At 40.6% G+C, this 55,367-nt stretch carries 64 protein-coding genes and 1 tRNA gene (1 of these 65 running past the window's edge); 50 read left to right on the top strand and 15 right to left on the bottom strand.

The features are described 5' to 3' along the window. The 6 genes from nifE to A7Q09_RS04410 all read left to right on the top strand — a co-directional run. A protein-coding gene (gene nifE / locus A7Q09_RS04435; protein ID WP_134390090.1) for a nitrogenase iron-molybdenum cofactor biosynthesis protein NifE crosses the window boundary here: on the top strand, positions 1-40 show its 3' portion. 1,340 nt of this gene lie to the left of the window's left edge; only the last 40 of its 1,380 coding nucleotides appear in the window; its start codon lies off the left edge, out of view; its stop codon occupies positions 38-40. 15 nt (positions 41-55) lie between these two features. After that, on the top strand, positions 56-1,399 hold the full coding sequence (nifN, locus tag A7Q09_RS04430) for a nitrogenase iron-molybdenum cofactor biosynthesis protein NifN (protein ID WP_134390089.1): 1,344 nt from the start codon (positions 56-58) through the stop codon (positions 1,397-1,399). 3 nt (positions 1,400-1,402) lie between these two features. Continuing rightward, positions 1,403-1,801 (top strand): nitrogen fixation protein NifX, encoded by a 399-nt coding sequence (gene nifX / locus A7Q09_RS04425; RefSeq protein ID WP_134390088.1) that lies wholly within the window; start codon positions 1,403-1,405, stop codon positions 1,799-1,801. Between the two features lie 2 nt (positions 1,802-1,803). Further along, entirely contained in the window at positions 1,804-2,274 is a 471-nt protein-coding gene (locus tag A7Q09_RS04420; RefSeq protein WP_134390087.1) for a NifX-associated nitrogen fixation protein, read from the top strand. A 462-nt stretch (positions 2,275-2,736) separates the two neighbouring features. Further along, positions 2,737-3,318, top strand: a complete 582-nt coding sequence (locus A7Q09_RS04415) for an inorganic diphosphatase (protein ID WP_134390086.1) — start codon at positions 2,737-2,739, stop codon at positions 3,316-3,318. Positions 3,319-3,847: 529 nt separating this feature from the next. Next, positions 3,848-4,267 (top strand): MerR family transcriptional regulator, encoded by a 420-nt coding sequence (locus A7Q09_RS04410; protein ID WP_134390085.1) that lies wholly within the window; start codon positions 3,848-3,850, stop codon positions 4,265-4,267. A 370-nt stretch (positions 4,268-4,637) separates the two neighbouring features. Here the strand turns inward: A7Q09_RS04410 and merA are convergent, their stop codons facing one another. Next, a complete protein-coding gene (gene merA, locus A7Q09_RS04405) occupies positions 4,638-6,290 on the bottom strand; it encodes a mercury(II) reductase (protein WP_134390084.1) in 1,653 nt (550 codons plus the stop codon). A 355-nt stretch (positions 6,291-6,645) separates the two neighbouring features. On the opposite strand from merA, the gene nifB reads away from it, so the two are divergent. The 9 genes from nifB (at position 6,646) to A7Q09_RS04360 (ending at position 13,149) form a co-directional block, all read left to right on the top strand. Next, a complete protein-coding gene (nifB, locus tag A7Q09_RS04400) occupies positions 6,646-8,214 on the top strand; it encodes a nitrogenase cofactor biosynthesis protein NifB (protein WP_134390083.1) in 1,569 nt (522 codons plus the stop codon). Positions 8,215-8,242: 28 nt separating this feature from the next. Next, positions 8,243-8,467, top strand: a complete 225-nt coding sequence (locus A7Q09_RS04395; protein ID WP_009060123.1) for a YfhL family 4Fe-4S dicluster ferredoxin — start codon at positions 8,243-8,245, stop codon at positions 8,465-8,467. 2 nt (positions 8,468-8,469) lie between these two features. Continuing rightward, positions 8,470-8,811, top strand: coding sequence for an iron-sulfur cluster assembly accessory protein (locus tag A7Q09_RS04390; RefSeq protein WP_134390082.1), 342 nt, complete (start codon positions 8,470-8,472; stop codon positions 8,809-8,811). A 76-nt stretch (positions 8,812-8,887) separates the two neighbouring features. Then, complete coding sequence (locus tag A7Q09_RS04385) at positions 8,888-9,403, top strand: hypothetical protein (RefSeq protein ID WP_134390081.1); 516 nt, start codon at positions 8,888-8,890, stop codon at positions 9,401-9,403. Continuing rightward, positions 9,400-10,221 carry a 4Fe4S-binding leucine-rich repeat protein gene (locus A7Q09_RS04380; RefSeq protein WP_134390080.1) on the top strand — a complete coding sequence of 274 codons (822 nt, stop codon included), beginning with the start codon at positions 9,400-9,402 and terminating at the stop codon, positions 10,219-10,221. The genes A7Q09_RS04385 and A7Q09_RS04380 overlap by 4 nt, the downstream gene beginning before the upstream one ends. After that, positions 10,199-10,480 (top strand): nitrogen fixation protein NifZ, encoded by a 282-nt coding sequence (locus A7Q09_RS04375; protein ID WP_134390079.1) that lies wholly within the window; start codon positions 10,199-10,201, stop codon positions 10,478-10,480. The genes A7Q09_RS04380 and A7Q09_RS04375 overlap by 23 nt, the downstream gene beginning before the upstream one ends. Further along, positions 10,455-11,651 carry a cysteine desulfurase family protein gene (locus A7Q09_RS04370; protein ID WP_134390078.1) on the top strand — a complete coding sequence of 399 codons (1,197 nt, stop codon included), beginning with the start codon at positions 10,455-10,457 and terminating at the stop codon, positions 11,649-11,651. The genes A7Q09_RS04375 and A7Q09_RS04370 overlap by 26 nt, the downstream gene beginning before the upstream one ends. A gap of 36 nt (positions 11,652-11,687) precedes the next feature. After that, positions 11,688-12,257, top strand: a complete 570-nt coding sequence (locus tag A7Q09_RS04365) for a nitrogen fixation protein NifQ (protein WP_244228514.1) — start codon at positions 11,688-11,690, stop codon at positions 12,255-12,257. Positions 12,258-12,291: 34 nt separating this feature from the next. Beyond that, the gene (locus A7Q09_RS04360; protein ID WP_134390077.1) at positions 12,292-13,149 is read left to right on the top strand and encodes a sulfurtransferase; all 858 of its coding nucleotides are present in this window, start codon (positions 12,292-12,294) and stop codon (positions 13,147-13,149) included. A 173-nt stretch (positions 13,150-13,322) separates the two neighbouring features. Here the strand turns inward: A7Q09_RS04360 and nifA are convergent, their stop codons facing one another. Continuing rightward, positions 13,323-14,912 carry a nif-specific transcriptional activator NifA gene (nifA, locus tag A7Q09_RS04355; RefSeq protein ID WP_134390076.1) on the bottom strand — a complete coding sequence of 530 codons (1,590 nt, stop codon included), beginning with the start codon at positions 14,910-14,912 and terminating at the stop codon, positions 13,323-13,325. A 165-nt stretch (positions 14,913-15,077) separates the two neighbouring features. Between nifA and erpA the strand changes: the two genes are divergently transcribed. The 11 genes from erpA to A7Q09_RS04300 all read left to right on the top strand — a co-directional run bounded on the left by erpA (position 15,078) and on the right by A7Q09_RS04300 (position 22,672). Next, positions 15,078-15,479: an iron-sulfur cluster insertion protein ErpA gene (gene erpA / locus A7Q09_RS04350; protein WP_244228513.1), complete on the top strand. Its 402-nt coding sequence runs from the start codon at positions 15,078-15,080 to the stop codon at positions 15,477-15,479. Positions 15,480-15,507: 28 nt separating this feature from the next. Then, positions 15,508-15,837: an iron-sulfur cluster assembly accessory protein gene (locus A7Q09_RS04345; RefSeq protein WP_166791919.1), complete on the top strand. Its 330-nt coding sequence runs from the start codon at positions 15,508-15,510 to the stop codon at positions 15,835-15,837. Between the two features lie 185 nt (positions 15,838-16,022). Next, on the top strand, positions 16,023-16,232 hold the full coding sequence (gene nifT, locus A7Q09_RS04340) for a putative nitrogen fixation protein NifT (protein WP_009060111.1): 210 nt from the start codon (positions 16,023-16,025) through the stop codon (positions 16,230-16,232). 32 nt (positions 16,233-16,264) lie between these two features. After that, a complete protein-coding gene (locus A7Q09_RS04335) occupies positions 16,265-17,413 on the top strand; it encodes a DegT/DnrJ/EryC1/StrS aminotransferase family protein (RefSeq protein ID WP_134390074.1) in 1,149 nt (382 codons plus the stop codon). Between the two features lie 13 nt (positions 17,414-17,426). Next, positions 17,427-17,651: a hypothetical protein gene (locus A7Q09_RS04330; protein WP_134390073.1), complete on the top strand. Its 225-nt coding sequence runs from the start codon at positions 17,427-17,429 to the stop codon at positions 17,649-17,651. Next, positions 17,641-18,513 (top strand): SIR2 family protein, encoded by an 873-nt coding sequence (locus A7Q09_RS04325; RefSeq protein ID WP_134390072.1) that lies wholly within the window; start codon positions 17,641-17,643, stop codon positions 18,511-18,513. Before A7Q09_RS04330 ends, A7Q09_RS04325 begins: the two co-directional genes overlap by 11 nt. A 158-nt stretch (positions 18,514-18,671) precedes the next feature. After that, on the top strand, positions 18,672-19,037 hold the full coding sequence (nifW, locus tag A7Q09_RS04320; protein WP_134390071.1) for a nitrogenase-stabilizing/protective protein NifW: 366 nt from the start codon (positions 18,672-18,674) through the stop codon (positions 19,035-19,037). 12 nt (positions 19,038-19,049) lie between these two features. Next, positions 19,050-19,889, top strand: a complete 840-nt coding sequence (locus A7Q09_RS04315) for an electron transfer flavoprotein subunit beta/FixA family protein (protein WP_134390070.1) — start codon at positions 19,050-19,052, stop codon at positions 19,887-19,889. Between the two features lie 82 nt (positions 19,890-19,971). Next, positions 19,972-21,096 carry an electron transfer flavoprotein subunit alpha/FixB family protein gene (locus A7Q09_RS04310; protein ID WP_134390069.1) on the top strand — a complete coding sequence of 375 codons (1,125 nt, stop codon included), beginning with the start codon at positions 19,972-19,974 and terminating at the stop codon, positions 21,094-21,096. Then, on the top strand, positions 21,093-22,391 hold the full coding sequence (locus A7Q09_RS04305; protein WP_134390068.1) for an FAD-dependent oxidoreductase: 1,299 nt from the start codon (positions 21,093-21,095) through the stop codon (positions 22,389-22,391). The genes A7Q09_RS04310 and A7Q09_RS04305 overlap by 4 nt, the downstream gene beginning before the upstream one ends. Further along, positions 22,388-22,672: a ferredoxin family protein gene (locus tag A7Q09_RS04300; protein WP_009060096.1), complete on the top strand. Its 285-nt coding sequence runs from the start codon at positions 22,388-22,390 to the stop codon at positions 22,670-22,672. The genes A7Q09_RS04305 and A7Q09_RS04300 overlap by 4 nt, the downstream gene beginning before the upstream one ends. Before the next feature lie 268 nt (positions 22,673-22,940). Here the strand turns inward: A7Q09_RS04300 and A7Q09_RS11440 are convergent, their stop codons facing one another. Beyond that, positions 22,941-23,198: a hypothetical protein gene (locus A7Q09_RS11440; protein ID WP_134390067.1), complete on the bottom strand. Its 258-nt coding sequence runs from the start codon at positions 23,196-23,198 to the stop codon at positions 22,941-22,943. 117 nt (positions 23,199-23,315) lie between these two features. Beyond that, the gene (locus tag A7Q09_RS04290; protein WP_134390066.1) at positions 23,316-24,011 is read right to left on the bottom strand and encodes a lipid-binding SYLF domain-containing protein; all 696 of its coding nucleotides are present in this window, start codon (positions 24,009-24,011) and stop codon (positions 23,316-23,318) included. Positions 24,012-24,204: 193 nt separating this feature from the next. Here A7Q09_RS04290 and A7Q09_RS04285 point away from each other — a divergent pair, with 193 nt between their 5' ends. From A7Q09_RS04285 to A7Q09_RS04265, 5 genes are all read left to right on the top strand, one after another. Beyond that, the gene (locus A7Q09_RS04285; protein WP_134390065.1) at positions 24,205-25,692 is read left to right on the top strand and encodes a menaquinone biosynthesis decarboxylase; all 1,488 of its coding nucleotides are present in this window, start codon (positions 24,205-24,207) and stop codon (positions 25,690-25,692) included. Then, positions 25,689-26,702 (top strand): NAD-dependent epimerase/dehydratase family protein, encoded by a 1,014-nt coding sequence (locus tag A7Q09_RS04280; RefSeq protein WP_134390064.1) that lies wholly within the window; start codon positions 25,689-25,691, stop codon positions 26,700-26,702. The genes A7Q09_RS04285 and A7Q09_RS04280 overlap by 4 nt, the downstream gene beginning before the upstream one ends. Positions 26,703-27,236: 534 nt before the next feature. Next, the gene (locus tag A7Q09_RS04275) at positions 27,237-27,599 is read left to right on the top strand and encodes a hypothetical protein (protein WP_134390063.1); all 363 of its coding nucleotides are present in this window, start codon (positions 27,237-27,239) and stop codon (positions 27,597-27,599) included. Beyond that, positions 27,572-28,090: a hypothetical protein gene (locus A7Q09_RS04270; RefSeq protein WP_134390062.1), complete on the top strand. Its 519-nt coding sequence runs from the start codon at positions 27,572-27,574 to the stop codon at positions 28,088-28,090. Before A7Q09_RS04275 ends, A7Q09_RS04270 begins: the two co-directional genes overlap by 28 nt. Positions 28,091-28,160: 70 nt before the next feature. After that, positions 28,161-28,631: a DUF6941 family protein gene (locus A7Q09_RS04265; protein WP_244228511.1), complete on the top strand. Its 471-nt coding sequence runs from the start codon at positions 28,161-28,163 to the stop codon at positions 28,629-28,631. Positions 28,632-28,693: 62 nt separating this feature from the next. Here the strand turns inward: A7Q09_RS04265 and A7Q09_RS04260 are convergent, their stop codons facing one another. Beyond that, a complete protein-coding gene (locus tag A7Q09_RS04260) occupies positions 28,694-30,802 on the bottom strand; it encodes a quinol:electron acceptor oxidoreductase subunit ActD (RefSeq protein WP_134390060.1) in 2,109 nt (702 codons plus the stop codon). Positions 30,803-30,996: 194 nt separating this feature from the next. On the opposite strand from A7Q09_RS04260, the gene A7Q09_RS04255 reads away from it, so the two are divergent. From A7Q09_RS04255 to A7Q09_RS04245, 3 genes are all read left to right on the top strand, one after another. Further along, on the top strand, positions 30,997-31,887 hold the full coding sequence (locus tag A7Q09_RS04255) for a 5'-3' exonuclease H3TH domain-containing protein (protein WP_134390059.1): 891 nt from the start codon (positions 30,997-30,999) through the stop codon (positions 31,885-31,887). Positions 31,888-31,964: 77 nt separating this feature from the next. Next, positions 31,965-32,327 (top strand): iron-sulfur cluster assembly accessory protein, encoded by a 363-nt coding sequence (locus A7Q09_RS04250; protein ID WP_134390058.1) that lies wholly within the window; start codon positions 31,965-31,967, stop codon positions 32,325-32,327. Between the two features lie 45 nt (positions 32,328-32,372). Next, on the top strand, positions 32,373-33,626 hold the full coding sequence (locus A7Q09_RS04245) for an MFS transporter (protein ID WP_134390057.1): 1,254 nt from the start codon (positions 32,373-32,375) through the stop codon (positions 33,624-33,626). A gap of 35 nt (positions 33,627-33,661) precedes the next feature. On the opposite strand, the gene A7Q09_RS04240 is transcribed toward A7Q09_RS04245, so the two are convergent. Next, complete coding sequence (locus A7Q09_RS04240; RefSeq protein ID WP_134390056.1) at positions 33,662-34,294, bottom strand: hypothetical protein; 633 nt, start codon at positions 34,292-34,294, stop codon at positions 33,662-33,664. Between the two features lie 156 nt (positions 34,295-34,450). On the opposite strand from A7Q09_RS04240, the gene ruvC reads away from it, so the two are divergent. The 8 genes from ruvC to A7Q09_RS04200 all read left to right on the top strand — a co-directional run bounded on the left by ruvC (position 34,451) and on the right by A7Q09_RS04200 (position 39,795). After that, positions 34,451-34,957 carry a crossover junction endodeoxyribonuclease RuvC gene (gene ruvC, locus A7Q09_RS04235; RefSeq protein ID WP_134390055.1) on the top strand — a complete coding sequence of 169 codons (507 nt, stop codon included), beginning with the start codon at positions 34,451-34,453 and terminating at the stop codon, positions 34,955-34,957. Next, positions 34,941-35,543: a Holliday junction branch migration protein RuvA gene (gene ruvA, locus A7Q09_RS04230; protein WP_134390054.1), complete on the top strand. Its 603-nt coding sequence runs from the start codon at positions 34,941-34,943 to the stop codon at positions 35,541-35,543. Before ruvC ends, ruvA begins: the two co-directional genes overlap by 17 nt. A 31-nt stretch (positions 35,544-35,574) precedes the next feature. Next, complete coding sequence (gene ruvB, locus A7Q09_RS04225; RefSeq protein ID WP_134390053.1) at positions 35,575-36,591, top strand: Holliday junction branch migration DNA helicase RuvB; 1,017 nt, start codon at positions 35,575-35,577, stop codon at positions 36,589-36,591. A gap of 99 nt (positions 36,592-36,690) precedes the next feature. Continuing rightward, positions 36,691-37,107 (top strand): secondary thiamine-phosphate synthase enzyme YjbQ, encoded by a 417-nt coding sequence (locus tag A7Q09_RS04220; protein WP_134390052.1) that lies wholly within the window; start codon positions 36,691-36,693, stop codon positions 37,105-37,107. 9 nt (positions 37,108-37,116) lie between these two features. Further along, a complete protein-coding gene (locus A7Q09_RS04215; RefSeq protein ID WP_134390051.1) occupies positions 37,117-37,680 on the top strand; it encodes a rhodanese-like domain-containing protein in 564 nt (187 codons plus the stop codon). 69 nt (positions 37,681-37,749) lie between these two features. Continuing rightward, a tRNA-Lys gene (locus A7Q09_RS04210) sits at positions 37,750-37,823 on the top strand. Positions 37,824-37,905: 82 nt separating this feature from the next. Continuing rightward, on the top strand, positions 37,906-39,156 hold the full coding sequence (locus A7Q09_RS04205) for a bifunctional 2-polyprenyl-6-hydroxyphenol methylase/3-demethylubiquinol 3-O-methyltransferase UbiG (protein WP_134390050.1): 1,251 nt from the start codon (positions 37,906-37,908) through the stop codon (positions 39,154-39,156). Positions 39,157-39,342: 186 nt separating this feature from the next. Further along, complete coding sequence (locus A7Q09_RS04200) at positions 39,343-39,795, top strand: host attachment protein (protein ID WP_134390049.1); 453 nt, start codon at positions 39,343-39,345, stop codon at positions 39,793-39,795. A gap of 234 nt (positions 39,796-40,029) precedes the next feature. Here the strand turns inward: A7Q09_RS04200 and A7Q09_RS10930 are convergent, their stop codons facing one another. From A7Q09_RS10930 to A7Q09_RS04190, 3 genes are read right to left on the bottom strand one after another with little or no spacing between them, the layout of a single operon-like run. After that, on the bottom strand, positions 40,030-40,335 hold the full coding sequence (locus A7Q09_RS10930) for a hypothetical protein (protein ID WP_244228510.1): 306 nt from the start codon (positions 40,333-40,335) through the stop codon (positions 40,030-40,032). Further along, positions 40,290-40,673, bottom strand: coding sequence for a deoxyribose-phosphate aldolase (gene deoC / locus A7Q09_RS10925; RefSeq protein ID WP_244228509.1), 384 nt, complete (start codon positions 40,671-40,673; stop codon positions 40,290-40,292). The genes A7Q09_RS10930 and deoC overlap by 46 nt, the downstream gene beginning before the upstream one ends. Before the next feature lie 9 nt (positions 40,674-40,682). Beyond that, complete coding sequence (locus A7Q09_RS04190) at positions 40,683-41,723, bottom strand: hypothetical protein (RefSeq protein WP_134390048.1); 1,041 nt, start codon at positions 41,721-41,723, stop codon at positions 40,683-40,685. A 116-nt stretch (positions 41,724-41,839) separates the two neighbouring features. Here A7Q09_RS04190 and A7Q09_RS04185 point away from each other — a divergent pair, with 116 nt between their 5' ends. From A7Q09_RS04185 to A7Q09_RS04175, 3 genes are all read left to right on the top strand, one after another. Next, entirely contained in the window at positions 41,840-42,568 is a 729-nt protein-coding gene (locus A7Q09_RS04185) for a 16S rRNA (uracil(1498)-N(3))-methyltransferase (RefSeq protein ID WP_134390047.1), read from the top strand. A 51-nt stretch (positions 42,569-42,619) separates the two neighbouring features. Continuing rightward, positions 42,620-43,549: an ADP-glyceromanno-heptose 6-epimerase gene (gene rfaD, locus A7Q09_RS04180; RefSeq protein WP_134390046.1), complete on the top strand. Its 930-nt coding sequence runs from the start codon at positions 42,620-42,622 to the stop codon at positions 43,547-43,549. A 69-nt stretch (positions 43,550-43,618) separates the two neighbouring features. Next, positions 43,619-45,181, top strand: a complete 1,563-nt coding sequence (locus tag A7Q09_RS04175) for an AAA family ATPase (protein ID WP_134390045.1) — start codon at positions 43,619-43,621, stop codon at positions 45,179-45,181. 187 nt (positions 45,182-45,368) lie between these two features. Here the strand turns inward: A7Q09_RS04175 and A7Q09_RS04170 are convergent, their stop codons facing one another. Further along, positions 45,369-46,547, bottom strand: a complete 1,179-nt coding sequence (locus A7Q09_RS04170) for an FIST C-terminal domain-containing protein (protein ID WP_134390044.1) — start codon at positions 46,545-46,547, stop codon at positions 45,369-45,371. A 42-nt stretch (positions 46,548-46,589) separates the two neighbouring features. After that, positions 46,590-47,597 carry an alpha/beta hydrolase gene (locus A7Q09_RS04165; RefSeq protein ID WP_134390043.1) on the bottom strand — a complete coding sequence of 336 codons (1,008 nt, stop codon included), beginning with the start codon at positions 47,595-47,597 and terminating at the stop codon, positions 46,590-46,592. Between the two features lie 138 nt (positions 47,598-47,735). Here A7Q09_RS04165 and A7Q09_RS04160 point away from each other — a divergent pair, with 138 nt between their 5' ends. After that, on the top strand, positions 47,736-49,256 hold the full coding sequence (locus tag A7Q09_RS04160; protein WP_134390042.1) for an aldehyde dehydrogenase family protein: 1,521 nt from the start codon (positions 47,736-47,738) through the stop codon (positions 49,254-49,256). Positions 49,257-49,291: 35 nt separating this feature from the next. On the opposite strand, the gene A7Q09_RS04155 is transcribed toward A7Q09_RS04160, so the two are convergent. From A7Q09_RS04155 to A7Q09_RS04140, 4 genes are all read right to left on the bottom strand, one after another. After that, positions 49,292-49,969 carry a ribulose-phosphate 3-epimerase gene (locus tag A7Q09_RS04155; protein WP_134390041.1) on the bottom strand — a complete coding sequence of 226 codons (678 nt, stop codon included), beginning with the start codon at positions 49,967-49,969 and terminating at the stop codon, positions 49,292-49,294. Between the two features lie 21 nt (positions 49,970-49,990). Further along, positions 49,991-50,374 carry a VOC family protein gene (locus A7Q09_RS04150; protein WP_134390040.1) on the bottom strand — a complete coding sequence of 128 codons (384 nt, stop codon included), beginning with the start codon at positions 50,372-50,374 and terminating at the stop codon, positions 49,991-49,993. A gap of 267 nt (positions 50,375-50,641) precedes the next feature. After that, positions 50,642-51,706 carry a M20/M25/M40 family metallo-hydrolase gene (locus tag A7Q09_RS04145; RefSeq protein ID WP_134390039.1) on the bottom strand — a complete coding sequence of 355 codons (1,065 nt, stop codon included), beginning with the start codon at positions 51,704-51,706 and terminating at the stop codon, positions 50,642-50,644. 63 nt (positions 51,707-51,769) lie between these two features. Beyond that, positions 51,770-52,465 carry a VTT domain-containing protein gene (locus tag A7Q09_RS04140; protein WP_134390038.1) on the bottom strand — a complete coding sequence of 232 codons (696 nt, stop codon included), beginning with the start codon at positions 52,463-52,465 and terminating at the stop codon, positions 51,770-51,772. Between the two features lie 170 nt (positions 52,466-52,635). Between A7Q09_RS04140 and A7Q09_RS04135 the strand changes: the two genes are divergently transcribed. The 4 genes from A7Q09_RS04135 (at position 52,636) to A7Q09_RS04120 (ending at position 55,275) form a co-directional block, all read left to right on the top strand. Next, on the top strand, positions 52,636-53,124 hold the full coding sequence (locus A7Q09_RS04135; protein ID WP_134390037.1) for an Hsp20/alpha crystallin family protein: 489 nt from the start codon (positions 52,636-52,638) through the stop codon (positions 53,122-53,124). 191 nt (positions 53,125-53,315) lie between these two features. Next, positions 53,316-54,299: an outer membrane protein gene (locus A7Q09_RS04130; RefSeq protein WP_244228507.1), complete on the top strand. Its 984-nt coding sequence runs from the start codon at positions 53,316-53,318 to the stop codon at positions 54,297-54,299. A gap of 6 nt (positions 54,300-54,305) precedes the next feature. Then, on the top strand, positions 54,306-54,626 hold the full coding sequence (locus tag A7Q09_RS04125) for a hypothetical protein (RefSeq protein WP_134390035.1): 321 nt from the start codon (positions 54,306-54,308) through the stop codon (positions 54,624-54,626). 25 nt (positions 54,627-54,651) lie between these two features. Beyond that, the gene (locus A7Q09_RS04120) at positions 54,652-55,275 is read left to right on the top strand and encodes an FMN-dependent NADH-azoreductase (protein WP_134390034.1); all 624 of its coding nucleotides are present in this window, start codon (positions 54,652-54,654) and stop codon (positions 55,273-55,275) included. Positions 55,276-55,367 lie beyond the last annotated feature (92 nt).

The following is a 55,367-nucleotide window of genomic DNA, read 5'->3' as shown; positions in this document are numbered from 1 at the left end:
TCTGTGGGAGGCCTTAAGAACTCCTGCTCCGTGGGACTAACCGATAAAAATTAAGATGGCAACGATTATCCATAGCAAAAAGGCCTGTTCGGTGAGCCCATTGAAGCTGAGTCAGCCTATTGGGGGAGCGCTTGCCTTTATGGGAATTAATAGATCGATGCCTGTGCTCCATGGATCCCAAGGGTGTACCGCCTTTGGTCTCGTGCTTTTTGTTCGACATTTTCGCGAGATGATTCCTTTGCAAACAACGGCAATGAATGAAGTCACGACAATCATGGGCGGATTGGAGAATATAGAACAAGCAATTGTGAACATTTATAAACGAGCAAAACCTGCTTTGATAGGAATCTGCTCGACTGGACTGACTGAAACCAAAGGGGATGATGTGGAAAGTTATCTTAAGGTCGTTCGCCAGAGGCATTCGGAGGTTGAGGACTGTCAGCTAGTTTATGTCTCCACTCCTGACTTCGTTGGAGCATTTCAAGATGGTTGGGGAAAAGCCGTTTCGAAAATGATCGAAGTATTAGTTGAAAAATCTTCTGAAACTGTTAAAGGCCAAATCAATATATTAGCCGGAAGTCATCTGTCAGCTGCAGATATCGAAGAAATTAAGGAAATGGTAGAAGACTTTGGGCTCAGAGCTATCATTTTACCCGATATTTCAGGATCGCTTGATGGGCATCTTCCCGAGGATTTTACTCCTACAACGATTGGAGGGACACCATTAGAAAAGCTTAAAGAAATGGGTAAATCGGAGGTTACCATTGCCATAGGTGAACAGATGCGCGCTGCTGCGATGGCTCTGGAAATCAAAACAGGAGTTCCTTTTTTTATTTTCGAAAGACTCACTGGATTAGCTTCGGTCGATCTTTTTATAGAAAGGCTTTCAAGCATTACTCAAAAACCTGTTCCCAATAAATACCGTCGCCAGAGATCCCAGCTTGTCGATGCCATGCTCGATTGCCAATTTTATTTTGGGGGACTTCCCATTGCCCTTGGTGCTGAGCCTGATCTGTTGTGGGCAATTGGGAATTTCCTTGTCGAAATGGGAGCAAAAATTACCGCGGCGATTACTACCACAGAATCTGTCCTTCTTCCCAATATGCCCTGTGAAACAGTCACCATTGGCGATCTGGAAGACTTAGAAACCATGGCCAAAGGTACAGAGCTCATTCTTACCCATTCCCACGGTCGGGGTGCCTCCCGAAGACTGGGAATTCCTCTCTACCGAATAGGCCTTCCCATGTTCGATAGAGTAGGAGCAGCTCACCGCTTGAGCGTGGGATACCGAGGAAGCCGCAACATCCTTTTTGAAATAACCAACTTGCTTATCGAACAGGAAGAAAAAAAAGAAGAAGAGAAAGAACGAACCCATTTTTTTACCTCCCTTTCTGGATGAATTATGAAAATTGCATTTGCTACACAGGATTTGAATCGAGTAGATGCTCATTTTGGGTGGGCAAAAAATATCGTTATTTATGAAGTCTCCCAGGATGGGTATCAACACCTACAAACGGTTAGTTTTGATGGAGAACTTAAAGAGGATGGGAATGAGGACAAATTAGAACCCAAGTTGGAAGCTATAAAAGATTGTTCCATCCTCTATGTCGCAGCCATTGGTGGATCAGGAGCTGCTAGGGTAGTAGCCAAAGGTATCCATCCTATAAAGTCTAACAACTGCGAACCAATTAAAGATATTCTTGTCAAACTCCAGCAGATTCTTAATGGGACACCACCCCCTTGGCTTAGAAAAGCTATGAACAAGGGAAGAGAGAAAATTCTGAATTTCGAGGAGGAATAGTGATGAAACTCAAGGAAGAAAAAATAGACGCGGAGCTTATCGAAGAATTTATCACTGAACTTGTCAATCAATTACGTGCTCAGGATACATATGGAAATTGGGAGGGGAAAAAAAATGAGGAACTACTGAAAGATTATATTATTGATGCTCAAAAAAGAAAGGAAATTCCTATTATTGGGGATCCCGATCCTGATATTCTATGGCGGATAGAACTATTTTTTAATGCCGTTGCCTTAACAATAGAAAAAAAGACGGGTGTTCTTGTGGTGCCGATGATGAGCATGCATCATGAAGGCTTTGGAAGGGTGGTTCTTTTTGGAGGAAAGCTGGTTGTTATTAATAAAACATTGCGTGATGTACACCGATTTGGTTATCCCTCTTTAGAAAAACTGGGGGAAGCAGGAGCAAAATACGCCACCCTTGGTATTGAAATGATTTCACGCTTTCCTGAGGCTGCCAGATTCGAAGGATAATATTGCTTTTTTTTCCAGTATAAAGCTTTGGAGTGTTTTCTTGGTGGCTGGAGGAGGAAAAGTTGAAAGATAGCAGCTCTTTGCTCTCATCAAATCATGCATTAACTGGATCATCAGCAAAACTAGTAATCGACCCGAAGTGGAACGCGGATGGAGTGCCAAGAGGTTTATTTCGTAGAATTTGTTTTTCCTCTGCTTAACTTTCTTAAAGAGGAAAAAAAAGTAGCAGGCATTGCAAGCCTATCAGTCGTTTTAGCGCAGAGAACAGGCGTTGATTGCTTCGTCTATTCTCTCTATAGATAAAGTTGAAAAAAAATTTTTATCTCAAATCAAGGATACCTTGATGAACAAGAACACTATAGCATCCTATGCTCACAAAAGAGTAACGATAACAAAATTCTTGTAGCCTTTTGCTTGAATTCTTGAGATGTGTGGTCAAAGTCTGTTTAAATCTTTTTTTTTATGACGCCTTCTTTTACATATCACAGACAGGGTGTTTCTCATCCCTGGCATGACGTTTCTCCTGGAATAAATGGGCTGCCTTCTCAATTCAATGCAGTGATTGAAGTCTCAAAAGGTAGTTCCAATAAATATGAGTTGGATAAAGAAACTGGGCTTTTACGCTTAGACAGGGTACTTTATTCAGCCGTTTATTATCCGGCCAACTATGGATTTATTCCTCAAACACTGGCAGAAGATAAAGACCCGTTGGATGTTTTGGTTCTTGGGGATGAGCCTGTCTTGCCTATGACATTAGTGCATGCGCGGACAATAGGGCTAATGGTAATGGAAGACCAGGGACAACTAGATCATAAAATAGTTTGTGTGCTCACAAGCGATCCAGAATACAGTCATTTGAACGATATTCATGAACTTCCCATCCATAAGTTGCGGGTTATCCGACGATTCTTTGAGGATTACAAGGCATTGGAACATAAAAAGGTGGTAGTAGAAGACTTTCTCCCAGCTAAGGAAGCTTTCCCAATTATTGAAGAGTCTTTAGAACGGTATAGAAATTGGAAAGAGTCAACTACCCCGCCCTAGAGGGCGGAGCTTGTGAAAGCAAGCTATCTTGAACAGGGAAAGCAGTAGGCAGTCCCCTACGTTTGCAACAGGTCGTTAAGACCCACTCCGGGATGCTTCCTCAGTCCCAGACACTGGAAGATGGGGATCATGCTGGGCAAGGGCAAAGGCCTGAAGGTTCTTACCGACACCGCGAGGGGTGAGCCGGTTGCAGACATGCCTGAGGGGAGAGGGGCAGAGATGCCTGCATTACAAGGCTCCTAAGGGCTTAGGAAAGTGGGCGCGGAGGGTTGATGGGTCGTGGACGTGCCCGCCTGAACCAAGATAGCATTGGAGGAAGGAGATGGCGGGAACTGGGGCGGCTTACGCCGCCGCGCTATCCCTCCCCGGCATGAATGCCAGGGTTTCCCTCGCAACTGGATGAAATTAATACTAGCTAAGGAATTTTTAGTAAAAATTTTTTTCTGATCCGATCCAAAAGTTTGTTCAAAAGATTATTTCATACGCTTTCTTTTGTCCCTAAAGTTTAGTTTAGGGTTTATATTGTTGCATGAATCAGAAAACAATCAACAGGCCTTTGACCATTGGTAAGGTGGCAAATATGGCTGGGGTTGGAGTGGAAACCATTCGATTTTATGAAAGGAAAGGTTTACTACCCAAGCCGGCACGTTCTCTTTCGGGTTACCGTCTTTACGATCAAAATGCTTTAAAAACCATAAGCTTTATTAAACGAGCTAAGGAACTAGGTTTATCTTTAAATGAAGTCAAAGAACTTCTTTTTTTACCTAAAGAAGGCAGCTGTCAAAGAGTTTTGCAGAAGGTCAAGAGGAAAATAGAAGATCTTGAAAAAAGAATAAAAGATCTCCGAAGAATAAAAGAGAGCCTTGAGAACTTAGCAAATAGTTGTCAAAAAAACCGAACCGAAAAGCCTTGTCCAATTCTTTCGGCTTTGGAAGATCATGAAACATAAACTCCACTAAGCGAGTTTTTTTTTAAGGATAAGTTAACCTCTCTCTTGATAACCACTAAACGTTGGAAAGAAAAGTTGCTAGCGGACAGCGAGGCTAAGATTTGATGAAATTGCCTCCAATGTAGTTTAATCCGCCAATACTGCAAAGCGCTGGAGGATTCTCCTATGCCTGCCTCTTCAGCTACGGCCAGAAAGAGGATAGGGATTCAAAAGAAAGAGTCAGAAAATTGAGACTGGAGACCTAATGAAGTTAGTTTCTATCGCAGCTGTTGGAGAGACTATGAGTCTTCCAATATTATTGGCTACTTTGGCTTATGATTCCTCATGAAGGAGCAACAAAAACATTGGCTAGCAAAGGATCAGCTCCTTGCTAACTGGCACAACAGGAAAGATGTCCGACATCTTTTTTAAATGAGAGTGCAGCCAGTTTTATTGCTTCACTCATTGTTAGATAGGGATGGAAGCCATCCACTATGTCTTGTATGGTTAATCCATGTCGGAGAGCAACAACGGCCTCCTGAATAAAATCTCCAGCTGCTGCAGCAAGCAAGTGAGCCCCTAGAAGTTTTTCTGTGTTTTTTTCGATTACAAGCTTAATTAATCCTCTAGTATCCAAAGAAATGATAGCCTTTGGAACCTCTTTGAACGGAAAAATCGAAGTAACAACATTCAATCCTTCTTTTTTTGCTTGAGCCTCGGTTAAGCCAACACTTGCGATCTGTGGATCGGTGAAAGTCACTCTGGGTAGAGCTGAAAAATCAATTGATCGTTTAGCTCCCTTAATAGCATTTTCTGCAGCGATTCCTCCAGTGTAAGCGGATACATAAACAAACTGCGGAAAGCCTGCACAATCTCCGGCGGCATAAATGTCTGGATTGGTGGTACGTAGAAAGGAATCAACAAGAATTTCTCCACGACTTCCCTTTTTGACTCCAACTTCTTCGAGTCCTAGCTCTGCTGTGTTGGGACTACGACCTGTTGTGACAAGAATTTTCTCCACCCTCAATCCAATTCCTTTTTTCCCGTTTTGGATAGAAATAAAACAGCCATTTTCTCCCGTTTTTTCCACATAGCGCACCTGAGTGTTTGTCAAGAGTTCAATCCTTTCTTCTTTCAAACATAGGCTAAGTTGCTCTCTTATTTCAGGTTCTTCGCTCATGGCAATTGAGGGGAGGGCCTCAATGATATGTACCTTAACGCCAAAGCGGGCAAACATCTGTCCAAGTTCTAGTCCTATAGTTCCTCCGCCAATTATGGCAAGAGAAGAGGGCAGAGTTTTTACACTTAAGGCAGTGGTGCTATCGAGAAAACCTGTCTCTTTTAACCCAGGAATCGGAGGGATAGACGGAGAGGAACCAGTGGCTAACAGAATTTTTCTTGAAGTATAGGTTTTATTATTAACGATCAGTTGGTTGCCAGCCATCAATCTTGCCTTTCCCTCGATAAGAGAAATATTTGGGTAGACATCCAAAAGATGGAGGTATTTTTGCATCCGCAACATGCTGACCAATTTTTCTTTTTGATCGGACAATTGTGCCCAGTCTAAGGGCATATTACAAGGTCCTAAACCTGCGAACCGAGGGTTCCTTGCCATTGTGTAAACTTCAGCGGCTCGAATAAGGAATTTTGACGGGACGCAGCCCACATTGACACAGGTACCTCCAATGACCCCAGATTCAACGATCCCAACCTTCGCTCCTAGTTCACTTGCTTTTATTGCAGCAGCAAAGGCAGCAGAACCTCCACCTACAATCAAAAGATCATAAGCTTTGCTCCTCTCTTCGCTGTCCATTCCTATTGGCATCCGTTCGATGACAGTGCCCTGGTAACCTAATGCTTCGATTGTTTGTAGAACTTCCTGCTCGTTCCATTGCTGGGTAGTAACAAGGTTGGCTCTTTTGGATCGCCAATCAGTCATCTGAACTTTTTCAATCCCTTGGAGTTTTTGAAGAGCTCTTAGAAGATGCGTTGCACAATCTTCGCATTTCATCCCTTCAATCTGGAGAAAAACATTGAATTTCACTGTAGTAGGCCTCCTTCTGCATATTGCTCTTTTGTAGGCAATCTAAAGGTTGGACTATAGTCCAGAGTCAACGGAATTTGTAATAAGCAAATAAAAATAAATTTATAATGCTAAACCTTACAATTTAGCTGAGGGAGTGTGTGTTTTATCACAACATTCCTACCAGCTTTTGTACCAATTCCTACACGACGCTTCTTCTATGAGAGCTGGATCAACGAATCTCTAGAATCGATGAAATAGGTTGGCACGCAACACCAATAAAGGAAAAGACAAACAGAGAGGTTGTCTCAATCAAGGAGAAGAATTGGCACAGCTTTTGCTCGAATCCTTTAAAAAACAATAAAGGAGGTACTCGATGACTGCTGCTTTGACCCAAACTCCGAAAGCAAAGAATTTTCAGCGTTTGAAAGCCTTGGGACTTTCCGTTACTTCCACTATTCAGCATCAAGGATGCGGTTCGAAGGGAGGCAGCGGAAAATCGAGTTGTGGCTCTGGAGCGGGAGCAGGAGATCTTCCCGAGGAAATTTGGGAAAAAGTAAAAAATCATCCCTGTTATAGCGAAGAAGCGCACCATTATTATGCGCGGATGCATGTGGCTGTGGCGCCGGCATGTAATATTCAATGCAATTATTGTAACAGAAAGTATGACTGTGCGAATGAAAGCCGACCAGGGGTAGTAAGCGAAAAGCTTACCCCAGAAGAAGCAGCTAAGAAGGTTTTAGCTGTTGCCTCTCTCATTCCTCAGATGACTGTTCTTGGGATAGCGGGTCCAGGAGATCCTTTAGCTAATCCGGATAAGACATTTAAAACTTTTGAGCTTGTAGCAAAGAAAGCTCCAGATATAAAGCTTTGTCTCTCAACCAACGGTCTAGCATTACCCGAGTATGTGAAACGAATCAAGGATTTCAATGTGGATCATGTAACCATTACGATCAATATGATAGATCCAAAGGTGGGGGAGAAAATTTATCCCTGGGTGTTTTATAAACATAAAAGATATAAAGGGAAAGAGGCAGCGAAGATTCTTTCGGAAAGACAATTAGAAGGATTAGAGATGCTTACGGCTGAAAAGATCCTTTGCAAGATCAATTCGGTAATGATCCCGGGGATTAACGACGAACACTTAATAGAGGTTAATAAAGCTGTGAAATCACGTGGAGCTTTTCTCCATAATATCATGCCCCTTATTTCGGCACCTGAGCATGGAACATACTTTGGGTTGACAGGACAGAGAGGGCCGACAGCACAGGAATTGAAAGCGCTGCAGGACAAATGTGAAGGACAGATGAACATGATGAGGCATTGCAGGCAATGCCGCGCCGATGCGGTTGGATTGCTTGGGGAAGATAGGAGTAGTGAATTTACCAAAGAGAAGATCGCCTCCATTGAGCTGAATTACGATATAGAAACGAGAAATGCCTACAAAATGCAAGTGGAGCAGGAGAGGCAAAAGAGAGTGGCGGAAAGAGAAAAGGAATTAAAAGAAATAGCTAAGGAAAATAGTGAACTTAAGATTTTGGTTGCTGTAGCCACCAAAGGTGGGGGCAAAATCAACGAGCATTTTGGGCATGCTAAGGAATTCCAAATTTATGAGCTTAGTACGAAAGGCTCGAAATTCATCGGTCATCGGAGAGTCGATCTCTATTGCCAGGGCGGTTATGGAGAAGAGGAGGCGCTTGAAACTGTTATTCGGGCTATAAGGGATTGTGTTGCTGTGTTTGTGGCAAAAATAGGATCATGCCCGAAAGAAGCTTTGGAGAAAGCTGGCATAGAGACCGTTGATAGGTTTGCTTATGAATATATTGAAAAGGCCGCTGTGAGTTATTTCAAAGAATATCTTAGAAAGGTCAATGCTGGATTGATTCATCCAACCAAAAAAGAAGATGCTCTTATTCGACAGGGGGCATTAGTGCCTTTGAATTAAAACTAATGAACAAAAAGGAGAATAAAGTATGGCATATAAGATCGTTGCATCCCAATGTACAGGATGTTCTGCTTGTGAACCGGAGTGCCCAAATGGCGCCATCTATGAAAAAGAAGGCATTTTTGCCATAGATCCAGAAAAATGCACAGAATGTATAGGTTTTTTTGATGAACCGCAATGCGTCTCTGTCTGTCCAGTAGACAATACCTGTGTGATTGATAAAAGCCGTCCACGATACAAAGCCAAAAAATAGCCATGAAAATATCGATTACACCCAAGGCAAAACAATTTATTAGTCGGATGATCCGGATGTGTGGAGGAACAAAAAGCTCGGGCATGCGATTGATTGTTGGAGAAGGTGGCTGCTCAGGATTTGCTACGGACTTTAGCATTGTCGAGGAGCCACTGCAATCGGATACCACATGGGAGGATGGCGTTAGACTGTTTATTCCAAAAGAATGCCTTCCTTTCTTTGAAGAAGCCATTGTCCATTTTATTGAGACTCCCACCGAGACAAGACTAATTGTGCTATCAGGAAGGAAAAATAATAACAGCTGTGGCTGTTCCTCTTTACCTCCAGATCATTCCAATGGATAAGACCCCATATGATTGAGTTTTATCTGAATGAGAAATATCAAAGGAAAGAGGCATAGGCCAAAAGCGAGGAAATCGTATGCCAAGCCGCTGCTCAAATGCTATGGATGCTTATGGCATTCCAGAAGATTATTGGGGAGAGCTGGTGGAGGAGGCTGCTAGGGAGCTTAAAGAGGCTGCAGGGGCATATCCCAACAAAGAACAAGTACTCTTTCATTTGTATAAGGCATTTGAGAAGGCTGGCAAGCATATTACTGTTCTGATCGGCTTCTATCGGTTTTACTTTTATCAGAGTGATCTGTTGCAGTCTATATATTGGGGAAGATTGTGTATGGAGGAAACAGCAAAAAAATTGAGGATAAATGAAAACTGGATGGAATTAACTGAAGATCAGATCGAAATGTTGAAAAGCGCTGAGAATCCTCTGGTCGATCTCTACTTAAGAGCTTTTCATGCTGTGGCCTATCTGCTTGGACGAGTGGGCAACAAAGAGGAAGCCTTAAAAATGCTCCAACTATTAACCAGTCTTGATGTAACGAATCAAATAGGTGCTAGGAGGCTAGCGACTATCCTCAAAGGAGAGGACAATCAGTGAAAGATCTTTCGAACGAATGTTTAGATTGGGAAGGGAGACCAGTTGACTGCACCCAATGCCCTCATAAGGATTTAAAATCTAGGGGCAAATGTAAGAAGGGGGAAGCATGTATTCAGGATAGGTATGCGAAAAGAATTGAACGCTTTTTCGAAAGAAATCCAACCCTGGCTAGAAGTTATTTGATGCATCCCTATTTTGAAATTCGGGCAATTGCTCTGAGGCATGTCGATGGTCATCATCAAATTCGGATGTCGATGGATCCTGACGATACTGTCAGAATGAGCGCTGCTTACTATGTTCCCAAAAAGTTTCTTCTTCGATTGCGTTTTGATAAGAGCCGGGAGGTGCGTATTAGGGCTGCTGGATTATTGGAGGGGTTGGATCTTGTCCCGATGCTGATTGATCCCGATTATTATGTTAGACAAATAGTTGCTAGAAAAATTCCGCTCGAATGGTTGATTTTTATGGTTTCAGATCCTGAAGCTGCTGTACGGATTGAAGTTGCCAAGAGAATAGGGGAAGAGGGATTGAACATCCTTGCCAATGATTTGAACGAAGATGTCAGGCTGACGGTTGTCTCTAGACTAGACTCGAATGAATTGAGCCGATTTATCAATGATCCTAGCTGGAAAGTAAGATTTGAAGTAGTACGGAGAATTCATCCTGGTTCTTTACAAATTTTTTGTCAAGACCAGGATTCCTTTGTGAGAGAATTTGCGAAGCTTCGAATGGAAGAGCTCTATGGACAAACACAAAACAATCAGTTGAAAAAAGGATGGGAAAAAAAGAAAGACGATGAAAGAGAAGGACATCAATGAGCTTGATGGCCCGCCTCTATTTGAGTTTGGCCAAAAGGTTAGAAGTAGAAAAAATATTCGCAATGATGGAACATTTCCTGGAAAAGAGATAGGAGAAATTTTGGTTAAAAAGGGCGAAATTGGTTTTGTCAGCTGTATCGGGACATTTCTACAAAAATACTATATTTATGGGGTTGATTTTATCGAAAGAGGTTATCTGGTCGGAATGAAAGCCGAAGAATTAGAAAGAGTCGATGAAGACGCTAATAAAGAGGGATAGGGTCTATTTAGATTACAATGCCACGACACCGCTTTTAGAGGAAGTATATGAGGCGATGCTTCCCTGGCTAAAAGAAAAATTCGGTAATCCTTCAAGCAGTCATCGGGAAGGACAGGAAGCTAAAGAGGCCCTGTTTAATTGCCGAAAGAAAATTGCACAGTTTCTTGGAACAAGGACTGAAGAAATCATTTTTACAAGCGGTTGTACAGAAAGCATTGGATTGGCTTTAAGAGGTGCTTTGTTGGCTGGGGCGCAAAAAAATAAAATTGTAATTTCGGCTGTGGAACATCCGGCCGTTTTCAGTCTTATGAAGCTCTTAGAGAAAGAAAATGTCCAGTTTACTATCCTGCCTGTTGAAAGAGATGGCTCGCTTAATCTTGAACAACTGGAAAAATCGCTGGATAGCTCTGTTGGGATTCTTAGCCTTCTGTGGGCTAATAATGAAACAGGGGTGCTTTTTCCAATTGAACAGATCAGCCGAATAGCCAAAGCCAAAGGGATACTTTTTCATGTGGATGGTGCTCAGGTCGTGGGTAAAATAAAGATCCATCTAGCAGAGCTTGGAGTAGATTTGTTTTCATTTTCTGCCCATAAATGCTATGGGCCGAAGGGCATTGGAGTGCTTTATGTAAGAAAGGGACTTCCTCTTGCTCCTTTGATTCCTGGACATCAGGAAAGAAATAAAAGAGGAGGAACGGAAAATGTTGCTGGGATTGTGGGAATGGCGAAAGCCTGTGAACTTGCAGAATCAAAGATAATGAGACAGAGTGGTAGGATCCAAAAATTACGTGACTGGATGGAACAAACAATTGAACAGGAATTGCCTGGGATTGTTATTGTTGCAAAAAACAATAGTCGAATTTGGAATACATCGAACATCATTTTTTCAGGAACCGACTCTGAAGAGCTATTGAATTATCTTGACCAGAAGGGGATTGCTGTTTCTACAGGCTCAGCTTGTATGAGCGGCAGCCAAGAACCTTCGCATGTGCTTTTAGCTATGGGATTTGATCGAAAAGAAGCCGCTTCGGCTTTAAGAATTTCTCTGGGTATTGAAACGACTCAAGAAGAAATCGAATTTTTTCTTCAAGCCCTTTTCTCTTTTTTTAGTGTAGCAGCTTTCAGTAACGGCAGTGAAGTGAAAAAAGAACAGCCTTCCATGCTCCTATAAATGGCATAATAAATGCTCAATGTTTGAAAGAAGCTTATGATGATGGATATATGTCTACAAAATCAACCTTTAAAAAAGAAAGACTGTGATATTCCTTACAATCTCCTGCGACTCTTGAAGAAGAGCGTTGATTATGTCCTGTGGAAATTTGGTTCTGCAAATAGTGATCCATTTATTCCTGGTCTTGGTTTGCCAAAAGAAGAACTATCAAAAATGGCAGTTTTTTTTGAAATGAATCTGATTTGTTCCAGGGATGGCAATTTAGGGACTTATCTAGAGCTGTACGAAGAACACAAAATGCTTGTTCAATTGTTTCTTCGTTACCGCAATTATTTTGGGGAGGTATCCTTGTGGATAGCCCACCTCCTTGCAACGGCCTCTCTGGGAGACAATCATCTTTGGCAGGATCTTGGCTTAGAGAGTAGAAAAGAGCTTGGGAGAATCTTAGAAGCTTTTTTTCTTCCTCTTTTCAGCTCCAATAGAGAAGATATGCGCTGGAAGAAATATTTTTATAGAAAATTATGCGAAGAAGAAGGAATCTTTGTATGTAAAGCTCCAAATTGTAAAGACTGTTTGGATAGACCGCTTTGTTATGGTCCAGAATGAGAAACAACCCAATAATATGGAATGGAGGTAGCTTATGAGTACTGGTTATGTGTTTGAGGAGAAGATAGTAGAAATAGAATGGCTTGCGCAAAATTTAAATTCTCTTGCTCCGGATATTCGGATTATTGAAAGCAACGAAGACGTGTTGCTTTATGATACGGGACATATTCCTGGAGCCGTACATATCGATTGGCGCAAGGATTTACAAGACCCAATCATTCGTGATTATATTTCTGCGGAAAAGTTTGCTGAACTTTGTTCCCGTAATGGCATAACTCCTCATACGACCTGTATATTTTATGGGGATAAATCTAACTGGTGGGCTTGTTATGCGCTGTGGGCCTTTGAATTGTTTGATCATAAAAAATCGAAAATCCTTAATGGGGGCCGAGACAAATGGATTAAACTCGGTCTTCCTCTAACGAAAGAAAAACCTTCTTTTGAAAGGACTCATTATCCAGTCCCCTCCAAAAGAATGGATGAAGACATTCGGATCTTTTATAATGGCGTGCTCGATTTTTTAAAGGCGAAGGGTCCGCTGATTGATGTACGTAGTCCAGGGGAATATTCTGGAGAGCTTCTTCACATGCCTGAATATCCACAAGAAGGGGTGTTACGTGGAGGTCACATTCCAGGGGCCAAAAGTGTTCCTTGGAAAACGGCGGTAAAAGAAGACGGCACATTTAAATCTATTGCTGAGCTGCGAGACATTTATGAAAAACAAGCTGGATTAGATCCTGAAAAAGAAACAGTCGTATATTGTCGCATAGGCGAGCGTTCTAGCCATACCTGGTTTGTATTGAAGTACTTATTGGGTCATAAAAATGTAAAAAATTATGACGGTTCCTGGACGGAATGGGGGAACAAGGTGGGCGCTCCGATAGAGCGCTGAGTAAAGAGTTAGTTCTTTTTTTCCCCCTTTCTATACAGTTAGTTTTGATGCTAGAACTACTCTAAAGCGCTGATTTGCTTGTAGATGAGGAAAGAAGACATCTTTTGGGAGCATAATTATCATGGTAATGATAGCAGGCTCTTTTATCTCTAGGCAAATGAACCTTTCTTTATTTAGAATTTTTTGATTGCTATTCCGTATTTTTTCAGAGCATAACCAAGCTGTCTGGGGGTAATGTTTAGCAGACGTGCTGCTTTAGCTTGTACCCAACCACATTTTTCCATTGCTTGAATGATTTTTTCCTTAGGATCATCAGATACCAATGGACTGTAAAAAGAAGATCTATGGGGTTCTTCTTTGTGAAAAGTCTCTTCGGTAGAAGAGATGATGGGGGTGGAGACCACATGTAAATCTTTTTTCCATAAAATGGGAGAGGAACATTGGTTTCTACGGCAGGCAACGTCCAGTTCTTCAATCCAGTTATTCTTTGAATTGGTTGCGGCTCTTTCCAGACAATTTTCTAATTCCCTTACATTCCCTGGCCAATGACAATTGATTAAAAGATTAAGGGCTTCAGGAGTAATTTTTAATTTTCTATTCAAATCCTTCCCGATTTTGTTCAAAATATGCTCGGCCAACAGAGGGATATCTTCTTTTCGCTCTCGTAAAGGCGGCAGAAAGATAGAAACCACGTTTATCCGAAAATAAAGATCGGCTCGAAATTCTCCTTTAAGCACAGCATCTTCAAGATTTTTGTTTGTGGCCGTGATGACCCTAACATCCACTCGAATCGTTTTGTTCCCTCCCACTCTTTCAAATTCTCTTTCTTGGAGGACCCGTAGCAGCTTCACTTGAACAGCCGGTGATATATCCCCTATTTCGTCCAGGAATAAGGTGCCGCCATGGGCCAGTTCGAACCGACCTTTTCTTTCGAAAAGGGCGCCGGTAAAAGCTCCTTTTTCATGACCGAAAAGTTCTGATTCAAGGAGGGTTTCTGGCAGAGCAGAACAGTTTACTTTAATAAAAGGCCCCTCTTTTCTAGGACTGAGATAATGAATTGTACGGGCAATCACCTCTTTTCCTGTGCCGCTTTCTCCACGAAGTAAAACAGTAGAACGAGAGGGAGCTACATGATAGACAAGATCTAGCACGGCTTGCATCTGCTTGCTCTGGCCTATAACTCCGTTGGCATTTCTTGTCTTAAATGCGTCGTGTTTAAAACGATAGGAACTAGCTTCTAACTTCTCTTGAGCCTCTTGGGACAAGGAGCCCTCCATGCAGAGTTTTATTTTTTGCCCAAAAAGATTAGCAGCTAAACTAAGAATTTGAGTAGTTTCTGAAAGGGAATCAAGCGCTGATTCCCTTTTTCTGTCACAAACCAAAACGCCTAAACATTCTCTTTCGGATCGGATTGGGATGCAAAAAAGAGAAAGAGGGTTTTCTGCGCACTCATTGGGCTTGATTTCCTCATTGGAGTAAAGCTCTGCATAGAGATCTGGAATGACAACAGGAAACCCATTTTTAAAGATCTGTTCAATAAAGGATTGGTAAAATGAAGTATGCTCCAGGGGGTCGAATATTCCATAAGAGGCTAAAATCTGAGGATTTTGAGCTTCTTTGATAAATATTACCGTTCTAAGCAATTTTAAATTTAAACTTAAAATTTTTAAAGATTCTCTTAATAACTTTTCTAATTGAGAATGCGAAGAAGCCAGTATTTTGCTGATTTCATAGATGGTAACCAATTCACCATTTTTTTTCATGATCCTTGAATTCGATTGGGGAGCTTTCTTTTTTTTAAAGCAAAGGCTGTGCCATATAAATTGTCATAATTGCTCAACCAAGGTACTCAATTTTTAGAAACGCAAGTCCATTCGCATAGGAACTTTTGGCATGATTCATGCTCAAAAAAAGAAAAAGGAGAACATATGAAAAGAACTTCGGAAAAAAGTGTCCAGGACCTTTTGGACAATGCAGCTGAAAACCAAAGGCGGCGTATTGAACTAACAGAAGCAGCCCTACAAAAAATAAAATCCTTAATTGAGGAAGAGCGGGACAAAGAACTCAAGCTAAGAATTTTTATTACTGGAGGTGGTTGCTCAGGTTACCAATATAATTTTGCCTTTGATCGAGAGATCGAAGAAGGGGATATCCTTTATGAAATGGGGGGAGTTTCTCTTGTGATCGATCCACAGAGTCATATGTACTTGAGAGGTGCACAGATCGATTATGAAGAAAATCTCGAGGGTGCCCGTTTTGTCATCCATAATCCAAATGCGGGATCTACCTGCAGTTGCGGATCTTCGTTTTCAGCAAATTGTACTCCATAAAATCAAACAAAAAAGGGAGGCGATTGCCATGGCTATTTCCATAACCCAAAGCGCCCAGGAGAAGCTAGCGAAGGCGTTGTTGGGGAAAAAAGATTCTGTTGCCTTAAGGCTGGCGGTAGTGCGTTCAGGCTGTGCTGGTTTTTCTTATCGATTGGATTATGTTCGGCAGATTGAATCGGAGGATACTGTGTGGGATTTTCCTGGGGGAAAACTAGTGGTGGATAAGGAATCTTTCAAACTGCTGGATGGTCTTGTGCTTGATTATATTAAGGATCCTTTTAAGGAACGGTTCGTTTTTAATAATCCGAAGGCGACGGGAAGTTGTGGTTGTGGAGAAAGTTTCAGTGTTGCTAAGTGAGTTGAGAAAAACAAAATTGTTTGTTTTTCGACAATCGCAACTTCATTAGCTAAAAGAGACTGTATCAAGCTTAAGGTTGTGGTTGAATGTAGGGGTTTGTTCCTTAATGGAGAGATTTAAAAGTTTTTTCCTCTTGCTTAAGTTGGCATCTTCCTTGCTATCAAAAACTAAGAAATCTTCTATCGATGAAAATCATGCTTAGAAAGAAGGAAGCTGGTGAAATAACGATTTATATCGCAAAAAAAGATTTGGAGGAACCGATCATCAGCTCTGACAAAAAAGAGTTGTTTGGAGGCGTTGTTACACTTGCCAATGGGATGAAATTTCTTCTGCCTGAAATGCCTCCAGATACAAAATTGCCTATAACCCTGGAAGCGCGAAAGATTGAAGGCTAAATCCTTGGACTTTGTATTTCTTGAGAAAAATAATGAAGGCAAAATCGATAAAGTTTTCAGATCCTGATATGACCAATCAAGAGCTAGAGGTGTTGTATCGGATCCTTAGCTCAAATGAACTTAGCGAAGGATCTGAAATAGAATTATTTGAAAGAAGTTTTACACAGTATGTTAGCAGAAAATTTGGCGTTAGTTTTTGCAGTTCTAAAGTTGCTTTTTTCCTCTGTTTAAAGGCTCTTGGCTTAAAGAAAGGGAGTGAAGTTATTCTTTCAGCCGCATCTTGGCGGGATCTTGGTCAGGTTTTGCTTTGGGCAGAGCTTACCCCGAAGTATGTGGACATCGATTATTGGTCTATGGAAATTGATCCAGCAAAAATAGTAAAAGCTCTGAGCCCAAAGACCAAAGCGCTCGTTGGATTGAACCCAAATGGTCATCCTGCCAATTGGTCCGCACTAGAAAAAATAGCAAAGGAAAATTCTCTTTATCTGATAGAGGATGCAACCGAATCGATTGGATCGGTTTATCAAGGCAAAATTGTCGGTTCCTTTGGCATCCTATCGATTTTCGATTTTTCACAACCTTCAGCTCTTCTGACAGGCAGGGGAGCCATGGTGGTGACGGATTCAGAGGAACTCGCCTTTCACCTTAGAATGATGAGAGAGAGAACGGCTGAGGAAAGAAAATCAGTTGTCAAATCAAGACTACCTTCTTTAGGTTGTTCGATGAGCAATCTAGAAGCTGCTCTTGGTTTAGCTCAATTGAATAGAATCGATACTATTTTACAAAAAAGAAAGGATGTAGAAGCATTTTATACGCAGCTTCTCTGTGGTTTTGAGGGAATAAAAGATCCCTATGTTTCACCAGAAGCTACGGAGGTTCATTGGTTTACTTATGTTGTACATTTGGGTACAAGGTTTTCCCGATCTAGCAGAGATGCTATTATTGAAGATCTAAAACGGGAGAATATAGAAGCTTTTCCTTATTGTTATCCTTTGCATACCTCTAGTTGGGCAATGGAAAGTGGGGTGTATAAGGGGATGTTGCCGATGAGCGAACGAGTAGCCGATAGAACCATCGCCTTGCCTTTCCATGGGCTATTAGATTTTGAACAAGTTGCTTGTATTGTCAAAACCCTTAAGGATGCTTCCTTGAATGTAGGGGCTGGAGCCGCTATTTACTGAAAAGAGAGCTACGATGAATGAACGACCTCTTATAGTTCATGTGCGATTTGGGCCGGATGGTGGGGTAAGGGAGATTTCTGAAAGACCTTTCAATGTATCGGCACAAGACTGGTTTTACTTTCTTTGGGGAAAAGCTGGGGATAAATTCCAAGCCTTGTCTGGTGGGAGAGGTATTTTCAGGCTTTCGAGGGAATATTTAGAAAAGCTGAAAAAGGAAAAGGAAACCGATGGAAAATGAAACGAACAAAATTGAAAGGGATCTAGAAGAGATTGTAGCATTTATGGCATTGGGGAAAGTCGTTCCATTCCTAGGACCGGGTATTTTAGGATTTAGCAAGAACGCAGAATCTGTTCCTCAAAGTCCTGAAATGCTTGCTGAAAGACTAGCTGCATTGGTTGCAGTCCCTTCCAGAATAAGAAAAAACCTTTGGAGTGCCAGCCAGTACATTGAAAATTATAGGCATAGAAAAACATTAAAAACTCTTTTAAGCCAGATATTTGATGCTGAGTTGGAACCAAACGATCTGCAACGATGGGTGGCTCGAATCCCCCAACTTCCCCTGGTGGTGGATGTTTGGTATGATGCTTCTTTTAGCGTTGCTTTGAGAGAAGAAAGGCAATCTTGGGGACAGATTCAAGGAGTAAGTCAGGCAGAATACCCTGGGAACTGGGTAAAAGCTTACGATTGGAAAGACAGGGAGGTTGGAATGGACGCAGCCTTTGTATGGCAAACCGTCCTTTACAAGCCACTAGGCTCAGTAAAACCTCAAAAAAATTTCATAATATCTGATTCAGACTATGTTGAAGTCTTGACAGAAATAGACATCCAGACTCCTATTCCAGATCTGATAAAGGAATTAAGAAAAGACAAGCATTTTCTTTTTTTAGGTTGCCGGTTCCAAAGCCAAATCGAAAGGACATGGGCCAGACAGATCATTAAAAGATCTTCTGCTGCTCACTGGGCAGTTCTTACTAGTCCCCTAACAAAAAACGAAACGCGGTTTCTTATCGAACAAAACATAAAACAGCTAGATCTGCCACTGGATGTTTTTGCGCATAAACTTTTTGCTTCCCCCTCATTTGCTTTGCCTTTGTCATAATGGGGTATATATCCAGCCAGGCCTGGGCTAAAATGTAAGAAAATTAACAGAAATGAAAGGTCTTGTTCGCATGCTAAATTTTCTCCCAGAGTGACATCCTGCAAGCAACTATTGGCATGATAACTGCTAAAAGGAACTCAGAAAGAACAGGAAGTGCAATGGCTGAAGCTATTTTGAAACAGATGGAAAAACTCGAAGCAGCCGAAGATTTCTTTAAATTGTTTGAGGTTCCCTATGATCTAAGAGTGCTTAGGGTCTATAGGCTCCATATCCTGCAAAGATTTCATGATTATATAGCTGAGGCCTCTTTAGATATCTCTTCGAAAACGGATGAGGAGATCAAGCAATCTTATGCTGAGCTCCTTGCTAGGGCCTACGAAGATTTTGTCCATTCTACTGCCCAGAATGAAAAGGTTTTTAAAGTATTTAAAGAGCAGGGGAATCATCTGCCACAGAAAGCCATTCAATTTGTATCCATTGATACATTGGTAGGGAAGGAGAAACTCAAAAGGAAAACACAATAAAGAAATGTTTTTATGCATGTAGTCATTCTTGTAAAACAAGTTCCAGATTCAAGCCAGATTAGAGTCCATCCTCAGACAGGAACGATTATGCGCCAAGGTGTACCGGCAATCCTCAATCCATATGATCTATTTGCTCTTGAGAAAGCTTTGGAATTGAAGGATGCCTATGGCAGCTTTTTGACGGTTCTTTCCATGGGGCCTTTACAGGCAGAGGCAGCGTTGAGAAAAGCCCTTTCTTATGGAGCCGATGAGGCGATCCTCTTGTCGGATAGGGCCTTTGCAGGATCCGATACGCTGGCCACTTCTTATGCGTTGGCAGCGGCGTTAAAAAAAATCGATTCCTGTCGGAAAATCGACATCGTTTTTGCTGGCAAGCAAACAATTGATGGGGATACAGGACAGGTTGGACCAGGAGTGGCTAGACGACTTGGATTGCAGCTGTTGACCTATGTCCAAGAAATCAAGCATATCGATTATGAAAAAAAGAAAGTTTTGGTACACCGAAAAAGTGAAAAGGGCATTCAGGTTGTCTCCTCACAATTACCCTGTTTGATGACGATTCTTGATGGCCACAGCGCTATCCGTTATGCCTCCTTGCCCAATATGATTCGTGCTGCTAAAGCCCCTGTAAAAATTTGGAATAGGATGGATGCAGGGATTGAAGATATATCAAAGATTGGTCTTAAGGGATCCCCAACAGTGGTAGGCAAGGTATTTGCTCCTCAAAGTTCGAGAGGTCCAGCGGAAATGATGGAAGGGGAGGAGCCAGAGGTGCTGTGCTCTATTCTATTAGAAAAGCTTTTCAAAAAATATCCAGAAGTGGAAAAAGAAGTCCTTCAACAAGTTCGGTAGCCAAAGAAAAGGAAAGAAAGAAGAGGGTAAGAAGGCCAACTGCGGCTTTAAAAGAACTAAACAGTGCAATAAAGATGAGGCTATGAGTGAGATGGAGGAGAAACCAAAAAATCAGAAAAGAAAGAAGCTCAGTCTAGATCCAAGACTTTCTGAATACAGAGGTATCTGGGTTTTTATCGAACAGGAAGAGGCAAAGGTACATCCTGTGGGTTGGGAATTATTAGGGAAAGCTCGCATTTTAGCTAAATTTTTAGAAGTCGATGTAGGTGCAGTCGTCTTTGGTGGCAATCAGGCAGTAGTCGATACAATCAGTAAGGATGCTGTTGCTTATGGTGCGGATATTGTCTATCAAGTGGTTGATCCCTCTCTTGCTGATTATCGCAGCGATCCGTTTACAGAATGCTTGGTGCAATTGGTCAAAAAATATAAACCGGAAATTCTTCTGCTTGGGGCTACCTCTTTGAGCAGAGATTTAGCTAGCAGTGTGGCTACGTTTCTTGAAACGGGACTGACTGCTGACTGCACCGAGCTGACTATAGACCTAGAAAATCGTAGCTTAGAAGCCACAAGACCGACTTTTGGTGGTAGCCTTCTTTGTACAATTTTAACCCTTAATTACAGGCCGCAAATGGCAACGGTAAGACCTGGAGTCTTCCCTATCCCTTTACCTAATACTGACAGGAAGGGAACGATTATAAGAGAACAGTTACAGTTGAATGAAGCAAACTTTATTACGAAAGTCTTAGGCTTTATTCCTGATCCATACAAAGCTTCTGAGAAGCTGTCCCGGGCCGATGTGGTGATTGGGGGGGGAAGAGGATTAAAACAAGCGAGTCATTTTTCTCTTTTAAGAGAACTTGCTATGCTATTAGGTGGGGAAGTGGGAGGCACTAGACCGGTTGTTCAAGCAGGTTGGTTGGAAGCCGAAAGACAAATAGGGCAAACGGGCAAGACCATAAGGCCCAAGGTCTATATAGCGGTAGGAATTTCTGGTGCTGTTCAGCATCGGGTAGGAATTGAAAAAGCAGGAATGATTGTTGCTATTAATAATGATCCGAACGCTCCAATTTTTGACTATGCAGATATTGGCATTGTTGGCGATTTTCTTGAAATTATTCCTGCTATGATCCGGGTTGTGAAAAATAAAATTTCCTCAACGTATGACTGTCTAAAGAAACAAGGGGTTGGAAAGGCTGAAGAGCTATGAAAGAAAAATACGATTGTATCATTGTTGGTGCTGGACCAGGGGGCACGGCTGCAGCCTATACATTAGCTAGCAATGGACTCAATGTAATTCAGTTGGAGCGGGGGGAGTATCCCGGTTCTAAGAATGTGCAAGGAGCGGTGTTGTATGCCAATTCTCTGGAGAAAATTATTCCAGATTTTCGTATGGATGCCCCACTTGAGCGTTTTCTTGCCGAACAACGGGTGTGGATTATTGACAAAGATGCCTATGTTGGGACCACCCACCGGACAGCTGCATTGAATTGGGATAATGCCGATAGGTATACTATTTTGCGAGCGCCATTTGACAGATGGTTTTCGAAAAAAGCACAAGAAGCAGGAGTGCTTTTGATTTGTGAGACGACGGTGCTTGATCTGATTAAAGAAAAGGAGCGGGTGGTCGGAGTAAGAACAGACAGAGAAGATGGAGAGCTCTATGGAGAAGTGGTTATACTGGCGGATGGGGTGAATTCGATGCTCGCCAGAAAAGCGGGATTCAGAAAAGAGATAGTGGCCAAAGAAGTTGCTCTTGGAGTAAAGGAAACCATTTTTATTCCCCAAGAAATTTTAGAAAACCGTTTTGGCCTAGTAGATAATCAAGGGGTGGCTATTGAAATGCTAGGAGCCATCACTCGAGGAATGCTCGGTACAGCTTTTCTTTATACTAATAAAGAATCTATATCCATTGGGATTGGTTGTTTATTGGCCGATTTAAAGAAAGAGAAAATCCCACCGTTTGAACTTCTAGAGTCTTTGAAAAACCATCCAGCAGTCAAACCATTGATCGTTGGAGGAGAGGTTAAAGAATATTCGGCTCATTTGATACCAGAGGGAGGATATCATGCAATGCCACAAATTTATGGGGAAGGCTGGATGATTGTTGGTGATGCAGCCATGTTGGTTAATTCTATTCATAGAGAAGGATCGAATCTAGCTATGGAATCAGGGAGGTTGGCTGCCGAAACGGTCATTGAAATTAAAAAGAAAAACGCCAGATTTAATAAGATGAATTTGGTTCTTTATAAAGAAAAACTCGAAAAGAGTTTTGTCCTGAAGGACCTCAGGAAGTACAAGAATTTTCATGCTGTGATTGGAAAAAATCGGCATTTTTTGACCACCTATCCAGAAATTATGAATGTTTCTCTGTTCTCTCTTCTTCAAGTGGATGGAGTAGATAAGAGAACGAAGGAAAGAGAGACGATCAAAAATATCCTAAAGAAAAGATCGGTTTCAGGTATTCTTCAAGACGCAATTCAGCTATGGAGGGCTACAAGATGATTCAGATTGAGGAAAAACTCTACCAGAATCGCTATCGAGTGGATGAAGGCAGGCCTCATATTAAAATAAAGAATCGAGAAACCTGCACACTCTGTTATGACAAAAGTTGTACGGTTCTTTGTCCAGCCGGCTGCTATAGGAAGAATGAGACGGAAGAGGTGACATTGATTACTGACGGCTGTCTGGAGTGTGGCACTTGTCAGATCATCTGCATGGAGCATAAAAATATCCAATGGGAATATCCTAGAGGTGGCTTTGGGATCCTCTATAAGTTTGGATGAGCCCTGCCAGTATTTGAATAAACTATTAGCACCTGGTCTAATTGACACATGAGCAATGCTGTTCTGAACAAAGCTAAGCCAATGCTGCAGCAGAGTAAGTAGCCTAAGTTGCATTGGGAGGTTCCTGCTGGCGACTTCCCTGCATAGATCATTCCACAAACAAACCAAGCGTATCCCTCCCCTTTTCTGCAACGCAAGCGCCTAGTTGAATGCGAATCGGCACAAGCTTACAAAGCAGCGTATTTGCTGCCCTTGTAGACCATTGGCATCAATTCGTATTGGAAGGCTGGAATGCATTGGATGACTCCATCATACCTCTTGGTCTAGGAGTGATGACAATGCTATTGGGCAGTTGAGGATACTGCCTTTTCAAGATAGATGTCCTGTTGGGCTTTGTGCCAAAATATCGTCCTAGAGTGTTCGATGGCAGGGCTATCAGCCGGTTGCGCGCAATCTTTGCCAAGGTTGCACCAACTTCTAGGCACCACTGATCGAAAAAAACGGCAAGGATGGTCACTTCTACCATTTGGTAGAATCCCCGCCCAAAGTCACCGTCCTACTTAAAATTGTATTAAAATAACAAATTATTTAATTTTACTGCTAAGAGTTTCCTTATTATAGGAGAACTCCTTAAGGTAATAACTTATCCTTTTTTATGAGAATAAGGGGCATTGAGAGCTTCGATAAGTTTTTTGGCTCCTTGAGGCACTGGAACCTTTCCACTCAGAATTTCTGAAGCACTAAGATCTTTGTGGTAATATCTTTTGTTAGTGTCTTTGGATTCTGCTATATCAAGACCGCTTAAGGCAAGTCCTCCAAAGAATCCTTTACTCCTCTTATAAACATATATATGAGATTTAGGCTTGTGCTCAGATTCGGTGGTTGGTCCAGCAATTCCTTCCATTTCTCCTTTTAGTTTAAATTTCCCACCCTTGGCAAAGGTGTTGACTGCCTTTTTGGTATTCATAATAATAACATAATGGGTTGTTTCACCTCCAGCTTGCAGTCCAAAGCCCATACCAGAGGCTGAAATGGCCGAAGGAGCGGTCCAACTGTTTCCTTTCCTAGCGACAACTAACCCATGGCCACTTTCTCCGCTAAAAATAAAACCCGCTTCCGAAACCCTTAGCACTGCAATGCCCTTTGCATTGTTGAAAACAGATTGAGGAATCCCATTTTTGGGGTCTCTTTTGAATTCTTTAATGACAGCGGTAGAATGGTCAATGGTCCGTTGAAAATCCCAGGATGCCCAAGCTGGTGCTGTCGAAAAAAACAAGCTTAATAACAAAAACAGGCTCGCAGGGATAACTCCTCTGTTGCCTATTGAAAAAAGTTTCATATAAATTCCTCCTCGATAATTCCTTTTTAATTTTTTTTTTAATAGTATAATGAATAGACTGACTTAATTTTTTTTAAATAACAAAGTCTTTGAGATCAAGGAAAAACTTTAAAAAAGCCTATCGTTCAAGGATATTTTTCTTGTTGATAAAAAAGTAAGACTGAACAAACCATTCTAATGTTTTAACTTCCTTATGCCTATTCATAATTTTGATCAATTCGTTCAAAAACTTGAAGAAGCAGGAGAACTTATTCGGATCAGCGAGCCGGTGCACACTGAACTAGAAATAACTGTGCTTGCTGATCGAGAAATGAAAAGTCCTGGGGGAGGATATGCGCTTCTTATTGAAAAACCCATTTTATCAAAAGGTAAAATTTCCCGTTTTCCACTTTTAATCAATGCTTTTGGATCCTGGAAAAGAATGGAGATTGTCCTAGGCCGAAAGCTCACTGAGGTGGTGGAGGAGATCGAGAGTCTTCTGAAACCCGAAGGACCCAAAAGCATCTTTGAGGGCTGGAAAATGATCCGTAAAGGGATCGATTTTTTTAAATCCCAGCCCCGACAGGTCGGATTGGCTCCGTGTCAAGAAGAAGTGGTACTTCTAGAAGATGAGAATCCTCCCATGGGGCTACTGGATCTCCCATGTTTAAAATGTTGGCCTAAAGATGGAGGGGCCTATATAACCCTTCCACAAGTCTTTTCCGTAGATCCCTATACTGGGAAAAGAAATGTAGGCATGTATAGGATTCAAATATTTGATCAAAAGACAGCCGCCATGCATTGGCAAATCCATAAAGTTGGGGCACGACATGGCCAGGAATATGCCAAAGAAGGAATACAAATGCCCGTTGCCATTTGTTTAGGAGGGGATCCGCTCATGACTTTTGCCGCTACAGCCCCTCTCCCCGACGGTTTGGATGAGGTGATATTTGCAGGATTTTTAAGAAAGGAAGGCATTCCTATGGTCAAATGTAAAACAATCGAACTGGAGGTGCCCGCAGAATCGGATATCGTTATTGAAGGAGTAGTTGATCCACTGGACTTAAGGCCTGAAGGACCGTTTGGAGATCATACAGGGTTTTATACCCCTGTAGACTTATATCCTGTTTTTCATGCCAGAGCCATAACGTTTCGGAAAAAAGCAGTCTTTCCTGCAACGATAGTTGGAAAGCCGCCAATGGAAGATTATTATCTGGGGACAGCTAGTCTGAAGTTGTTTTTGCCACTATTAAAGATGAATTTTCCTGAAATTGTCAATATTGCACTGCCACCGGAAGGAGTGTTTCACAATTTGTTGTTTGTATCGATCAAAAAACAATATCCTTATCAGGCTTATAAAGTGATGCATGGATTATGGGGCATGGGGCAGATGATGTTTTCCAAAATCATTATCGTTGTGGATGAAGATGTTGACGTTGAAAATACTTCTGAAGTACTTTTTCATCTTTGTGCAAATGTTGATCCAGAAAGGGACTTTTTGTTTACTCGTGGCCCATGCGACAGTTTAGATCATGCTCAGTCCGTAGCCAATATTGGATCGCATGTCGGAATAGATGCGACAAAAAAGCTTCCCGCTGAAGGCTATAAAAGAGTCTGGCCAGAAAAAATAACAATGCCTCAAGAGTTTATTAAAAAAGTTGAGGAAAAATTTCCAAGAAAATTAGAAAGAAGTTCCCCATGAAGAAAATATTTGTCACAGGGGCGGCAGGCTTTTTGGGTTTTTCTACAGCCAAGCGTTTGCTTGAATCTGGTCATCAGGTTGTTGCCATTGATAATCTCAATCCATACTATTCGGTCAAACTTAAGGAAGCTCGACTTGCTATCCTCAAGCAATATAGTGCTTGCCAATTTGAAAGAGTGGATTTAATGGAGAAAAAAAAAATTGAGGAAATCTTTGGTTGGTTCAAACCAGAATGTGTCATTCATTTTGCTGCTCAAGCCGGCGTAAGATATAGTCTGAGGAATCCTTATTCTTATGTTGAATCGAATGTCTCCGGAATGGTTCCTATTCTAGAATCTTGTCGGAAATATGGAGTCTATCATTTTCTTTTAGCAAGCTCTAGTTCCGTTTATGGAATGAATCGGCAAATCCCCTTTAAAGTAAGTGATCCTGCCGATCATCCTGTAAGTATTTATGCAGCCACGAAAAAGGCAGCTGAGCTGATTGCCCATGCCTACAGCCATCTTTTTTCTATTCCCGTTAGTTGTATGCGCTTTTTCACTGTTTATGGCCCATGGGGAAGGCCTGATATGGCTTATTATAAGTTTGCTCAATCCATTTTTCTCAATAAATCGATCGATGTGTATGGAGAAGGCAAACTTAAAAGGGATTATACCTATGTCGATGATGTAGTTGAGGCTATTATTCGATTGATGGATCGAGCGCCCCAAAGGCAACGGGAATTCCAGATAGATGGAATGGATCCTTCAGTAAGCACCGCTCCGTTTCGAATCCATAATATTGGCAATCGTCATCCAGCGGAAGTTATAGATCTTGTTAAGCTTATTGAGAAATACATGGGTAAGAAGGCGACTATCCACTACTTGCCAATTCCTCCAGGAGACGTCGAGTTGACATACGCAGATACAAGCACTCTTGAAAAAGAGATTGGATATGCTCCTACAACTTCTCTTGAGGAAGGCATTTGTCGTTTTGTTGAATGGTTTTTGAAAGAAGGCTATCTTTTTTAAACTAAACTATTCCAGAATGAAAACAGGCATCAGTGGAAAATCGCTGGGGAGGTTCAAAAGCATTAATTAGAACGACTTAAATAAAGGTTTTGGAAAGAGAGGCTATAAGTCAGTCAGCTGAACTACCTTGGAGTAGCTAAGAGAGCAGAAAGATCGATTCATTCATGTTCATGATTATTATGTTTCACTTGTAAAACATCGCCACTACGCGGCGGCGCTATCCCTCCCCGCCTTGAAAGGCGGGGACTCCCGCGCAAATTTGTTGAACTATTCTCTTTCTCTCTGAACCGACAGCTTGTCTTGATCGACTTCCACAAAACTTGGTCAGCTTATCTGTCGCTATAGAATAAAAGAAGAAGATAATTTTTTTAAATTATTTTCTTAAGCATAATTGGTTGTAAATAAGGTTATATGTGTTACAAATAATTAAGGCATGATAGATAGGAAATAGACAAAAAAGAATGAATTATGGATTTTAGAAAGTTATTCGATACTTTTCTTTTCAAATTGCTTTATCTATGAAGGGGCAACTGTATGGATAATTCAGAAGATATTTGGGAAAGGATAAGGAAGGAGAGTCCATTTGACAAACCAGATCCTTATTTTTTAGAAAGGTTTAAAGCAAGGCTGCGTTCTGAAAAAATACAAAACGAGAAAAGAAGGCAATTGATTACCTTTCTTGCCAGTTTCTGCTTTGTTCTTATTTTTTCTGCAAGCTTATTAGCGGTCGGAAAAATTTGCATGCAATCCTGGATAAGAAACCAAGTTTTCAATTCTTTGGAAATAACGGTTGAATCCATGGTAGGAGATTTGAATCTGCTCTCCTTGGAAAAACCAGATATGATAGTTAGTAATACATCCGAAGAGCTATGGACAGAAGATATGTTTTCCTTTTAACAGTGGTAGTCGCTTTCGGAATACTAGAAGGCACTAGGAGTTCTGCAATAGCTCAAGTACTAAGCCGCAAAGAACCTTTAGTGCCATTATTATCTCAAGATGTGGAGATTCGCGAAAAAATTTTCGAAGTTCTTTATCTACCGGATGAAGACTTAATAAAAGAGCTTTTCAAATGGCCAAAGTTCAATCAAATGGATCTGGAAGAAAAAGGATGGTTTCTTCAACGTATTGCGATTATGCGTCAAAAGGTTAGACAATTAGCCAGATCGAAGGCAAGGCAACTTGGATTAAGTCTCAACGAAGAGCAGCTTAATGCATTCGAAAAAAGTTATTGGCACAAGAGATTGGAAATAGAAAAAAAGTTTATCGAAGAAACTGAAAATCGAAGAAAAGAGCTGGCTAAAGAGTTGGAAGATGCCCTCCAGAAGGAATTTTCTAACCTATCAACAAAATCCCTAATGGAACTGGAAGCGCATAACAAAAGTCATTGATCTTGAGGATTCAGTCTTTTTTATAAACTCTTCTGTTGCTTTCGCAAAGAAGTTTATCTAAAAATTGTCTGTGGAACAAGAACCCGCTCTTTGTCAGGCTATATTGTTTTCTGACTATGTTATTAGGGAAAAAGGAACTGATAGGCTTTCAATCATTAATTCTTTTAACAAACTTTATTTCCCTCATTTTCCATGTTTAACTCCTCCTTTTTTCCTTTCTATTTTCTTGACGCATCTCCGAGGTAAAATCGTTTCTCTTGATATTACTGCAAGAGTTGAAGATCCGCACTCAGGCCATGTGTTGGCTAGCTGCTCTGGAAAAATTGGATTTCCAGCTGATAGTCCTTTTATTGAAGAAACAACTATTCTTGATCTAACGCTGCCTGTGACTCCATTTTTGGTTACGCAGCAAGGCATCTACAGTGTCGTCATTCTTGTTAACAATGAAAAAATTGGAGAAAGGATTTTACCTGTCTTACTCTTGCCCCCAAGCTTTGGGGTTCATTCTGTGCTAAAACCTCCGCCTGCCCCTCTACAATAGTGGATCAGAAAAAGAAGGTGCAGACTCTTTAGTTTATTTTAGTTTTTGGCCAGAAAAATCACTTATTCTAAAATTGCATCTACTCCAATGGCACCTAGTCGAAAGAGAATAGTGAAAAGATTTGAAGAAAAAAGAGGGTCTGTTTTTTTAATTACAAGAAAAAAGCCATTATCCATGCCTCTTTCGTTGTACCTTTTCCATGAGAACAAAGGATGATAGAACTTAAAGAGTCCTCCACAGAATAATATCCCAAAAAAGGCTCCAAAGGAAGCAAAGAGGGCTGTTAGTTCAAAGAAAATGGGAACAAAAGTGGGTAGGCTAAAATATGGTTTTCCTTGAACGACTAAAGGATAAAAAAGATTCAGTAAGGAGCTGCTCGGCAGATGCTTCAGGAAGTCGGGCTTAGGTAATGAGATGGTACTGACAAGGAGCAAGGCTAAAAGAAAGCCAACGATGCCCCCCATTAAAACGATTCTAGAGACCCAGGATTTTTGAATGGGGCCTGCTTCGGTTAGTTCATGAAAAGGATAAGGACTATAAAGTTCAAAATGGCTAAAGCCTAAAAGTTTTAATTTTTTTGCTGCTTTACAGAGAAGCTCTGGAGAAGGGAATTCTGCCCCTAAGGCATACAGCTCTTTGTTTTCTTTTAACCCCTTTTCTTTCTCTCCACTAGAAGCTGAAAGGACAAGATCTTTTTGTTTTTCAGCTTCTCCTTGGAAAGGAGACTGGCAACTTTCTTCCAAAGAAAAAAAGTGGCTGTCTTTTTTGTGAACAAAAGGATGCACCAGTGTTTTGACTTCGAACATGGCAACAGAAGGAAGAAAGCGTAGAAAAAGAAGAAACAAAGTCAAAAAGAGCCCGATGGAGCCAATATAAAGGAGCACGTCGATGGCTGTAGGAACAAAAATCCTCCAAGAAGAAGGTAAAAAATCCCTGTGGAGCGAGATAATGATGATCACAAAACGTTCAAGCCACATCCCAACGTTAGCTAAAAGCGCTATAACAAAGAGAGAAAGGGGGTTAAAACGGATCTTTTTTATCCACAAAAATTGAGGGGCAATACTGTTACAAAAAAGCATAGACCAAAATGCCCAAAAATATGGCCCTTTAATTCGATTTAAAAAAGCATAGCGTTCGTAGGGATTGGCGCTATACCAAGCGGTGAAAAGTTCTATAAGATAGACGTATCCAACCATCGAACCGGTAGCCAAAAGCCATTTTCCCATCTGATTGATATGTTCAGGCAAAATTAATTCCTTGAGTTTTGGAATAAGGGCCCGACTGGGAATGATTAAAACCAGAATCATGGCAAATCCTCCAAATATGGCGCCGACACCGAAATAGGGAGGGAATATAGTTGCATGCCATCCAGGCAATATCGTCGAAGCAAAATCACAAGAAACAAACGAGTGGACCGAAAGGACCAGAGGAGTGAGAATACCTGCCAGGCAGAGATATCCCAGTTCATAATGGGTCCATTGGCTAGCAGACCCAAGCCAGCCTAAGGAAAGAATCGCCCATAGTTTCTTTTTGAAAGGTTTTGTTTCTTTTTCTCGTAGAGTCGCAAAATCAGGAATCATTCCAAGATACCAATAAAGCAGGGAGACTGTTAAATAGGTAAGGACAGCAAATACATCCCACATGAGTGCGGCTCTTAAGTTTTGCCAGATGCCAGCAGACCAAGGTACCGGAAAAAGATACCATCCCATCCATTGCCTTCCAATGTGAATGGCTGGGAAAATGGCACCACAAGCAACGGCAAAAATAGCCGAAGCTTCTGCTGCTCTGTTCACCGAGTTTCTCCATTTTTGACGGGATAAAAGCAAAATGGCTGAAATCAGTGTGCCGGCATGACCAATGCCTATCCAGAAAACGAAATCAACAATAGGCCAAGCCCATACGACAGGGGATTGATTACCCCACACTCCTATACCTGTTGAGATGACATAGACAATCGAAAAAAAAGCAAGAATAGCTACTGAAGCACTGATGCTAATTGTCCATCTCCACCAATTTCCCATGGGAGTGGATAGGATCGAATAAACAACCTCGCTAATAGAGCCAAGAGTTGCATGGGAGGGAAGTAAAGGAGGCCTTTCTAAACTCATTCCTCCGATTGTTCTCTCCTGCAAGCCAACCAATGGAAACTCGCGCGGAGGATTTCCATTCATTTTTATTTTTCCATTACAATTATTAATAATTAAAGAAAAATACGAAAAGAAAAACAAGACATATTTCTAATCCCTCAATTCGTGAATCTATTGGATCCTTCCTCAAGGTTTGCCTTAGAGGCGGATGCTTCTTTTCTTGTGTCTTTTGTTAAAAGAAGCTAGACAAAAGACTCTTTTCTAGTGATTTTTTAGAAATGCGTTTTCTTTTGGTCGATGGCTATTACTATGCATTTCGCTCCTTTTATGCTATGCCTTCTCTTTCTACTAGATCGGGAGAGCCGACTAATGCGATCTACGGACTGACTATTGTTATTCGAAGGATGCTTGCGGATCTACAACCCGACTTTGGAGCTGTGGTATTTGATGGTGGATTACCTGCTGATAGGTTAGCCTTAAGGTCAGATTATAAGGCGAATAGGCCTGAAATCCCTAATGCCTTAAAAGTCCAAATTCCCTGGCTTAAAGAACTTTTAAAAGCCCTTGGCCTTACTCCGATAGAGGTTGAAGGACAAGAGGCAGATGATGTCATTGCCACCTACACAAAAAAGGCAATTGAAAAAAATATTGATGTGGTTTTGGCGACCAATGATAAGGATCTTTTGAGTTTGATCGGACCGCATGTAAGTGTATATACTGTAGAAAGGAAAAAGTTTAGGCTTATCACAGAAAAAGACATTGAAGAAAAATGGTTAGTCCATCCATGGCAGCTACCTGATCTACTTGCCTTAACTGGAGACAGCGTTGACAATATCCCTGGTGTTCCTGGCATTGGTAAAAAAACGGCAGCAAAATGGATTAGTCGATACGGTTCTCTCTCTGCTTTACTTACTGCCAGTGATATTCCAGACAAACGGTTTGCCCAACTTATTGAAAAGAATAAAGAACTAATTTGGACCAATTATAAGATGCTTGAGTTAAAAAATGATATTCCCTTGCCTCTAACGATAGAAGAGCTTCGGATAAAGCCTAACTATGCTGAACAGGAGAGGCTTTTCAAACGGTTTGAATTTAAAAAGTTAGCTGAAACCCTAAAAGAACATCCAGAAAAAAAATCTTCAGAAAATACTGACATATTATTTGGATAAAAAACTGAGTATACTGGTTGAGCAGGGGATAGTTTTTTCTTTTTCCAGATACAGTTTAAACAATATAATCTTACTATATGAACAAAGAGGTCTCTTTTACCAGGGGTTCTGAAAAACTATGCCAGATTACTGAGAAGGCGGCTTTAAGATTAAAGGAAATTCTTGAACAGAGTGGCAGGCAGGAAGGAGCGCTTCGTATTTCTGTTGTTGGAGGAGGATGTGCGGGGCTGCAGTATGAGATGAACATTGTGGATGGTCCAGAAACAAAGGATATCTTGATCGATTCCAAAGGAGTCAAACTCATTGTGGATCCTAAAAGTGCTCTTTTTTTAAGCGGTTCTATTCTGGATTATTCGGAAGATTTGCTAAATCAAGGCTTCGTTGTTAAGAATCCCAATGCGGTTACTCATTGTTCTTGTGGAAAAAGTTTCGCTATCTGAATTATCTCAAAGGAGAGTTAAAACGATCGATGATAAGGAGGATTCTTGGACCCCGAACATTCGAATAAAGGAGGTTTTTTTTCGAAACTTAAAAATTCGGCGTCCTATTCGGCTTCTTTACAGCTGGTAATTCTTTTTGGCTGTGTTAGTCTGGCTGCTGATATCACTTATGAAGGGGCAAGATCTATATTGGGCCCTTTTCTGGGTGTTGTTGGAGCAACGGGTAGTGCGATTGGTTTCATAGCTGGCATAGGAGAGCTGACTGGTTATGTAGTTCGTCTTGTAGCGGGAAGCTTGGGGGATAAAACAAAAAGTCACTGGGTTTTTGTATTCGCAGGGTATTTTATAAATCAAATTGCAGTCCCTTTATTAGCTATCGCCAAAAATTGGCCTCAAGTCGGCCTTCTGATCGTTCTAGAAAGGTTTGGTAAAGGCATACGAACTCCTTCTCGCGATGTATTATTATCCCATGCTACAGAAGGGGTCGGTAGAGGGTTGGGTTTTGGCATTCATGAAGCCTTAGATCAACTAGGAGCGATGACTGGCCCTTTTTTGATTGCTTTAGCCATTATGCATTGGAAAAGTTACCGGACTGCTTTGGGCTTGTTAATCATGCCAGCTTTTCTGGCTTTGTTGATTCTTTTTGTGACTCATAAAAGATACCAAAAGCTCAGTGGCTTTCTGATTGATTGTCAGCCAAAAGAACAAAATGACAAAGCTAGCGGTAAACGACAAGGATTAACTGAAAGCTTCTGGTGGTATATCACTGGCCTTGGGTTTTTGGCTGCTGGATATGTTGATTTCCCTTTGATTGCTTATCATTTTGGACAAAAAAATATTTTTAAAGAATATGAGATTCCTTTGCTTTACATGCTAGCAATGGGGGTAGATGCGATCGTGGCATTGGTGGCAGGCAGATTGTTTGATAAAAGTGGTATAGGCTCAATGAGTTGGCCAATCATCCTTGGTTCTCTCTCTTCCCCTTTAATATTCCTCTTTCCAATTCGAACGGTGGCCATCATTGGAACAATTTTTTGGGGAATCGGCTTAGGGGTGCAAGAATCTGCGGTCAGAGCAGCTATTGCCTCCCTTGTTCCTATAGAAATAAGAGGAACAGCTTTTGGTATTTTTTATCTTGTCTTCGGTTTGTCTTGGTTCTTAGGAAGCTGTGCCATGGGTTTTCTTTACGATAAGTCTCTAGCCTCTGTAGCCCTTAGCTCTTTTATTTTACAAATTCTTTCTCTTCCATTATTAGAAAGGAGCCAGAAGAAAATTAAAGAACAGAAAGAGGTTGTATAAAATTAAGGTCCTAAGATAGCAAGTAGCAGTGGTGTTTAGACCGTCCAAGAGTCATCTGAAAAACCACCGTCGTCAAAATCATCTTCTGGGATCGTAGACTCTACAGAAAGATCTTCGCTATCGTCGGCTTGGTTATCAGTTATTTCTTGTGCATCGACCTGGTCTGTTGAGGGTGCTTCTTTGGGGGCTTCGGTCTTTGGAGGAAGGATAATGTTTATATTTTCTCTGGGACGACCAAATCCAAAGAGATTTTCAAGAGCTGCTAATCCGAGGGCTCCTAAACCCATAAATCCCGCCGCTTTGGCAGCATCTTTCAACTCAGTAGTGTTTTGTGGACGTTGCTCTGGTTTTTGATTAGTAGACCTTTCTTTGGGATTAGAAGAAGGACTTTCCCAGTGAAGCATTTCTTCGGAAGGTTGTTCTTTGTTAGAAGCCATTTTTTCTCGGATCTTTTCTTTGAATCCCTCAAAGGAAGGATTGTTTAAAGCATAAGGAAAATAGAGAATGGAATGGCCTTCCAAGTCTTGTTTTTGAAGGACTGAAGCTAGCCATTGTCGTTCTTCAGCTGATAGGGCTTGGGGATCAATATCCAGCATGATCCGATCTTCTTTACAATCGATGCCTTCTTTTAAACAGGAGATCTGATCCACAGGACAGAGAATTTTCATAACTTTACATGTCTTTTTCTAAGTATAATCAATTCATACTGAAAATACAACTTGTCTTAAATAGAGAAGGGCATTTTAGTCTTGCCAATGGCTAAAAATCAATCTTTTAATAAATTTTGACAATGCAAAGGAAGCAATTCTTTTTAAAAGTCTTTAATGAATAAACCGATAAGAATTCTTGGGATTGACCCAGCTATTCGGAAAATGGGCTATGGGATCGTTGAATCCAATGGGGACAGTGTCCAATTGATAAGCTGTGGGGTAATTGATGGAAACGGTAATGATCAAGCTCGAAGACTTAGACAACTTTATGATGGGCTGTTTGAAATTGTGCAAAAATACGCTCCCGAACAGGTGGCTATGGAATCAGTCATTTTCGTACAAAATAGGAAAACAGCCATTGATATGGGTGCGGCTCGTGGAGTTGCCTTACTGTTATTTTCTTTGAAGGATCTGCCGGTTTTTGAATATAGTCCTAGAACGGTTAAAATTGCTGCAACCGGTCGTGGTTCGGCTCGAAAAGAGCAGGTATCTTTTATGGTCCGAGCAGTTTTATCCCTGAATTCTCCTCCTCCAGTGGATGCTGCTGATGCCCTAGCGGTAGCTCTCGCGCATCTCCACAATTTATGGAATGTTCAAAAAGGTTATGATTTCATATCTTAAAGGAATTCTCATTTATTGCTCTTTTCCTACGATTATCGTTGAATCCCATGGGATAGGCTTTGAAATCTTCTCTTCTCTTTCCCTTTATCGAAGTCTTCCTCCTCTCCATTCGGAGGTTTCTCTCTATACCCATTTGAATGTCTCAGAAAACCGCTTCGAGCTTTTCGGATTTCATGATCTTGATGAACAGTTTATCTTTAGAATTCTTGTTGAAAAGGTGCATGGAGTAGGGCCAAAAACAGCAATTACTATTCTCAATGTGCTTTCTCCAAAAGAATTTAAAGAAGCTATATATAGGGAAGACTATAGGGCTCTTTCAAAAATCAAGGGGATTGGAGAGAAGACCGCGCACAGGCTAGTGGTGGAGTTAAAAGATAAGTTAGATGTAGGGCGTTCTGGTGTTGGTCCCTTTTCAAAGGAGACCAAAGATCAAATTTTTGAAGATTCTCTTAAAGCCTTGGTTGCATTAGGATTCAAAGAGACAGAAGCAGTGAAGCTAGTTCGAAAAGTAAGAGAAAAAGAGCCGGAGAAGGATCTTGAAGGTGTTGTACGGGAATGTCTGAAGCTGACCTGTATGGAAAAATAACCTAACTCATTGATCTAAGGAATGAGGAAAAATGAATCCAAAAATAAAGGACGTCTTGGCTCAGCCTACCGATAGTTTATTTGAAGAAAATTTGAGGCCCCAAAAGCTCGACGATTTTTTAGGACAAGAAAAAATCAAAGAACGGCTTTATATTCTTGTTCAGGCAGCAAAGATCAAAAAGGAACCACTCCCGCATCTTCTTTTCAGTGGTCCACCGGGACTGGGAAAGACAACCTTGGCACATATTCTTTCTAAAGAAATGAATGCTTCTCTTAAAATAACTTCTGGTCCTGCTCTTGATAAGGCGGCCAATTTAGCAGGCATATTAACCACATTGGAATCTTTTGATTTTCTTTTTATCGATGAAATCCATCGACTCAGTCGCCCTGTAGAAGAGTATCTTTATCCAGCGATGGAAGATTTCCGAATGGATATTTTGATCGATCAAGGACCTAATGCTAGAAGCATTAGGCTCAATCTTCCAAAATTTACCTTAGTTGGTGCGACCACCCGTGTAGGTCTTCTGACCGAACCTTTGAGAAGTCGGTTTGGTTTGATCAATCGTTTGGAATATTATAAGCTTGAAGAGCTTGTTAAAATTGTTCAACGTTCTTCAGGGATATTGGAAATGGAGATGAATGAACTGGCTGCAAGGGAGGTAGCCAAACGCTGTCGAGGAACGCCAAGAACGGTCAATCACCTTTTGAAGTGGATTCGTGATTATGCTTATGCCAAAGGGCATCAAAAAATATCTCTGGATGTCGTTAATAATGCCTTAGCAATGATAGAAATCGATGAAGATGGATTGGATGAAATGGACAAGAAGATATTGGAAACCATTGTTTATAAATTCGAAGGTGGACCTGTAGGACTACAATCCTTAGCTGTCGCTGTTGGTGAAGATCCTGGAACCTTAGAAGAAGTCCATGAACCTTATCTCATCATGGAAGGCTATATAAAAAGGACTCCTCAGGGAAGAGTTGTGACAACTCGAGCATACGAAAAGCTAAAAGTAGCCCCGCCTTCGGCTCAAGTCGAGTTATTTTAATCTTTTCTTTTTGACTTATTGTGATAACTTGTGTTCCATTAAACTTCAAATCTGTTTAATATCTTCGACGAGTTTGGATGATCTTTTTTTTCAACAATAATGAAAAGCTTTAGAGAAGAAATATGGTTCAATATTCCCTCGCGTCGAGCATTTGTTCTGCTGACTCCAAAACTGGAAGAATGCGTGAAAAAAAGTGGTATTCAAGAAGGCCTGTTGCTTTGTAATGCAATGCACATTACTGCCAGCGTATTTATAAACGATAATGAAGCAGGGCTGCACGAAGATTTCGAGAGGTGGCTGGAAAGACTAGCTCCAGAAAAACCCTATTCTCAATACAAGCATAACGTTGGAGAAGACAATGCCGATGCGCATCTAAAAAGGACAATTATGGGTAGAGAAGTTGTCATTGCCATCACAGGAGGGAAACTAGATCTGGGTCCATGGGAGCAGGTTTTCTATGGCGAGTTTGACGGGAAGAGAAGAAAACGGGTTTTAGTAAAGATTATTGGAGAATGATTGTAGGCTATGAGTGAAAAACCTTTTCTAGTGAGATCTCTCTCTGTCTTTGCTCTTTTGCTCATTACTGGATGCGCCAATTCTCTTCCTCCAGAGTTAACATGGGAAAAGGTGCTCTATGCCATTAGAGAAAAGTTTCCGGATGTAGCCTCTGTTTCAACAGAAAAACTAGAACGATGGATTACCGTTGGGGGAGACTACGCACCAGTGCTTTTGGATGTGCGAACGGTGGATGAATATGAAGTGAGTCATCTCTATCATGCTTGGAGGGTGTCTCCCAATGAAAAAATTCGGTTAGGTTATAGGGGACTGAAAAGAGAACAGCCTATTGTGGTCTATGATTCTGTTGGGTTTAGAGCGGCTTCCTTTGCACGAAGACTCCAGCAAGCGGGGTACTGGCAGGTTTGTTATTTAGAAGGCTCTATTTTCAAATGGGCCAATGAAGGAAGAGCCCTTTATAAAGGCGAGAAAAGAGTTACCATGGTGCATCCCTGTGATTCCTATTGGGGAAAGCTGCTGAATCCAGAACATAGAGCCCTTTCTTTGGTGGACCTTGGCGAGCCTGTTTATTAATAATTCAAAATAATTCAATCATTGATTATTTCTTAAGATTATTCATAGTTCATTTGTAATAGCAACTAGGCCTCGGTAGCTCAGCTGGTCAGAGCAGGTGACTCTTAATCACTGGGTCGGGGGTTCGAATCCCTCCCGGGGCACTGTCCAAAAATAAAAACTGAAGATTTTGAGTTTTTCTCTTTCTTTTCTATGAAAAAGAAGGGATAATAAACAGCCTTCTTTATGAATACTATCAGCAACTCGGATACAGAAAGTCATTTTGATTTTGCTTCCTTTTCAAGGGCTGTTCTCAATCAGTTTGAGTCGACTCCCTTCCCTTTTGAAGACGAAAAAGTGCTTTCCGACCAGTCATGGAAAATTATCCCTCCTAACTGGCTCAATGCCGTTGGTAGACCAGGAAAGCCTTTTTATGACAGAGGAAAATTTTTGGTTGCTGGATGCGGAACTGGTAACGAAGCTTTCAATATTGCTAGAGCATTCCCAAACTTGACAGTGGTGGCTTTTGATATTAGCCAGCGGGCTATCGAAACGGCTATCAAATGGCAGAAGGCTTCGGGAATTCAAAATGTCCATTTTTTTCAGGAAGACTTAATGAACCCCAATTTAGCCCATTCCCTTGGATCTGATTTCGATTGGATTAGTTGTCATGAGGTCCTTTCATTTGTTTACGATCCCCAAGCTGCCCTTCATCATCTTGCTAGCTGTCTTTCTTCCGATGGATGCATTTATATTGGCGTCAAAGGCACTTTTCATCCAACTGTTCGGCTAGCTCCGGCTATTTCTCTTTTTTCCCTTAATCTGAATAATCCCGAACAACTCAAAAGAACAAGAGAGGTCCTTTCTGCTTGCGATAACTTGATGGGGATTCCTATGGACAAGGGAATAGGGGCACAGCCCGAAAGTTATTTAAAAACACATGTCTTTGGAGTGCATCATGACTGTTTCCCATTGCATACATGGATTGAAATCATTCATAATTCCGGTCTTCAATATATCAATTCTTTGTATACATCCATGAGCTTTCTTCAGCTCCAGGACAACCGGTTTTTCGATATCCTTACTGAACTTGACCTGCCTACCCTTCATTCATTGATCGATCATTGTAATCCATCTTTTTTCCATATGATTGTTGCTTCGAAGCCAAGGAAAATGCCCCCTTTTGCCCCTGCCGACAGAAATGAATTTTTACATTGGCGCCCTTTAGTGGATTTATGGGATAGGACAAAAATTCAAGCCGTTTCTCCCCCTTATAATCAAATCTTAGAAGTAACTTTTGATATTCCTGGCCTATATAGACAGCTTCCTTTGAAACTTTCTTCCTATTTGATCGAATTTTTAAGGAGATCTGATGGCAGTCGCTCTGTGTCTCAAATTGTTGCAGATATTGGAGTGGATGTAAAACCTGGAGAACTTTTCCCAGCCCTTGCTCGGTTTTATTTTAGCTCACTTCTGAATTTTTTGCCTCCTCTTTAAGGAATTTTCTTTTATCTCCATGGCAGGCAGTAAAATCCCTATACGGGAATGTGGATTATTAGTTCACTAGAGAAGCAGTCAGACAATAGATCAAGAAGCAAATTGATATTGCTCTTTACAAGATTTTATCAAAAAATTAATTTTTTTAAATTCTAAAAACGAAGGAACAAATCACAAAAGGCAATTATGCGACTGGATATGTTAATTACGGCAGACCTTGGTCTAATCAAGGCTTATAAAGTTATTAGGGATGAATTAACAGGCAACTGCCATGCTCAGTTGATTGATGATCAGATTTTAGAGATGGGCAGGAAACGGCTGAAAGATATAGATACCGACAAACAGGGTGAATTTGCTGTTGTTAGTTATCCACTGACTGGCGAGCGATCTGTTGGAGAACGGCATAACGAAAAACTGGAAATTCGGAGGAAATTGATTGGTGAGATAGCAAAGATTATCAATCAACTCATAAAAAAATACAATCCAGGGGCTTGGGCTTTATCAGCAAGTTCAGATATTCTTCCAAGAATCCTAGAAAGGATCGATCAAACTGCCAAAAAAAATCTTCTTAAGACGATTCCTGCTGATCTTACTAAAATTGATAAAGCAGAAATATTAGAACGATTTGGCATAAAATAGTTGATTTTTAGAAGGTGGGTGGACCATCCTTTTAGGGCATGGGGAAAAAGCGTTATATTGCCTTTCTGAAATTTTTTGGTTTTGAACTTTGCATAGAAAGCTAGAATAACAGAGAAGAACCAGTATTTAAAAAAGTGTTAGCTAAGAGTTGATTTGAGCTTTCGATTCATTGGAGAGTTCTAGAAATTTATACTATAGGCATACAGGATGCTGTTTCTGACAAACCAAGATAATTTAATCTTGAAAGAAAGAAATGGCATGCGAGCTACCAATCCTTGTAGCTCCTGCTTCTATTAATTCGATGGCAAAGCGTTTTGAACGAATTCCTCCAGAAGCTTTTATTCCGATTGAACTTGGTAAAAAGGACTTAAGAAAGCGAACGTCCTCAATGTCTACTCCCCTAGGTCCATAGCCTGTAGAAGTTTTAATAAATTTGGCCCCTCCTTCAATAGCGGCAAGAGCAGCCTGCTCAATTTCAGATCTATGAAAGCAGCCTACTTCCAGATAGCTTTTAGGAGTATTTCTCCAGCTATGTCGCATACGGCTTTTACTTCATTTTCGATGATATCCCAACGTTTGAGATGGACGGCCCAAAGAGGAATAACGAGATCTAGTTCATTGGCCCCATCCCTAACAGCTTCAGAGGCTTCCATGCATTTAACAGCTAGTTTATTTGCTCCAAAGGGAAAGCCTATAACGGTAGCAGTCTTTATGGAACTTTCTTGCAACAGTTCTGCTGCCAATGAGACCCAGCAAGGTTGAACACAAACTGCTTGGAATCCATATTTTTTAGCCTCTGTACATAACTTGATGATTTCATGATCTAAGGCGTCAGGTCGAAGGAGAGTGGAATCGATAAAATTGGAAATCCCTTTCATAAAAGAAGCTTAGAGTTCAAGAATGTCTGTGAATTTTTGTCTCTTTTCCACATTTTCTAAATAATCGAAAAATTCTTCTGGAGTTTCAAATAGGTGGCCCTTTTCGATATACGAATCAGTAGTAAAAGGGGAAAAGCCTTTGGGAAAAATCATATAACGGGTTTTCATATAATCTCTAGCATGTCCTAGTTCATCCATCATTCCAGCAGAAAGCGGGGGCCTTTCCGGATAAGGATGAATGGCAATAACCGCATCGACTTTACCGACGTACCAATGCAGATCCCGGTGCACGGTATAGGCATAAATTACCTCCCTATCGAGGGGAGAATCAAATTCTTGTGATATTTCCACAGTTTGTGGATCAATGACAACAGCATAAGACCGAAGTTTACGAATGATTTCATTCACAATTTTTCTCATTTCTTCAGTGGCGTGCGTCATAGAATAGCTAGCGTATACTACCCAGGGCTTAGGATAGACGACCAGTTTATAAAGGCTATCTGGAGATTCATTGACAGAGATCACATAATGAGGAATATTCATGTATCTTGCCCAGTCTTCAGAAAGGGAAACCTCTTCATTCATCCAAGATAAAATTTCATAAATAGTGTGTTGTCTTGCTTTTAGCGCTTTGAGAAAGGGATCTGGAGAGTCAATGGATTCAAGCTCCTTTTTGATCACCCACTCAGCTTCGATCAATGTTACAATGACATCTGGTCCAATAAAATCTCTTAAAATTCTTTGATCTTTGAATTTTCGATTGATCCTATTCCATTCAATAGTTGCAGGTAATCGGATAATGACATCCTTATAGTTATTTTTCTGAATGTCGAATCCGATTTTTTCATACTCTCTCTCTCGAGTCAGTTCGAAGACATAATCGGTAGTACCTAAGAGCCGTTCAAGGGGTTTTTTCCCCCCTTTGGTAAATTCGTGGATGGCGTTATAAACATGGATTTCTTTTCCATTAAGCTTGGCTAGCTTAACGACTTTTTGAATAAAGGCACGATCATTCATGCCAGCAATCATTCCGCTTACTAATACTTTCAACTTGCCCCTATCCTTGCTAATTTATAAAGCCAACAGCCTATGCCTCTAGGCTTATGGAGATAAAGAAAAATATCAAAATATTTTTGTTTTGAAAAGTCTTCCGAGGGTTTTGAACAATGGATCTCTATTTCTGTAAGGATTATGCCCAAGGATATCTGGATGTAGCCGAATCGCATCATTGTATTCATGTAAAGCGTCATAAAATTGGAGATGTAATCGAAGTCTTTGATGGCAACGGTGGCAGCTGGGAAGCACAAATTAAAAAGATTGAAAAAAAGAGGGTTTTTTTAACTTTTTTAAGGGAACGCTCCCCACTTTTTGTTCCCAAAGGACCACGATTGATTTTGATCCAATCGATTCTTAAAAATAAAGCTATGCAGTTTCTCCTTCAGAAGGTAACGGAAGTGGGGGTTGATCAAATTATCCCGATTGTATCGGAGCGAACCCAGTTTTCTAAAGAAGAAAGAAAGCAAGCCAAGGAAAGAAAATGGAAAGATATTCTCCTGGCAGCTGTTAAACAAAGCCACCAGAAGAAGTTACCTAAACTAACTGAAATGACTACCTTTCCTGAGGCTTTGAAAAAGGAGTTTGCTTTCTCCTTAAAGCTAATGGCTTACCTCGGTCCTGAGGCAAAACCATTAAAAGAAATACTCAATAGGCATGCAGAAGAAAAATTATCTTCTGTGATCATTCTTGTTGGACCGGAAGGAGATTTTACAGAAACAGAAAAAGCATCTGCTTTAAGCCATGGTTTTATTCCCATTAATCTTGGAAATCAGATTCTCCGTTCTGAAACAGCTGCCCTCTTTCTATTATCTATTCTAAATTACGAGCTTAGATTCTAGGAGAGAAAAAGATTGTTTTGGTTTGTAAAATCGTTCTAACAATATAGGATCATGTGGAAGAAAATTCTCGTCACTGGAGGAGCGGGATTTATTGGCTCAAATCTTGTTCATGAAATACAACGGATGTTTCCAGAAAGCGATCTTATCGTTATTGACGACTTTTCAAGCGGTTCTTTCAAAAACATGCTCAGTAGCCATTGCGATGTTATAGCTGAAGATCTTTATGGCTTTCAGTGGGAAAATTATTTTTCTAAAAATGAAATTCCACTTGTATTTCATTTAGCCTCTCTTACTGACACTACAGTTGTAGACGAACGCAGGCAGATGCAAAATAATGTGGAAGCCTTTCGCAAGCTTCTTCGCTTTTTTTCTGGGACCTCCACCCGAATCATTTATGCCTCTTCAGCAGCCGTCTATGGAATAGCTTCAGGCAGAAACAGCATTCATGATCAACCCCATCCTGCGAATCCATATGGTTTTTCAAAATTGCAGATGGAACATTTGGCGGCAGCTTATTCCAAGGAGAATCCTCAAGCCCGAATCACTGGACTTCGATATTTTAACGTGTATGGTCCAAGGGAGACACACAAGGGAAAATCCTCGAGTATGATATTACAGATTGCAAAACAGATTAAGGAAGGAAAAGCTCCAAGACTTTTTTCCTTTGGTGAGCAGAAAAGAGATTTTGTTTATGTGGCTGATGTTGTCAAAGCAACTATTCTAACTGCCATAAAAGATTGCCCTGTAGCGGTGTTGAATGTAGGGAGTGGATGTGCCAGATCATTTAATGAGGTCATTCAAATCTTAAATCAAATATTGAAAACGGAGGCCAAAGCTGAATATTTCCCATGTCCTTATCCTTTCTATCAAGTACATACGGAAGCAGATCTAGAATTGACCCAATACCACCTCGGATATATTCCCGAATATTCTCTTGAACGGGGAATAGAAGCATATTTTAAGTCAGGGTGGCTCTTTTGAATCTCTTGTTGATGATTTTTTAGGGATCTCTCTTGATTTTAGGTCCGTTCTTTTACAATTTGAAGTATTATGTCATTCGTTTTTCCAGATCCTCAAGAAATGCAAAAGCGGCTTCAAGATTTCGTTAAATCTTTTGGGAATCCTAATCCAATGCCTTCCGAAACGGATAAAGAGGATCGAAGGGAAAAGTTCAAAGAGAAGATATTGCAGTTTAAGTTTACTCCCAAGGAGATCAAATCCTATCTTGATCGCTTTGTCATTAAACAGGAAGAGGCCAAAAAGGTTTTAACGGTTGCAGTATGCGATCATTATAATCAAGTAAAAGAAGCGTTAATGGGGAGAGGGCCGGCCCATTATGTTAAGCAAAACATTCTTCTTGTTGGCCCTAGTGGAGTTGGTAAAACCTATCTGGTTCGTTGCCTTGCAGATTGTATTGGTGTTCCAATGGTGAAGGCAGATGCGACCAAGTTTTCTGAGACTGGTTATGTGGGAGCAGATGTGGAAGATCTTATTAGAGAGCTTATTCAACAAGCCGAAGGTGATACTGAGATTGCTCAATATGGGATCGTTTACCTTGATGAAGTAGACAAACTGGCTTCTTCCAATATGATTGGCAGGGATGTCAGCGGTAGAGGAGTGCAATCTAACTTGTTGAAGTTGCTTGAAGAAACGGAGGTACCAGTAAAAGCTGCCTATGATGTTTTGGGGCAAATGCAGTCCATTTTCGATTTTCAAAGAGGGCTTCGGTCCTTTCGGAAGACGATTAATACCCGCTATATCCTTTTTATTTTAAGTGGAGCTTTTGAAAAGCTCTCCGAAATAGTTCAAAGAAGAATTCGAAGATCGCATCTAGGTTTTCAGCCACATGGACCAGAAAAGGTTGTGGCCGATCTTATTAGCGAAGCCACGACTTCTGATTTCGTCGAATATGGTCTTGAACCGGAGTTCATAGGGAGACTGCCCGTACGAGTCTTCTGTCAATCTTTGGATGCTGAAGATCTCTTCCATGTGCTGCGAGATTCTGAAGGATCTATTCTAAAGCAGTATAAGAGCTCGTTTGCAGCTTATGGTATAGAGTTGAAATTTACAGAAGAAGCCTTACGGCTAATTGCTGAAAAAGCGATTGAAGAAGGGACAGGAGCCAGAGGCCTGATGACTATCTGTGAAAAAATTTTGCGGCCTTTCCGATTTGAGCTTCCCGGAACTGGAATCAAGGAGGTTGTAATAGATTCTCCAACGGTTGAGAATCCTGAAGAGAAGGTTTTAAAGATTTTACAAGAAATGGATGACGCTAAAAAGAACAAGGAGAAGGAGGAAATTGAACAATTCTTACAGGAATTTTATAAGTCGAATGAGATCCGTATTATTTTTCAAAATGAGGCTATCGAAGCTTTAAAACAAGAAGCGCAGGAAAGAGGAATATCTGTTTTAGATCTGTGCAAAGAAAAATTTAAAAATTATGCCCTTGGCCTTAAACTGGTTAAAAAAAATAATGGACTGAGTGTATTTACTATTTCTAAGGAAGATCTTCTCCATCCAGACGAAACTTTGAATAATTGGATAGCGGCCTCTTACAAATCTAATCTTCTCCAATCAACTCAAAGCGATTCCTCCTCTCAATCCAATAACTGATATTTGTTTTTTTTTTTTGAGCAGCATCATTATTGGAGATGATCAGTGTAGAATAATTAGAAAATGATTACTGAGAGAGAGAAACTGAAGTTTTTAATAAGATTGCTGGAGTATATCCTGTTTAAGGTTGATAACTTACACTCTAGAATACAAGAGAAATATCTTTCTTTCCTTTTGAGACTCTCTCTTAGCTTAGAAAAGCGATTGAAGTTGAATAGCCATGAAGAAAATTCATTCCCCAGGAAGGCCCTATCTCACCGTTGGCAAAAAATCCTGCTTGAGGAATACCTGGAAAATAGTCTTGTACGCTTTTCGCGTCCACATTGGCAGATGGCCCAAAGAGGTTTTTACCTCTTCCTGTACAAATCGCTTGTAAAACAGCATAAGGAGCAACTTTCCTAGCAGCTGCTTTTAATTTTTCTTCTTCAAGCACTTTTTGAAGGGAAAGAGTAGCGGAGACCGGGTCCCTCAATTGGTATTGAACAGTCTGGCCAATTCTTGCTAGTGCCCCAATAGCTATGGCACCAGTAGAAGGATCCGCGCCCAAAATGTTACGAATGATGAAATCCCCTTGCTTGAATTCCTCAAGGTACTCTGAAACAGCCAGCCCGATAAACAGATGCCCTTGAACGGCAAGTCTTTCCTTTTCTGATAAAGAATCGAAAGCCTTAGCCAAAGCCTGATAAGCAGTTTTTCTACCTAGGGTGTAGAGAATGTTTTGTTCGGCATTGGTGATCATATAAGGCTCGCCAATAGGCCGACAGGCTTGAGAAACGATTACATCAAGTTGAATATCCCCAGCAAGCGGAACAAGGAGACATCCAGCAATAGGCTTGCGGTTATAGTAGATACAAGGTTCATTTTCTTTTCCATTGGGAATTCCACCCCAAGCTGGAATATTGGGGTAAGCTTGATTTAAATATTTAAGAAATCTTTCGATTGGGAAGTTTGGTTCGCTGAAGAGGATAAAGCCTTTGATTTCAGAGGGGTCAAAAGAAACGATAGATTTCCAGTTATCAACAATCTCTAGAGAATCAATCAGATGGGTATCGATTGGAATGCCTTGAACTTTTAAAGCTGCGTGATGAAGAAGCATCAGTGAAAAAGAAGCCTGCCCTTCGTTTTCTATTCCTTGGCCCACAATGCCAGAGCTGGCAATAAGAATAAGTTCTTTTAGATGACCATAAATAGTCAATATATCTGAAAGTTCTTCGAAGCAATTCAGATCGGATTTTGTATAGCCCGCCCAGGCGAAAGAGAGCCCAATTGATGGTTCTACTGCTAATTCTGATCGAAGATGAGAGACCAGTTGAATGATTCTCTTTTCTTCAAGGGGCCCATTGTATGTACTACTTACTGCATGCATTGGCACTCTCTCTAATGTATCATTAGCTTTTCTAGTCTCTTGTCAATGATCGTCAATGGAAAAATCATCTTTCCAACATTTTGATGCAAGCTTAAAACTTTCTGGAGTTAAGGTATAATTGAGATGACCTACGGGTAAAATATAAAGATGTTTTGCCTCCCATTTTTCCTGAATCTTTTTGAGTATCCAAGGGGGACTGATTGGATCGAATTGACCCCCTACAATGAGTATATTATCTCCTCTGACTTTAGGCATAGAAAAACTTGGACAAGCAAGCCGGAGATGTGGTTCGGTTTCTGAATGCGAAATGCCAAGACGTTTTAATTTTCTTCTGATCTCTTTTCCAATTGGCGAGCTCCATATGACATGCTGAATATTAAGCAGGGGTTCAACCAATATCAGTTTGTGAAATGTCTTTTCAAGACAGGCAACTTGGGTAATTATCCACCCTCCATAACTGATTCCCCAGGCGCCAATCAGAGGAGATCCCATTAAACGAAGGCCTTTTGTAAAGATATAGAGATCTATAACTGATTGTCTTAAGGTCTCCATGGTATGAACAATATTTGGTTGAACGCAGGAAGGACTAAACAAACTGAAGGAGTCAGGTTTTCTCTGAAAATGATAGGGCAGATGCATAATGACGGCATTCCATCCTTTGTTGTTAAGCCAGCGGACCCATTTTATATAGCCCTTTAAAGAAAGGGACAAGAGGCCATGAAGCAAGATCATTGTAGGAGCCTGATGCCACCCTCTTTTGGAAGGGTAAAGTTCGAAAGTAGCATAATTGGAGAAAGAGTGAGGGCTTCGGATGAAGCTTGGAAAAGTCAGTTGATTCTGTCGATCAATAGCGTTAGCGATATAAGTAGTGATTTTATTTTCGTATCGAGCGTCAGGATAATAGTATTCTTTAAAAGAAGCTTTCCTCCAACTCTCAATGTAAGAGCAAAGTTGAGATGGAAAATTAGGGGGAAGTTTATAGGGCTTCTGAAGTAAGTTAAAAAAGAAAATGGAAATTCCATCCACAAGATGTGAAAGAAAATTTTTCAATTCTTGGCTTATTGTTAATAAAATGAAACTGGTTGCAATTATCAGAAATTTTTGATTGGCTCAAGGATTTTAACGATAAAATTTTTTTATTTTACGGATGCAAAAAAAAATGTTCAAATCTCCTTTAAGGAGGTATTTATGTTAACTGAGACTTTTTCTGAAAAATCACCATCGGCTTTATATACTCTTTTACCAAAGGTTCAGAATTTTTTGAAGATGTCCAAAAAGCTTTTTATTGGGGGTAAATGGGTGGATGCGGTTTCGGGCAAAACTTTCCCGACCTACGATCCGGCAACCGGAGAAATCTTGGCAGAAGTGGCCGAAGCTGATAAGGAAGATGTGGACAAGGCAGTGAAGGCTGCTAGAGAGGCTTTTGAAAAGGGACCGTGGGCTAAGATGACCCCTTCGGACCGAGGGAAATTGATATGGAAGCTGGCAGATCTGATCGAAGAAAATCTTGAAGAATTAGCCCAAATTGAATCTCTCGACAACGGAAAACCAATGGCTGTTGCTAAAGTTGCCGATCTCCCATTATCTATAGATCTATTCCGATATATGGCTGGATGGGCTACAAAGATAGAAGGTAACACCATCCCCTTTTCGTTGGCTAAGCCAGAAACATTTGTTTCTTATACAGTAAGAGAGCCTATTGGGGTAGTTGGCCAGATTATTCCATGGAACTTTCCCTTATTAATGGCTGCCTGGAAATTGGGGCCAGCACTTGCTACTGGGTGTACAATTGTCCTGAAACCAGCTGAACAGACTCCTTTATCTGCTTTGTGGTTAGGAGAACTAATTCAACAGGCAGGTTTCCCTGATGGTGTCGTCAATATTTTGCCCGGTTATGGGGAAACGGCAGGAGCGGCTATAGCTAGTCATATGGACATCGACAAAGTTGCTTTTACCGGTTCTACAGAAGTGGGTAAAATCATTGTGAAGGCAGCAGCTTCCAATTTAAAAAAGGTTAGCTTAGAGCTAGGTGGGAAATCCCCTAACATTGTTTTTTCTGATGCGGATTTATCTACTGCTATCCCTGGAGCGGCATCCGCTATCTTTTTCAATCATGGACAGTGCTGTTGTGCAGGAAGCAGACTGTATGTAGAGAAAAAAGTGTTTGATAAGGTGGTCGAAGGAGTGAGCGAGGAGGCAAAGAAAATCCGCCTAGGTCCCGGATTGGATCCGAACACTCAGATGGGGCCGCTTGTCTCACAAGAACAATTCGATAGAGTTTCCTTTTATATTCGGTCCGGGATTAGTGAAGGAGGCAGAGTGGTCACTGGAGGCAATCGATACGGGCAGCGGGGATATTTTATTCAGCCGACGATCTTTACTGGTGTGCATTCTAATATGAAAGTTGTCAATGAAGAGATATTCGGGCCTGTGGTCTGTGCTATGCCTTTTGAAGGTATCGAGGAGATAGCTCCAGTCGCTAATCAGACAATCTATGGCTTGGCTGCTGGCATATGGACAAAAGATATTTCAAAAGCCCATCGGCTTGCCTCCAAACTGAAGGCGGGTACGGTATGGATCAACTGTTATAATGTGTTTGATGCCGCTTTACCATTTGGTGGTTATAAACAATCTGGATGGGGTAGAGAGATGGGGCATGCAGTGCTTGAAAATTATCTAGAGACAAAATCAGTTTGTATCCAAATTTGAATCTACCAATTACGTCATGCGGAATAGAAAAAATATCATCCGCTGGCGGAGGCTTCGTCAATGCCTTTGAGAATCTCAGAGAGGGTTTGAACTGAAAGCTCTTCGGTAAAAAAAGAGCTTTCTAAGATAAGGGTATTGGCTCCTGCAATCACTGTTGAAGGAATAGTTTGAGCGGATAATCCACCTTCTACTTGTATTTCAAAATTGAGATTGTTCTTTTCGCGATATTCCTTGGCTTTTCTTATTTTAGAAAGCTTCTCTGGCTGAAATGGGTGAATTTTAGGAGGAAAATTACTTATAAGAAAGAGAATGGTTTGGAGCTGAGGGAGATACTTGATGCTCTTTTCAAAAAGAGTCAGTGGATTGAGTGCTAGACCACAACGGCAACCAAGACCTCGAATTAAATTAATCGTTTTTTGTATATCATGGTGAGACTCCAGGTGAACAATGAGGAGATCAGCACCAGCTTCAATAAAATCTCTTGCAAAACGATCCGGTTGTTGAATAAGGAGATGAACTTCTATTGGCAAATCTGTCATTGACCGCAAAGCGGCAATAAAATCTGGACCTATGGAAAGATTAGGGACAAAATGACCATCCATGACATCCACATGAATCGAATCACATCTCATGATTTCGGCTTTTTGTATTTCTTTGGGTAGTTGGAAAGGATTTATTCCGATATTGATTGAGAGACGAATTGGTTGCAGCATATTTTTTTTACTTAAGTTTTGTTATTGATTTCGTTCAATCAGCTCTATTTCATAACCATCTGGATGGTCAATAAACGCAAATTTTGTACCATTGGAGGTAACAGTTGGACCATCGGAAAACTGGTATCCTAATTTTGAACAATGTTCTCTAAATTGTTCTAGATTTTTAACCTCAAATGCTAGATGCATCAAATCTGGGGGAACATAGACTTTTCCACTCCCAGGATAATAACACAGTTCGATCTCTTCGTCACTTCCGGGAAGTTTTAAAAAGACTAAAGTAGATCCCCTAGGAGATTGCGTCTTTCTGACTACTTCCATTCCCAGTATTGTAGTAAAAAACTTGATTGACTCTTCGATATTGTTTACCCTCAAGCGAGTATGGAGAAGTTTGGATGCTTTCATAACTATCTGAGCCAAAGAACTACAATGTTAGCTGTTGTAGTTAAATATTCACCCACTCAATAGTTTGAAGAGACAACTTAAAGTCTCTCTAATCAGTCCACATTCAGCTGTGATTGTTTCCTTTGCTAGCTGGATTTTATAATGAAACAATCTTTTTTAATAAATATTCCCTATTTTTTTAAGAGATAAAGACAAAAAATTTTTGGGAAAAAGATTTTTGTCTTAAATTTTTTAAAACGATCCGTTAAAAGAAGTTTTCGTATAGATTTAAATATACAGGATATCATCCTTGCTTTTAATTTCTTTGCAGAAACAAGAAACCCAAAAAGCAGCCATTTCCAAATCCTTTAAATGAAAAGCTTCTATGGGGCTATGCATATATCTATTAGGAATTCCGATAACACAGCTAGGAATGCCTCCTTTTTGAATAAATAAAGCGTCCGCATCCGTTCCTGAGCGTCTAGGATCGATACTATGCTGATGAGTTATACCCAATCGATGGGCCAGTTTATCTAAAGTCTTAACTACTCCTGGATGATTGATGCTTCCATGGCTTAATATGGGTCCTTTTCCGAGTCGAATATCGCCGAATTTCTTTTTGTCGACAATCGGAATATCAGTGGCATGGCCAACATCAAAGACAATGGCAATATCGGGATGGATTGAATAACCGATCATACTTGCCCCGTAGAGTCCATTTTCTTCTTGTATTGTCGAAGCTGCTACAATACAAGGACCAGAGACTTTCTCTTCGTAACAGAGCCTCAAGACTTCTGCGGCAGCAAAAGCTCCGACTTTGTCGTCACATCCTCTTGCTATCCAAATATCGTTGAGAATAGGGAAAAAACTGCTATCGTAAAGGGCCAAATCTCCTATCTGTACATGCTGTAGTGCTTCTTCTTTGCTGGATGCTCCAATATCAACAAAAAGTTCACTCCATTTGGGAGGTTTTTCTTGTGTTTCTTTTTCTTGCAGATGAATGGCAAGCGTTCCGATTACCCCAGGGACAGGGTTGCCCTCATGGTAAATGTTTACTTTTCTTCCTTTGGCAAGTTTTGGATCTGGCCCTCCTACTGGAGCAAAGTAGAGAAACCCGGAGTCATCGATATATTGGATTTGAAAGGCAATTTCATCAATGTGCCCATTAACTAGAATCTTGGGGTTGCCTTCTGGATTTAAATAGGCCACAGCATTCCCATAGAAATCTTTATCCAATCGATGGGCAAAACCCTTTACATAGTCAATCCATATTTGTTGAGCTGGGTTTTCCCAACCGGATGGACTGGGACTTTTTAAAAGGGCACAGAGAAAATCAAAGGATTCTTTTTTCATAAGTTTTTCTTTGGTTATAAAGTTAAAAGATTGCTTTCTCTTTTCTTTTTCATACCATTTTCGTCATTCCATTTTCATATTATCTGCTTTTCTTTTCTTACTGAAATTTTCAACTGCCAGATTAGTTTTAGTAGTAAGCTTGGATTTTATCCTCTCGATGATTAAGGGGAAAAGGGAAAAAAAGATAATGAAGTAGATAAAGGTTTTAAAGTGATTTTTAATTAGAGGTTGATTGCCTAGGAAATAACCAGTTCCAAGAAAGAGTCCAATCCAGCAGAGTCCACCAAAAACATTAAAGAAAAGAAAACGGCTGTAAGCCATAGACCCTATACCCGCAATAAATGGAGTAAAAGTTCGAAGGATGGGGACAAAACGAGATAAAAAAATCGCTTTGGCTCCATATTTACTAAAAAAGTCTTCGGTTTTTTTAAGAATATGTTCCTTTTTTATGAAAAAGGATTCTGAGTAAGCATAAAATAATTTTCCAAATTTGTTACCTAAAAGATAATTGAGACTGTCTCCTCCAATCGCTGCTAGTGTCAACAAAAAAAACAAACTGTAGAGATTGAGCCAGCCTTTGGCAGCAAAAATTCCAAGAGTAAAAACTAAGGAGTCTCCTGGTAAAAAGGGCGTTAACACTAAGCCCGTTTCACAAAAAATAATGAGAAAGAGCAAGGGATAGATCCACTCTTTATGGGTTAAGACTATTACTTGTAAATAATGATCCCAATGGAAAAGAAAATCCAATAGAACAGTCATTAAAAAGAATGGGAATAAGTTTTCCTCCGCTTAAGAATTTTTTCAAGCATAATATATAAAATATTTTAATTAATTCTTCATTGTGAATGGCTTGACAAAAAATTAAAAATCAATACTTGTTAATTAAGGTCATTCTCCAAATTAAAAAAAAATTTAAAAAAGGAGGTGTTATGGCTGATCTACTGACCAAAAGAAGTTTGTTTCAACCTTCTATTTGGGATCCGTTTAAGGAATTAGAAGAAATGAGGCGGAAGATGGCTTCTCTTTTTGAACGACCTCTTGAATTGTTATCTTCAGAAGAAATCGAACCGTTTGAGCTGAGCGAATGGCGTCCTTATACAGATATTACAGAAGATGATAAGGAGTTTTTGGTAAAAATGGACCTTCCTGGAGTCAAAAAAGAAGAAGTTAAGGTATCGATTCAAAACAATATTTTAACTGTGTCTGGAGAAAGAAAGATAGAGAAAGAAGAAAAGGATAAGAAGAAAAGATACATTAGAGTAGAAAGGGCTTATGGAGCTTTTAGTAGGAGTTTCGAGTTGCCTGAGGGTGTCGAAGAAGACAAAATATCTGCTGAGTTCAAAGATGGGGTGCTTTATCTCCATATGCCCAAAGGTGAGAAAGCACAGCCAAAGACTGTTGAAGTGAAGGTGAGTTAAAAAGTTTGTTTGCTATTCTAAAAACCAGCAGAAAGCTTTCTGCTGGTTTTTTTATGTATTTCCTTTGGTGATTTTTTCAGTACTCACTAGTTCAGGAGAAAGACAAATAATTTTAGAAAACCATTGACAGCTTCTATACAATGATGCTAGCAAAAGATTCAGAGCCATTAATTGTTTAACGTTGGATGCCAATGACACTCTTACGAGGGAAGGCTTTATGCCTTCAAATTAACTTATGGATTCTGCTGGTGGGGTTAGTAATTTGGGCTTCGCCTTTGAAAGCGGAAAGCGGAGATGAATATACTGAAGAAAAACCAGATTGGAATGCTGGCCCGACAAACTATCCTAAAAATCAATCTATCGAGGGGGATAGTTCCATTACTGCAAATGATCCGATCAGCGAAAATGGTTTCCCTAAAGAGAAAAATAATTTGGCAAAGAATCTGAAAGATGAAAAGGCTCTTCAACAACAAGCCCCTTTTTCTTTGAAGACTGGCTTATATGCTGGAGTTTTTGGCGGTGGCGCTTTTTCTGCACCAGGAAATTATGGATATTCCTTGTATCCCTCTCCTGTTGGTCTGGCTACCTTTAATCCACGAGGAGGAATAGTCAATGGGGTTGGAGGGATTGAATTCGGTTATGAATTTCCCAAGGAAGCTATGGGAACGAGCGGTAGCTTCTATTGGAGCCCATCCGTTCAGTTTGACGGCTATTATATGGGTGTGACCGCTGCGGCTACCCAGTTGAATCCAGTGGCTGGCAACATTGCCTTTAAAGACAATTTTAACTCTGGACTATTTTTTGTCGATGGTATTCTCAAAGTCTATACGCCTATTCTCATCATCAATTTTGGAGTAGGCATTGGGGGAGCTTATATGTGGGAGTCCTCTATTTCAGGGATAGGATCCAGAGGGAATTTTGCAGGGAAAAATCTTTTTGGAAGAGGCATAGATACTTCATCAGGAGCTGCAGCAATCCAGGGTATTGCTGGGGTTGAAAGATGGATTACGGATCGGTTAAGTTTTATTGTTGAATATCGGTTCGTTTGGATAGGAGGTTCAAACTTTTCCTACGCTGGAAATTCTACCGTGTTTGGTTCTGGTACTACAATCAATACGCATTTTGATCAATTCGAAGCCAATTTGGTGCTTGGAGGCTTAAGATATAAATTTTAAGTTTTTATGAAAAAATTCTTTCTTCTCTTAGTTGCTGGACTATGCCTTCGACTATGTGTAGTCGAAAAACTTATTGCTTTGCCTTTGATGGGTAAGCATTTCGATGCGAAATATCCCACTTTTCCTTATGGTCCATCTGATCCCTATGGGTATTCCTATTGTGTGGTGGCAACCAATCTATATTACACTGCCCAAAAGCCTTATGTTCGCGTATTTTTGCCCACACCTGAAAAAAACCCTCCAGTAAGGAACCTAAAACGATCTTCAAAACACCTTTCTCGGCCTTTTCCACATAGAAATAACACAATACCTAATACCACCCGATAACAAAAGTAGGAAGGAAAGAAACAAAATGGCTAAGATTCTTTATATTGAGGCTTCGCCTCGAAAAGATAGATCTCTTTCTATAGCGACAGCAAAAGTATTTCTTGAGGATTACAAGGCAAATCACCCAACAGACTCCATAGAAAGGTTGGATCTTTGGACCACCTCCCTTCCTTCTTTTGATGGTTATATTCTTCAAAGCAAGTATGCCATTTTTCATGGCTTGGAACATACTCCTGAACAAAAAAAAGCATGGAGTGAAGTCGAAGAAATTATTGCTCACTTTATTGCCTTCGACAAATATGTGTTTTCTTTTCCTATGTGGAATTTTGCTATTCCCTACCAACTTAAGCATTATATAGATATTCTTGTGCAGCCCACTTATACTTTTTCTTATTCTCCGCAAGAGGGCTACAAAGGGTTGGTAGTTGGGAAAAAGGCCTGCTTGATATGTTCTAGAGGTGGGAAGTATCCAGAAGGAACAGAATTTCAAAAATACGATTTTCAGCTTCCTTATATGAAATTAATCCTGGGATTTATTGGAATTACAGATATTCATCAAATAATTATTGAAGGCACTCTTTTTGAAAAGAGCGAAGTGCTTTTGGAAAAGGCAATGATTGAGGCAAAGAATGCTGCTGCGACTTTTTAAAAGCATTTTTTATTACTTCTCAAAAATACTTACCATCCATCGCCGTAATGCCCCTGCCTTCAGGCATGGGGATATAGATCGGAAGAGCGTCG

Origin of the sequence: Methylacidiphilum sp. Yel (genome assembly GCF_004421185.1) — a bacterium.
In the GTDB taxonomy this organism is placed as follows: Bacteria; Verrucomicrobiota; Verrucomicrobiia; order Methylacidiphilales; family Methylacidiphilaceae; genus Methylacidiphilum.
This window is presented reverse-complemented; position numbering and strand designations above follow the sequence as displayed.

Coding starts and splice junctions, on each gene's coding strand:
- nifN (WP_134390089.1), top strand. CDS start 56: ATGGCAACGATTATCCATAGCAAAAAGGCCTGTTCGGTGAGCCCATTG.
- nifX (WP_134390088.1), top strand. CDS start 1,403: ATGAAAATTGCATTTGCTACACAGGATTTGAATCGAGTAGATGCTCAT.
- A7Q09_RS04420 (WP_134390087.1), top strand. CDS start 1,804: ATGAAACTCAAGGAAGAAAAAATAGACGCGGAGCTTATCGAAGAATTT.
- A7Q09_RS04415 (WP_134390086.1), top strand. CDS start 2,737: ATGACGCCTTCTTTTACATATCACAGACAGGGTGTTTCTCATCCCTGG.
- A7Q09_RS04410 (WP_134390085.1), top strand. CDS start 3,848: ATGAATCAGAAAACAATCAACAGGCCTTTGACCATTGGTAAGGTGGCA.
- nifB (WP_134390083.1), top strand. CDS start 6,646: ATGACTGCTGCTTTGACCCAAACTCCGAAAGCAAAGAATTTTCAGCGT.
- A7Q09_RS04395 (WP_009060123.1), top strand. CDS start 8,243: ATGGCATATAAGATCGTTGCATCCCAATGTACAGGATGTTCTGCTTGT.
- A7Q09_RS04390 (WP_134390082.1), top strand. CDS start 8,470: ATGAAAATATCGATTACACCCAAGGCAAAACAATTTATTAGTCGGATG.
- A7Q09_RS04385 (WP_134390081.1), top strand. CDS start 8,888: ATGCCAAGCCGCTGCTCAAATGCTATGGATGCTTATGGCATTCCAGAA.
- A7Q09_RS04375 (WP_134390079.1), top strand. CDS start 10,199: ATGAAAGAGAAGGACATCAATGAGCTTGATGGCCCGCCTCTATTTGAG.
- A7Q09_RS04370 (WP_134390078.1), top strand. CDS start 10,455: ATGAAGACGCTAATAAAGAGGGATAGGGTCTATTTAGATTACAATGCC.
- A7Q09_RS04365 (WP_244228514.1), top strand. CDS start 11,688: ATGATGATGGATATATGTCTACAAAATCAACCTTTAAAAAAGAAAGAC.
- A7Q09_RS04360 (WP_134390077.1), top strand. CDS start 12,292: ATGAGTACTGGTTATGTGTTTGAGGAGAAGATAGTAGAAATAGAATGG.
- nifA (WP_134390076.1), bottom strand. CDS start 14,912: ATGAAAAAAAATGGTGAATTGGTTACCATCTATGAAATCAGCAAAATA.
- erpA (WP_244228513.1), top strand. CDS start 15,078: ATGAAAAGAACTTCGGAAAAAAGTGTCCAGGACCTTTTGGACAATGCA.
- A7Q09_RS04345 (WP_166791919.1), top strand. CDS start 15,508: ATGGCTATTTCCATAACCCAAAGCGCCCAGGAGAAGCTAGCGAAGGCG.
- nifT (WP_009060111.1), top strand. CDS start 16,023: ATGAAAATCATGCTTAGAAAGAAGGAAGCTGGTGAAATAACGATTTAT.
- A7Q09_RS04335 (WP_134390074.1), top strand. CDS start 16,265: ATGAAGGCAAAATCGATAAAGTTTTCAGATCCTGATATGACCAATCAA.
- A7Q09_RS04330 (WP_134390073.1), top strand. CDS start 17,427: ATGAATGAACGACCTCTTATAGTTCATGTGCGATTTGGGCCGGATGGT.
- A7Q09_RS04325 (WP_134390072.1), top strand. CDS start 17,641: ATGGAAAATGAAACGAACAAAATTGAAAGGGATCTAGAAGAGATTGTA.
- nifW (WP_134390071.1), top strand. CDS start 18,672: ATGGCTGAAGCTATTTTGAAACAGATGGAAAAACTCGAAGCAGCCGAA.
- A7Q09_RS04315 (WP_134390070.1), top strand. CDS start 19,050: ATGCATGTAGTCATTCTTGTAAAACAAGTTCCAGATTCAAGCCAGATT.
- A7Q09_RS04310 (WP_134390069.1), top strand. CDS start 19,972: ATGAGTGAGATGGAGGAGAAACCAAAAAATCAGAAAAGAAAGAAGCTC.
- A7Q09_RS04305 (WP_134390068.1), top strand. CDS start 21,093: ATGAAAGAAAAATACGATTGTATCATTGTTGGTGCTGGACCAGGGGGC.
- A7Q09_RS04300 (WP_009060096.1), top strand. CDS start 22,388: ATGATTCAGATTGAGGAAAAACTCTACCAGAATCGCTATCGAGTGGAT.
- A7Q09_RS11440 (WP_134390067.1), bottom strand. CDS start 23,198: ATGGTAGAAGTGACCATCCTTGCCGTTTTTTTCGATCAGTGGTGCCTA.
- A7Q09_RS04290 (WP_134390066.1), bottom strand. CDS start 24,011: ATGAAACTTTTTTCAATAGGCAACAGAGGAGTTATCCCTGCGAGCCTG.
- A7Q09_RS04285 (WP_134390065.1), top strand. CDS start 24,205: ATGCCTATTCATAATTTTGATCAATTCGTTCAAAAACTTGAAGAAGCA.
- A7Q09_RS04280 (WP_134390064.1), top strand. CDS start 25,689: ATGAAGAAAATATTTGTCACAGGGGCGGCAGGCTTTTTGGGTTTTTCT.
- A7Q09_RS04275 (WP_134390063.1), top strand. CDS start 27,237: ATGGATAATTCAGAAGATATTTGGGAAAGGATAAGGAAGGAGAGTCCA.
- A7Q09_RS04270 (WP_134390062.1), top strand. CDS start 27,572: ATGGACAGAAGATATGTTTTCCTTTTAACAGTGGTAGTCGCTTTCGGA.
- A7Q09_RS04260 (WP_134390060.1), bottom strand. CDS start 30,802: ATGAATGGAAATCCTCCGCGCGAGTTTCCATTGGTTGGCTTGCAGGAG.
- A7Q09_RS04255 (WP_134390059.1), top strand. CDS start 30,997: ATGCGTTTTCTTTTGGTCGATGGCTATTACTATGCATTTCGCTCCTTT.
- A7Q09_RS04250 (WP_134390058.1), top strand. CDS start 31,965: ATGAACAAAGAGGTCTCTTTTACCAGGGGTTCTGAAAAACTATGCCAG.
- A7Q09_RS04240 (WP_134390056.1), bottom strand. CDS start 34,294: ATGAAAATTCTCTGTCCTGTGGATCAGATCTCCTGTTTAAAAGAAGGC.
- ruvC (WP_134390055.1), top strand. CDS start 34,451: ATGAATAAACCGATAAGAATTCTTGGGATTGACCCAGCTATTCGGAAA.
- ruvA (WP_134390054.1), top strand. CDS start 34,941: ATGATTTCATATCTTAAAGGAATTCTCATTTATTGCTCTTTTCCTACG.
- ruvB (WP_134390053.1), top strand. CDS start 35,575: ATGAATCCAAAAATAAAGGACGTCTTGGCTCAGCCTACCGATAGTTTA.
- A7Q09_RS04220 (WP_134390052.1), top strand. CDS start 36,691: ATGAAAAGCTTTAGAGAAGAAATATGGTTCAATATTCCCTCGCGTCGA.
- A7Q09_RS04215 (WP_134390051.1), top strand. CDS start 37,117: ATGAGTGAAAAACCTTTTCTAGTGAGATCTCTCTCTGTCTTTGCTCTT.
- A7Q09_RS04205 (WP_134390050.1), top strand. CDS start 37,906: ATGAATACTATCAGCAACTCGGATACAGAAAGTCATTTTGATTTTGCT.
- A7Q09_RS04200 (WP_134390049.1), top strand. CDS start 39,343: ATGCGACTGGATATGTTAATTACGGCAGACCTTGGTCTAATCAAGGCT.
- A7Q09_RS10930 (WP_244228510.1), bottom strand. CDS start 40,335: ATGCGACATAGCTGGAGAAATACTCCTAAAAGCTATCTGGAAGTAGGC.
- deoC (WP_244228509.1), bottom strand. CDS start 40,673: ATGAAAGGGATTTCCAATTTTATCGATTCCACTCTCCTTCGACCTGAC.
- A7Q09_RS04185 (WP_134390047.1), top strand. CDS start 41,840: ATGGATCTCTATTTCTGTAAGGATTATGCCCAAGGATATCTGGATGTA.
- rfaD (WP_134390046.1), top strand. CDS start 42,620: ATGTGGAAGAAAATTCTCGTCACTGGAGGAGCGGGATTTATTGGCTCA.
- A7Q09_RS04175 (WP_134390045.1), top strand. CDS start 43,619: ATGTCATTCGTTTTTCCAGATCCTCAAGAAATGCAAAAGCGGCTTCAA.
- A7Q09_RS04170 (WP_134390044.1), bottom strand. CDS start 46,547: ATGCATGCAGTAAGTAGTACATACAATGGGCCCCTTGAAGAAAAGAGA.
- A7Q09_RS04160 (WP_134390042.1), top strand. CDS start 47,736: ATGTTAACTGAGACTTTTTCTGAAAAATCACCATCGGCTTTATATACT.
- A7Q09_RS04155 (WP_134390041.1), bottom strand. CDS start 49,969: ATGCTGCAACCAATTCGTCTCTCAATCAATATCGGAATAAATCCTTTC.
- A7Q09_RS04150 (WP_134390040.1), bottom strand. CDS start 50,374: ATGAAAGCATCCAAACTTCTCCATACTCGCTTGAGGGTAAACAATATC.
- A7Q09_RS04145 (WP_134390039.1), bottom strand. CDS start 51,706: ATGAAAAAAGAATCCTTTGATTTTCTCTGTGCCCTTTTAAAAAGTCCC.
- A7Q09_RS04140 (WP_134390038.1), bottom strand. CDS start 52,465: ATGACTGTTCTATTGGATTTTCTTTTCCATTGGGATCATTATTTACAA.
- A7Q09_RS04135 (WP_134390037.1), top strand. CDS start 52,636: ATGGCTGATCTACTGACCAAAAGAAGTTTGTTTCAACCTTCTATTTGG.
- A7Q09_RS04130 (WP_244228507.1), top strand. CDS start 53,316: ATGACACTCTTACGAGGGAAGGCTTTATGCCTTCAAATTAACTTATGG.
- A7Q09_RS04125 (WP_134390035.1), top strand. CDS start 54,306: ATGAAAAAATTCTTTCTTCTCTTAGTTGCTGGACTATGCCTTCGACTA.
- A7Q09_RS04120 (WP_134390034.1), top strand. CDS start 54,652: ATGGCTAAGATTCTTTATATTGAGGCTTCGCCTCGAAAAGATAGATCT.